A 57,186-nucleotide genomic window follows, 5' to 3' on the forward strand; every position below is an offset into this window, starting at 1 on the left:
TCAGGGGTGTTCACTGTCGGCAGCTGGCCCCAGCAGTTGAAATCTTTGCGATTGATAACGCCCTTGGCGCCCAACCCCATGACAAAGTCGCGTTTGCTCTCGTCGGAGATCACGCCGATCGCGTTGGCCCCGGCGGTGTTGATCAGCTGGATCGCATAAGAGCCGAGGCCACCCGATGCGCCCCAGACCAGTACGTTCTGGCCCGGCTTCAGATCATGTGGTTCATGGCCGAACAGCATCCGGTAAGCGGTGGCCAGTGTCAGCGTATAGCAAGCGCTCTCTTCCCACGTCAGATGTTTGGGGCGCGGCATCAGCTGCTGTGACTGAACATTGGTGAACTGAGCAAAGGATCCGTCAGGGGTCTCATACCCCCAAATCCGCTGGCTGGGGGAGTACATTGGATCGCCGCCGTTGCATTCCTCATCATCGCCGTCGTCCTGATTGCAGTGGATCACCACCTCGTCACCGACCTTCCAGCGCTTCACCTTGTCGCCTACCGCCCACACGATGCCAGAGGCATCGGAACCTGCGATGTGAAACGGGGCACCATGCCCGTCAAACGGGCTAATGGGTGTGCCAAGTGCGGCCCACACACCGTTGTAGTTCACCCCGGCTGCCATCACGAGAACGAGCACATCGTGGCTGTCCAACTTAGGGACATCAACAACCTCCTGCACCATGGCAGTGTCGGGGTTGCCGTGGCGCTCCTTGCGGATTGTCCAAGCATACATTTTTTGCGGCACATACCCCATCGGTGGCAGTTCACCGATCTCATAAAGCTCTTTTTCAGGGGCCTCGTAGGAGAGGGCGCCGTTCTGCGTATCCAAAGCCATGCTGGCCTCCTTTTTTCCGCTGTTCGCCGCAATGCAGAATCGCAGCTGCTACCTAGGGAATAAAATTCACCAAGCAACAATGCAACATCATTTATTCAATTTGGGTAATTTTATGACCTTGCGGATGCAGAATAATATTTCGCATCCGCAGAAAATACGCCTAGGCAGACGTCGCCACTGTCGGCTCAGGGATGAGATGGCGGATGGAGTTTGCATAGTAGACAAGTAGATCCCCGCGCTCTGCGTCCACCTGATAGCGGTTCTGGTGCTCTTGCAAGATGCCTCGGGCTGTCAGTTGACGCAGCCCGACCTCAGCCGCGTCACCAAGGCTGTCACGCGGCGTGTGAATATGGGCAAAGGGAATCTGTGCAAGTAGTCCATCCATCGCCTGTTCGATATCTGACCGGCTCCATGGATTGAAACCCGACTGCAAGCGCACCAGCGTTGCTGCTACCAGAGCCACCGGCAGGACTGGAACACATTCACCAATCCGCCCCATCAGCTCCTGTGCCAGAGCCGTCGGCGCATCCTCCTCCCCCTCTCGTAACATAAACGCGCGCAGGCTGAGCGGACGCCCGAAGCTGACCGCCGCATATCCAAATCGTTGATAGCGCCCTGTGAGCCAGAGCATCAGTTGACGCAACATCCTAATAGCAACCACATGAATCCGCGGGCGAAACCGTCGCTCTCCGGATTGAGCCGCAGATGTCAGAATCTTGTCTTCAAGGACCCGGTCATAATTCAGAGCAACCGGCACAAAAACCACATCCCGCCCCCCGTCACCCTGGGCCAACTGTCCGTCGACGATATATTTGAGCAGCCCCACCTTGGGCTCGGCCAAGGCACCGTCCAGACTTAACCCGCCTTCCGGAAACATGGCCTGTGTCACACCGCCTTGCGTCGCCAAGCGTACATAGGTCGCAAGAACACGCCGATAGAGATCGTTTCGTGATTTCCGACGGATAAAATAAGCGCCCATTGCCCGGATCAATCGCGACAAGGGCCAAACCCGTGCCCACTCCCCCACCGCATAGGAGAGCGCCGACCGATTTGCTGCGAGGTAAGTGATCAGCACGTAGTCCATATTGGATCGGTGGTTCATCACAAACACCACTGTCGCTTCCGGATCAATGGCCTTGAGCGCGGCTTCGTCGACGTGGCCGAGGCGCACTCGGTAGACTGCGTTGGACAGAAACCGAGCCAATCGGATCGCAACGCTGAAATAAGCAACGGCAGAAAAGGAGGGTACAATTTCGCGCGCATAGCGGCGGGCCTCCTCAAAGGCGACGTTTTCTGGAATACCCTTGCCGCGCGCGTGATCCGCGATCGCCTGCGCGACCTGCGGGTCGTAAATCAGCCGCTGAATCATGTCGTAGCGCCGCGCCAGTTTGAACGGCTGAATAGGACGCTCAAGCCGCCGATTGAGCCGCGCCACCGCTCGCTCAAGCCGCCGGCGAAAGAACCACCGCACTGAAGGGAATAGAAAATGCGACGCAAAGGTGATCGCAGCAAACAGCAGGATCAGCACAAAGAGCCAAAGCGGGAGTTCCACGGTCTGCGTCATCCCGCCAAGCCTTGCCCAAACCTGTCCGGTTTACAAGCCTTTGCCGCCTCACCCCCCAGCCACCGATCGACCATTGTGGCCCCGCGCACCACTACGGGCCATCAGCGTGCGAACCACAGTTTGAGAAGGCACCTCAACCAGTCGAAAAATGGCCATCGACAGGATTATAATGCCCCCCAAGACAACGGCTGCGGCCAGCACGTAGATCTCGGCCGACAGCCCGACGGGCAGCAGTGTAAGCAGGGTCACGCCGATGTAATTGTGCAGCAGATAAACCGGATAGCTGATCAACCCCAGCCCAGCCAGCGGTCGCCAAGCCAGAACCTGAGCCACCCTCAATCGCAAGGCACAGGCCGCAACTGCGAGAAAGATCAGGACTAGAAATGTTACTTCCCAGTTATCTTCGGCGCGATAAAATGCCACTGAGAAGGCCCAGAAGACCAGTGCACCCTGTCGCTTGCCGCGCGCTCCGGAATAGATTGCAGCAAAGGTGATGCCTGCGGCGAAGAGATGCGCATAGGCTAAAAAGAGCGTCTCAATCACCACCTGCGGCACCAGCCCAGCAACCGCAAACTCAACCACTGCGAATATCGACTGCATGATCAGCAAGACCAATGGCGCCACCCTTCCAAAACGTCCCTTGGGTACCAACCAGCAAATCACAGCCGCCAACAGGTAGAACCGAACCTCTATGGCGAGTGTCCAATATACAACGTCAACGTAGCCATCGAACCCAAAGACGTTGTGCCAGAAGCGCTGCGATGTGAACGTCCAGGAGGCCGCAAAGCCACTCAGATCTCCACGTATGTCTTGGGTGAAATCGCTGCCAACGCTGTGCACAAAAACAAACGTGATGAGGGAACAAACCACCAGTGCCGGCCAAAGCCGCGCCAGGCGTTTTAGCGCAAACCGCAGGGGCCCGGGCCGTTCGGTAAGCGACAGCGTAATGACGAATCCAGAGATGACGAAGAACAACTCGACACCCAAGTCTCCGTATTTCGCCAGGGGCAACAGTGCCGCACCGTAGAGGGAGTACTGGGGATAGGCCTGAAAATAGTGGTACAGCACGACTGCCAGCACAGCAACAGCGCGCAAGCCATCAACCTCGGCGAGGCGCCGCCCAGTGATAGTGTTCTTCAAATCAGTGCTCTTCTAATACTCAAATCAACCTATAAGGTCTTAGAGCAAACACAAAACCACCTCAATAGCCTGCAAGCGACCTGAAAGCGCGAGAGCCGCTGTCTGCCCTGAAAATGCCGCAACGCAGCGAATTGACAAAGGTCTATAATTACTATTTAGATCCACAAGAAGAAATAAAGTTACCTCATTCCTGATGGGAGGCTGATGATGCCGCAGATGCAAAAAGACCGTCCTTGGCTGATCCGCACCTATGCGGGCCATTCTACTGCCAGCGCATCCAACGCGCTTTACCGCGCCAACCTAGCCAAAGGGCAAACCGGCCTTTCCGTCGCCTTCGATCTGCCAACTCAGACCGGCTATGACAGCGACCACGTGTTGGCCCGCGGCGAAGTCGGCAAGGTTGGCGTGCCGGTCTGCCACCTTGGCGATATGCGGTCTCTGTTCGACCAGATCCCGCTGGAGCAGATGAATACCTCCATGACCATCAACGCCACTGCCCCGTGGCTGCTGTCTCTTTATATCGCGGTGGCAGAGGAGCAGGGCGCGGATGTGTCGAAACTGCAAGGCACCGTGCAGAACGACCTGATCAAGGAATATCTGAGCCGAGGCACCTATGTCTGCCCTCCCAAACCCAGCCTCAAGATGATCGCGGATGTGGCCGAGTACTGCTACACTAACGCGCCTACATGGAACCCGATGAACGTCTGCTCCTATCATTTACAGGAGGCAGGCGCGACGCCGGAGCAGGAACTGGCCTTTGCACTCGCGACCGCGCAGGCAGTGCTGGACGAGCTGAAGCCACGCATCACACCAGAGGATTTTCCGGCTATGGTCGGGCGCATTTCTTTCTTCGTAAACGCGGGCATCCGGTTCGTGACCGAGATGTGCAAGATGCGCGCCTTTGTCGATCTTTGGGATGAAATCTGTCGCGACCGCTACGGCGTCGAAGATCCCAAGTTCCGCAGGTTCCGCTATGGTGTGCAGGTAAATTCTCTTGGCCTGACCGAACAGCAACCAGAGAATAACGTTTATCGTATTCTAATAGAGATGCTGGCTGTGACCTTGTCGAAAAAGGCGCGTGCTCGCGCCGTGCAGCTGCCCGCCTGGAACGAAGCGCTTGGCCTGCCCCGCCCCTGGGATCAGCAGTGGTCCATGCGGATGCAACAGATTCTCGCCTATGAGACCGATCTTCTGGAATATGGCGATCTGTTTGATGGCAACCCCGCAGTGGATGCAAAGGTCGAAGACCTGAAGACAGGCGCACGTGCTGAGTTGGCAAATCTGGAATCCATGGGCGGCGCGGTGGCCTCCATTGAATACATGAAGGGCCGGTTGGTCGATTCCAACGCCGAACGCCTGAACCGGATCGAAAAGAACGAGACCATCGTGGTGGGTGTCAACAAATGGACCGAGGGTGAACCGTCTCCGCTACAGACCGAGGACGGCGGCATCATGGTAGTCGACCCAGCGGTCGAGCAGGAGCAAATCAGCCGCCTGGATGACTGGCGCAGTGGGCGTGACGATGACGCAGTGCAATCGGCGCTCGCGGCCCTGCGCGCCGCAGCGCAAAACGGTGACAACATCATGCCCCCCTCCATCGCCGCAGCCAAAGCGGGGGTCACCACCGGTGAATGGGCAGAGGAAATGCGCAAGGTCTATGGTACCTACCGTGGCCCGACAGGCGTTTCAGGGTCGGTGTCCAACAAGACTGAAGGTCTGGATGAGTTGCGCGATAAGGTAAATGCAGTAAGCGATCAACTTGGTCGCCGCCTGAAATTTCTGGTCGGGAAACCTGGACTCGACGGCCATTCCAATGGTGCTGAGCAAATCGCCTTTCGTGCCCGCGACTGCGGCATGGATATTACTTACGACGGTATTCGCATGACCCCGGAGGAGCTGGTGGCATCAGCAATCGCGGATGACGCCCATGTTGTTGGCATGTCGATCCTCTCCGGCAGTCACCTGCCCCTGATCGAAGAGCTGATGGGCAGGATGACAGAAGCCGGTCTTTCGCATGTTCCGGTTATTGTCGGAGGAATCATTCCGGACGATGACGCTGACCGCTTGAAAAAGATGGGGGTGGCCCGCGTCTACACCCCCAAGGATTTTGAGCTGAACGCAATCATGGGAGACATTGTCGAACTCGCAAAACAACCAGAAACGGCTACGCATTAGCGGATTTTCGCAAATAAAAATAATCGAAACAATTTTCTTGGTGAAATCGCCACGAATATGAGGCCATAAATGAATGCACCTCGACCTATCACGTCGTGCATTCATTCATGGAGAGAAAAAATGGCCGTTGACCTCACATCGATGTCGCGAAAAGAACTTTTGGAATTGCAGGCGAACGTCGAAAAGGCATTGAAAGACGCTGAGCAGCGTGAGCGCATCGAAGCATTGAAAGCCGCGGAAGAAGCCGCCGCAAAATTCGGTTTCTCGCTGGATGAGATTGCAGGCAATGGCCGTAGCACTGCCAAGAAAACCAAGGCTGCCCCGAAATATCGCAACCCTCAAAACCCGGAAGAAACCTGGACCGGCCGTGGCCGCAAACCACATTGGGTTCATGCAGCGCTGACATCCGGCGTTGATATTTCCGATCTGGAAATCTGATTTTCCAAAACTGAGGATAAAAAATGACTGTTCATATTGGGGCCGCCAAGGGCGAAATTGCCGAAACCGTTTTGTTGCCAGGTGACCCCTACCGCGCGAAATGGGCAGCCGAGACATTTCTGAAAGATGTGCGCCTTGTAAATGAAGTGCGCGGAATGTTGGGGTTCACTGGCACATGGAATGGTCACCCGGTTACGATTCAGGGTAGCGGGATGGGCATGCCATCCCTGTCCATCTACGTGAATGAACTGATCCGTGACTATGATGCCAAGACCCTAATCCGCATCGGTTCCTGTGGTGGCATGCAAGACAAGGTGAAGATCCGCGACGTGATCCTCGCCATGACAGCGACAACCACCGGCTCCCCCTCACGCGGGATTTTCAAGGAGGTCAATTTCGCCCCCTGCGCCGATTGGTCCCTCCTTCAGACGGCGGTAAAGGCCGCTGAGACCCATGAGCTGACCCCGCATATTGGCGGCATCTATTCGTCGGATGTGTTCTATGATGAACGCCCGGATCTGAACGAGCAAATGGTGCGCCACGGCATTCTGGGAGTCGAGATGGAGGCCGCTGAGCTTTATACGCTTGCAGCGCGCTACGGATGCCGCGCCTTGGCAGTGCTGACCGTGTCCGATCACCTTGGCACGGGCGAGGCGCTGCCCTCCGATCAACGCGAACGCAGCTTTGGAGATATGGTGGAAATCGCACTCGAGGCGGCTTTCGCCTAAGCTGGTGGGCCTCTTTAATCCGAACAAAAAGGCAGCGCCTCAGGCGCTGCCTTTTTTCCTATTGGCAAAATCTCAGATCAACTGCGCCCGTGACTGCCATCGTAGCCATTGCGCGCAGGCGACTGCCAGCCATCCAACACAGTGTCGTCGGGCGTAAAGACCTCCACCAGCAGCGGGTGGCAGGCGGCGCTGTCACTGGTATGTTCCGCCCCACAGTCGCCCCCGGGACACGCGCTTAACGCTCCCAACAGGTCGATTTCGGCGAAAAACTCCAGATAATCACCAGGGCGTACCGGACTTGCCTTCATGAAGTACTGCCCGGTATCGCGGGTAAACCCGGTACACATGAAAACGTTCAGAACGTCGTGTACATGCCGTTCCGCTTCTGCCAGCGAAGTGCCCAGTTCATCAGCCAGTGCGCGAGTCAGGTTGGAGTGACAGCAATGGTGATAGTGGCCACCGGCGAGCAGATTTCCGGTATAGGGATCGCAGCGCGTTCCGATCACATCATGCACCGAGCCACCGTAGCTGTCGATCCCGTACCAGCCCAGACTATCGGCAACAATGGTTGCCATGGGGCGCAAATGCGGCAGGCTACTCCATAGCCTCTCCCCAGCAGTCACATGGGTTCCGTGCAATGCCCGCGTTTTGCCGGAGAAAAATCGCTCACTCAGATCGGCGCTGTTCCAAAGGTTCAGGTCACCCACTTGCGGCCCCTCGACTGACGTAATCCGGAAAAAACTGCCTGCTGCCACACGGAAGCAAGCCGCTTGTCGCGGCGCGACCAGCACCTCATCAGTTTTTTGCGCTGTCTCACGGGCCGAAAGGTATTGCGGTAAATCCGGCTTTGGCAGCGTTTCATTCGGATAGCAGATCACTGGCGGGATCGCGCGCCGCTCCGCAGCGTCAGACGGCAGCCCTATTGCGGTGTTAGGGAATTCAACGTTGGACATGGCGCAAACCTTTTTATTGTTTGCGCCATGAAAGCCAAACGGACCGCCCGAGACAAGCAGTGATTGCGACCCCATTCACCAGCCCCAACGGTCACTGATCTGAAATCAGATCACGACCACATCCAGCGGCGGGAAGCCATTGAACCCCACAGATGCGTAGGTGGTCGTATAGGCACCACAGGCATGGATCACGACCCGATCTCCGGATTTCAGCTCCAGCGGCATTTGATAGAGCTGCTTTTCATAGAGCACATCCGCACTGTCACAGGATGGACCGGCCAGAATACAGGGGCCGGTCTGTCCATCACCATGTTCGGTGGTGATACGATAGCGGATCGCCTCATCCATGGTTTCGGCCAGACCGGAGAATTTCCCGATATCCAGATAGACCCAGCGGTGCAGATCATCCGCATCCTTGCGCGACACCAGTAGAACTTCTGCTGCGATTGCACCTGCCTCTGCCACCAGACCGCGACCCGGTTCTGCCATGATTTCGGAGGCGTCCGGAAAACGCGCGTTCACCAGAGCCATCACCTCCTGCGCATAACGGTTCGGCGCCATCACCTCAGTGCCATAGCTAGCCGGAAAACCACCGCCGATGTTCAGGAGAGTCAGCTCATGTCCAGCGGTCTTGGCTGCGCGCCAGACCTGCGCCACCTGATCAAGCGTGTCAGCCCACATTTGCGGCTCACGGGTCTGCGATCCGACATGGAAGGAGAGACCAGACACGCATAGATCAAGGTCGCGGGCCCGGTCCATCAGGGTCAGGGCCATTGCTGCGGTACAGCCGAACTTACGGCTCAGCGGCCAATCGGCGCCGGTCGCTTCAACCAGCAGGCGGATGCAAACCCGCGCACCCGGCGCGTGGTCAGCCAGTTTATCCAGCTCCGCCAAGGCATCAACGGCGAAATGCGTGATTCCGATCTCATGCGCGAAAGCGATATCAGCCGGGCGCTTAATGGTGTTGCCAAAGGTAATTTGGCTCGGCTTTGCGCCAGCGGCCAGACACATCTCAATCTCAGCACGGCTGGCGGCATCGAAATTCGCCCCCATGCGGGTCAGGCGACGCAGGATCTGCGGCTCCGGATTGGCTTTTACAGCGTAGTGAATACGCGCGCGGCCCAAACCTTGCGCTAGGGCGGCGTATTGCCGGGCAACAGCTTGACTGTCGATCACCAGTGTCGGTCGGTCAAACGCATTCTGTGCAATGTAGGACAGGTGGCGAGAAACGGGGACAATAGCATCTTGACGGGCAAGTTGCCCGGTTACGTTTGCGTTCATGGTCATCTCCAAAAGACCCGGCCATCTATGACCGCTCACTTCAATCAGAGACGTTACCGTCGCTACGTAACCATGGGGGATAACCCTTGGGACAGAGGCGCGTGCGTTGGCGTCTGTGCGCCATATCCACCAAAGCGATGAGTCGATCAAGCATTTTTTTCGCCTTATCCTTCAACTTATACGGGATATTTACGTATGCTATGTGTCAAGGGTCTCACCAGCCGTGCCACACGGTGGTTTTGGGCGTATCCCCTGCCTACCCCGCCTGACGCAGGCACAGTTTCGGCGCTGCAGAGCCGGGTTGTACGGCCCCGCAAGCGGCACATCTCCATTGGTCAGCGGCACGCTCCTGCCGCCAACGACAATGTCGGCTAAGACTGGACGTCTTGTGTCGCCATAGGAAATATCCAAAAACGCCGAGCAACAGAAAGATGATCAACACGGGCATGTGGCCTGTCTATCTACCGTTTTATTCAGCCGCAACTGTCGCCAACGCCTATCCGCTCCTACCGATCAGGCCGCAGCGTAGTAGTCGACGACACCCTCAGTGATCGCGGGATCTGCGGCAGGCACGTATGGTTCCGGCACATAGTAAGCCCAGGCCTGTTCCAGATGTGCCAGTGCGTCGGCAGCTCGCTCTGCCTTCGGTGACGTCGAAGAGTTTGCAGCGGTCTGGTGAAATTGCTTCGCGGCTTGATCGGTCATGTGATCGCTCCTGCTCAAGAAAATACCTCTTCCCCGCTCAGGAATTTATGCCTGTGAGCGTGGCAACACACCCTCCGTTTCAACAAGATCGCCATGCGTGCAGCGCAACCCCTTCTGAGAGTGATTACTGACAAGACAGAGTCTGGCGATACAAAGAAAAACGCCGCCCGGAGTTCCTGAGCGGCGTTTGGTCATGCGTACGCTGTGTCAGATCAGACCGCGCGTTCCACCATCATCTGTTTGATGTGCGAAATCGCCTTGGCCGGGTTCAGCCCCTTCGGGCAGGTTTTGGCACAGTTCATGATCGTGTGGCAGCGGTAGAGCTTAAACGGATCTTCCAGTTCGTCCAGACGCTCCGGTGTCGCCTCATCCCGGCTGTCGATGATCCAGCGATATGCGTGCAGCAACGCCGCTGGCCCAAGATAGCGATCGCCGTTCCACCAGTAGCTGGGGCAGGACGTCGAACAGGAGGCGCACATCACACATTCATAAAGACCGTCGAGTTTCTTGCGGTCCTCGATAGACTGTTTCCACTCTTTTGCGGGGCGGTTGGTCTTGGTTTCCAGCCACGGCATGATTGAGGCATGCTGCGCATAGAAATGCGTCAAATCGGGGATCAGATCCTTCACCACCGGCATATGCGGCAGTGGATAGACCTTCACGTCGCCCTTGACTTCATCCAGCCCGTAAATACAGGCCAGCGTATTGATGCCGTCGATGTTCATCGCGCAGGAGCCGCAGATCCCTTCGCGACAAGACCGGCGGAATGTTAGGGTTGGATCAATCTCATTCTTGATCTTGATGAGCGCGTCCAGAACCATCGGACCGCATTTATCCATATCGACAAAATAGGTATCCACCTGCGGGTTCTTGCCGTCATCCGGGTTCCAGCGATAGATGCTGAACTTGCGCACATTGGTTGCGCCTTCGGGCTTGGGCCAGGTTTTACCCGTGGTGATCTTGGAATTTTTCGGAAGTGCGAATTCGACCATAGATCGTTCTCCTTGCTTAGCTGCCCACCAACCGCAGGCGCGAGGCACTGCGGAGGCAGGAGATCGGTGTCAGCGGCCCGGACAGACCGGATCGCTGATCTTTGGGTGTCGCGGCCATGCCTGCCGCAATTTCGTAGACGCAGGACGGCATCAGAACAGCCCTCCCGCCGTAAAAGGGGGGTGCTCTGCCAGTTGTGAAAGCCGGGCCGCATCATCGGGATAGTGCCGCGTCAAAGCCGCCAACAGCGCCTCATCACGGGCCGCAAGGTGCAGGATCGCCTGATATTCGGCATCCCCCACCATCTGTCGGCAGCGCTGATCCGTCTTCAGATCAAAATCGGCGTCACCTTGATCCTTGTCGAAGGAGGACCCACCGCCGTAGGTTTGCATCTTACCGAGCGTGTTGTCCGCAACTGGCAAGTCCAGACGGTCCAGCAGATCCTTCCGATAGTTGGCACTGCGCATCCAATGGTCGTAATCAACCACCACCAGCGCCAGCTCATTCGCCTGAGAGGCCAGCTCCAGCATTCTCCGATAGCTGTCGATCGCCCGCAGAATGACGGCATTGCGCTGAACCAGAGAAAAAGCAGGGTTGCCCTGAAGCTTCTTCAACAACGACGCGGACCAGTTCAGAAACCCACGCAATAGCAGGACATCGCCACTCAGCAGCCCCTCATCCAGATCACCGGAAACAGGCCGATCAAACCCGTAGTCGGAGGGAACCGTATCCTCATAGGAGATCAGCAACAGGCCACCCGGAGCCATAGACGCACCTAGGCTGGTCAAATCTCCAATTTCATGGCGGGACAGCCGCAGAGCATTGCGCTCCCCCCCCTGATGGTGCGTCAACGGCGCCCGTCCGGGCTTGCAATTATTGAAGAACAGAGCCTGCTGACCCGGCGCATTGCGCTGTAGCCAATTGGCAACCGCATGATTGCCTGAACGGCGCATCCCGAACAGGCGCAGTGCCACATCTGGCTGCCAACCAAGCTCCGGCCAACCGCCGTGTCGTTCTGCACCAGAGGCCAAGGATGGTGTCGAGACGTCTTGTTCGACCGTCATCATAGCTTCCCCCAGCCATGTACACTCAGCTCCCGCAAACGGGCGCTGAGTGTCATGTGATATGCAGCGGCTGGGTACATCAAGGTCTTAGAACGTCCGTGCCTTGGGTGCGATCTTCGCCTCGCTGATACCGCCTTCGGCCTCGGTCGTGAGGGGATCCACGATCACCGGACGATAGGACAGATCCACCTTGTTGCCGTCGACACGGCTGACAGTATGGACCCGCCACTTCTCATCGTTACGGCTGGTGAAATCCTCATGAGCATGGGCGCCACGGCTTTCCTGACGTGCCTCTGCCCCGACAATTGTCGCAAGGGCGTTTGGCATCAGGTTGGTCAGCTCAAGCGTTTCCATCAGGTCCGAGTTCCAGACCAGCGACCGGTCCGTCACAGCCAGATCATCGATCTTCGCCGCGATGGCGGTCATCTTAGTCACACCTTCCGCCATGGTCTCCGACGTGCGGAACACCGCAGCGTCGCTCTGCATGGTGCGCTGCATCTCCAGACGCAGGTCCGCAGTTGGGATGCTGCCCTTGGCATGGCGCAGACCGTCAAACCGGTCGAAGGCACTGTCCACCTGCGCCTGATTAAGCACAGGGTTGGGCGCCTCTGCATCAACGACCTTGCCTGCGCGAATTGCTGCAGCTCGGCCAAAGACCACGAGATCGATCAGCGAGTTCGAACCCAGACGGTTGGCACCATGCACCGAAGCACAGCCCGCCTCACCCACGGCCATGAGGCCTGGCACCACAGCGGTTGGATCATCCGCAGTTGGGTTCAGGACCTCCCCCCAGTAGTTGGTGGGGATACCGCCCATGTTGTAGTGGACGGTCGGCAGAACCGGGATCGGCTCCTTGGTCACGTCCACGCCGGCGAAGATCTTCGCGCTTTCGGAAATCCCCGGCAGGCGCTCAGCCAACGCTTCGGCTGGCAGGTGCGACAGGTTCAGGTGAATGTGATCACCATGTTCCCCAACGCCGCGCCCTTCGCGGATTTCCATGGTCATCGAACGCGAAACATAGTCACGCGGCGCCAGATCCTTATACTGGGGCGCATAACGCTCCATGAACCGCTCGCCTTCGGAGTTGGTCAGATACCCGCCTTCACCGCGCGCACCTTCAGTGATCAGACAGCCGGAGCCATAGATGCCCGTGGGGTGGAATTGCACGAATTCCATATCCTGCAATGCCAGGCCAGCACGGGCCACCATACCACCGCCGTCGCCGGTGCAGGTATGCGCAGAGGTTGCGGAGAAATAGGCCCGGCCGTAACCGCCAGTTGCCAGCACAACCATCTTGGCGTTGAAGACATGCATGGTGCCGTCGTCCAGCTTCCAGCAGACAACGCCCTGACACTGCCCATCCTCGGACATGATCAGATCGATCGCGAAATACTCGACATAGAACTCAGCATTGTTCTTCAGCGATTGACCATAGAGTGTGTGCAGGATCGCGTGACCAGTCCGGTCCGCAGCGGCACAGGTCCGCTGCACTGCGGGGCCTTCGCCAAACTCTGTGGTGTGACCACCAAAGGGGCGTTGGTAGATCTTGCCTTCCTCGGTACGTGAGAACGGCACGCCATAGTGCTCCAACTCATAGACCGCCTTCGGCGCCTCGCGCGCCAGATACTCCATCGCATCGGTGTCGCCGAGCCAGTCTGACCCTTTGACCGTGTCATACATATGCCACTGCCAATGGTCAGGCCCCATATTGGACAGCGACGCCGCGATGCCGCCCTGGGCCGCCACGGTATGCGAGCGTGTCGGGAAGACCTTCGTCACGCAGGCCGTGCGCAGGCCCTGCTCCGCCATGCCGAGGGTGGCGCGCAATCCGGCACCACCGGCGCCAACCACGACCACGTCATAATCATGTGTTTCGTATTCGTAAGCAGCCATTGAAAACCTCGGGATTTACAGCGCCAGGCGGATCAGCGCATAGGCGCTGACCGCGGCCACGGCATAAGACAGACAGGTGACCAGAATGATCGTCAGACGACCGGCAAAGCCATGGACATAGTCTTCGATCATGATCTGCGCACCGGATTTGAAGTGCATCATGCCGACCCAGATGGTCAGCAGTGCAACAAGTGCAGGAAACGGGCGCGCGTAATAGGCGGTGATCTCTTCGTAGGATCCGCCCAGCGCCGAGCCAAAAGTAAAGACGAACAGGGGCACCAGGATCAGCAACCCGATAGAGCTGACCTGCATCGACCAGTGATGAGCTGTACCGGATTTCGCAGCACCCATGCCAACGGCACGCTTGCGATCTGTCAAATAACGCATTGCGATTGCTCCTTCAGATCAGACGATAACAAGGGTGAGAACGGTCAGCACAACCGATCCGATAATGACGAACCAACCCAATTTCTGCGCGGGCTCCAGATCCAACATCTTGCCGTTGTCCCAGATCAGGTGACGCACACCGGCCAGCGTGTGATACCAGAGGCCAAGCACCGACAGGCTCATCACGATGTCACCGAACCAGCTGGTCATTACAGCATTGGCAGTGCGGAAGTAGTCTTCAGAGGTTGCCGCCGCCAGGAACCACCAGGCGATCAGCAACGCGCTCACGATAAGGGCATTGCCCGTAATCCGCGTCAGGATCGAGGTGATCGAAGTGATCTGCGGGCGATAGACCTGCAAATGTGGCGAAAGCGGGCGGTTGCCCCGATTTACATCGGCCATGTTGGCTCCTTTCCGGTTAGCTGACGACGTTTTAGCGGTTTTTTACGTCCTGTCACGCAAACGAGCGGTAAAAATGCGCAGTTATTTTTAGGAATGCCGCGAAAACAACAATATGTGATCACACGCTTCCGGTAAGTGATCACAAAACAGGATACACGGGAATCCTTACAGAATCACATGGTGTTCGCGAATTTATGGGATCGCTTGGTAAAAGCTGCTCAATCCGGCATTCTGCTGCGCCACTTCGCGTAACAGCTTTTTACGGATTGCTTGCGGATAGTCCTCAAACCCTGCCGCCGTCTGCACAAAGGCACCCGCTCCATGAATGACCTGCTCGAAGAAATAGGCCGTTAGATCCGGCTCGCTCTCCTCAATGGCCAACGCATTCACCGTGATGCCAGCCGCGCTGAGCGCGCCTCGGATGGCGGTTGGCTCCACTCCTTCGTTGGACGGCCCGTCGCCAGAGACATCAATCACGCGTCGGCGGCATCCGGGTACGGTTTGAAACTGCTCAATGGCCAGCTGCAGCGCCTCTCCTATACCGGTTGCATAGTTGCGCCAGGGCCGCGGCGCCGCCGCGATATCAGCCGCCAGTTGGTCCAAGGCTTGGAAGTCCGAAGCGTGCCGCCAGCTGAGCGTCAGCTCCTGACGACCACTGCCCGACCACTGAATCAATGCCACACGCGCCTGCGCACGCACCAAGGCCTCCGCCACGACCCCGTCCTGCAATGCTGCGGCCAGACCTTCCATTTGTGTTCGGTATTCTTCGACATCGACGCTACCCGAGACGTCCACTGCAAGCACCAATGCCAGATCACAGGCGCGCGCCGGTATTGGCACCTGGACAACAAGCATGAAAACCAACAGTCGAAAAATCTGCATAAGGCCAGCTTAACTAAAACTGAACCGCTGCCCTATTGTTTTTCTCGTGATTGGTTTTGATCCACAAACAATGTCTCTATCGGTGCCCAGTGGGACAGCGGACGACGGCTAAGACGATCGTAGGCAAACCAATTTCCGCCTCCGGGCGGTTGGTCCCACCGTCGGTCAATTTCCAGCCCCGCCAGCGCACAATAGAGCAGCGTACCAACAGCGCCATGACCACAGATGATTAACGCACGCCCTTCGTGATCTGCCTCCGCGGCGAGCACCTCGCGTAGAATGCGGGCCTGTGCCGCTTGCGCTGTCTCCCAACCCCGGACTGATCGCGTAGGGCTGGCAAAAAACGCGTCCGCTTGCCGCTCAAACGCGTCCGGCGGCATAAACCCGGTACTGCTGCGATCATTCTCATGGGTGTGGGGGCGCTGCTCAAGATCCACACCCAGTGCATCGGCCAGCGGTGTGGCCGTCTCGATCGCTTTGCGCTCTGCACTACAAACCATTGCAACAGGACAAGTCGACGACAGATCCGCAACACGTTTCGCCAACCAATCAACGCGTTCCACCCCCAATGGGGACAACTGCCACTCGGTCACCTGAACCTGCGAGTCCACGATAACCTGAGGATGGGTGATATAGATCGCCGTCTGTGGCGTCAGTTGCATGGCGCGACCTCTCTGCCCCTGCGTTAGAGCGGCATGAGCGCCCAATAATCGAGATCCAGCAAGACCTCTGAGCGATATTTTCCATCCTCGCCCTTCAGCTGGAAGGGCGCCCCACCGCTGGTCGCCACCAGCCGCAACCGGATAGCGCCAACACCGGGCGCACTGGTCTCAGCCTTGTCCAACACTTCGGACCAGGCACGGATCGTCATGCCGGCCGTACATGGGTTAGCATGCGCGCCGCCATTTAGCCCGACAATCATCTGTGCATTGGCAAGACCATTAAACGACAAAGCCCGCGCCATAGAGATCACATGACCACCATAGATCAGCCGGGACCCATCCGGACGCGCAGTGGTATCAAAATGGACCTTCGCCGTGTTCTGCCACAGCCGGGTTGCGAGCATATGCTCGGCCTCTTCGACCGTGACCCCGTCGATGTGGTCAATCTGTTCCCCCACCGCGTAGTCGCCCCAGCGGTGTGGCTCCCCCGCGAGCGTGAAATTATAGCTGGAGAAATCCAGCCCTTCGGGAATGACCAGATCCTCAACCGGAATCACCCTAGTGAGTTCGGGAATACAGGTTTCGGGCGCGGGCAACTCCAGATTGCCTTTGCGCACCATAACCCAGCGCACATAGTCCAGCACGCAGTCATCACGCTGGTTCAGGCCACGTGTGCGGACATAAACTACTCCGGATTTGCCGTTGGAATTCTGTTTGACCCCGATCACTTCACTCTCAGCGCGCAGGGTATCACCAGCGTAGACCGGCAGATGCCAGCGTCCTTCGGCATAGCCAAGGTTTGCCACCGCATTCAACGAGACATCCGGAACGGTCTTTCCAAAGACCATGTGAAACGCCGCCAGATCCTCAAGCGGCGCTCCCGCCAGACCACATCCACGCGCAAATTCATCCGAGGAGTAGAGCGCATGCCGCGCCGGGTAGAGCGCGTGATACAATGCACGCTCCCCGCCCGAGACGGTGCGCGGTACCGCATGATGCAGCACATCGCCAACAGCATAATCCTCAAAGAAGCGGCCCGGAGTGGTCTTGGCCATTAGTGTTCTCCCAGTTTGGTGTCAGGGGTGTAGGTGCCGGGCACCTCTTTCACCACGGATTGGCCGCAGCGCATGATCCCCTTCACGGGGTCGAAAGTTTGGGTCGGACTGCCGTAGAGCTCCCACCCTTTGTTCAGCGCGTCAGTTACCTTGTGGCAGAACGCTGACGTGTCGTCCTCAGACAGAAATCGATAAAGCTTCATCAGTGATCACCCCGGAAACGGCGAAGGGCCGACAAGCCCGTGGACATAGCCGATCACACCGAGAAGCACGATCGACGCAAAGAAGAACATGCCGTCCTTGGCAAGACGGCCCTTTGGGTTCGCTGTCCAGATCGGCTCAGCACGGTTGATCACAATCATTTCTGCCAGCGTCCAGATCAGCATGCTCCCAAAGAGCACAAAGGACGCAGGATCCCAGTTAACCAGCAGATGTGCGACCGCCCACATCGCAACACCCAGCAACATCGGGTGGCGGAGTTTGTAAAACAGTGCGCCTTTGCTGGGGCCAGGGCTGGTGAAGTAAAGTGCCAGCAGCATCAATGTGTTATTGATATGCGTGAAGAACGGCGGCGGCAGGGCCAGATCGAAGGACTCGGCACTGCGGTACCCGATAACCATCAGAACCACACTCGCCAACAGAATAAGCGCAATCAGCCCCTTGCCACGATCACCAAGAGCAGCGCGTGCATCAGGCGCCAAACGTTTGAAAAAATGGGCGCCCCACCAAATCAGGATGCCTAGAAGCAACAATGCCATGTCAGTCTCCCAAAGAATTATGACTGACCCAACGCCTAGGCTGAAACCGCTGCGATTGCATCCGCTTTTGCAAGAATTTCACGGGCGGTCGCCACGTGCAAATTCTCGACAATCTTGCCATCGACCACGGCCACACCCTGCCCCTCGGCCTCCGCGGCATCAAAGGCGGCGATCTGGCGTCGTGCGAGGTCAATCTCGTCCTCGGAGGGAGCGAAGGCGGAATTCGCCACATCCACCTGCGCCGGGTGGATCAATGTCTTGCCATCAAACCCCATGTCGCGGCCCTGAGTGCACTCAGCTTCCAACCCTTCGGCATCCTTGAAGGCGTTGTAGACCCCGTCGACAATTATGATGCCTTCCGCCTTGGCCGCCAACAGGCACTGGCCCAGCCCCGCCATCAGCGGCAACCGGTCCGGGCGGAAGCGGGTCTGCAACTCTTTCGCCAGATCATTCGTCCCCATAACCATGCCTTGTAATAGCGGATGCGCAGCGATGGCCGCGGCGTTCAACATGCCGCGCGGTGTTTCCATCATCGCCCACAACGGCTTATCCCCTGTGACCACTGCCAGAGCATCCAGATCTTCTGGAGAGGACACTTTGGGCAGCAAAATCGCATCGCAGTCCATCCTGGCCGCGGCGGCGGCATCAGCGCGCCCCCACACGGTATCCAATCCATTGATCCGAACGATCTTCATCCGCGCCCCATAGCCACCTGCGCGCAGCGCCTCTTCCAACGTCTGGCGGGCGTTCACCTTCTCTTCAGCTGAGACCGCATCCTCCAAGTCAAAGATGATTGCATCAACCGGAAGGCTGCGCGCCTTGTCCAGAGCACGTGGCTTGGATCCAGGGATATAGAGAACGGACCTATAGGGACGTATGCGCGGATCCATGAGTGATCTCCAGAGTCATTTTGTTGCGCAAACGGCTACATAATTGAAAGTAAGCTTTCAAGTGAAATGATGCCGCATCGCAGAATACGCAGCGTCGACGCAGTAGACACGAGATGCCTGAACCAACACAAAATACTGATAAATCAACGTAATTATTGATGTTACCCTACAAGAGCGGACCGTTAAGAGGATATCAGCATCTTTTTGCCACTCTATTTGCACCGGATGAGGATCGAACCAAAACGGCATCACATATCCGGGAGCGGGCACAGCAGCCCGTGCAGACGATGACGCGATACCGGTACGGCGCACAACCTGTCCGGGTCTGATCTCATGACCCGAAGGGCTAGCCCGCCGCCGGATCTTCCGGAAAGGGTAAAACCCATGTTGAAGAAGACGTTTGAAATTGCAGTCCTCAATAGCGCCGCTTTGGCAATACTCACACTGATGGCACTGCCCGCTGTCGCACAGACCAGCAACAACTGCGCACCCCGCGATCAGGTTGTAAAGCGCCTCGCCGAACGCTACGGCGAAAGTCGTCAGAGCATCGGCATCGGCCAGCGCGGAGTGGTAATGGAAACATTCGCCTCGGCGGATACAGGCAGTTGGACCATCACGATTACCACCCCCGGCGGCGTTACCTGCCTTGTGGCCTCTGGACAATCATTTGAATTCCTGGCGGAGGCCTTACCAGTGGTCGACAGTGACGCCTGAGCAGGCGTCGTTGCAAAGTAAGCCACCGAGGTGAGGCGCCCCGCCTGATCAGCGGGCGGAGGGGAAGCGTGGAGACGGGCCCTCTGCCAGCGGCGCAAGCCGCGTCCTCGTGATCCGCTCAAGCGTCAATGGGGCTTATATGGGGCTTATTCAGTGCATATCCGAGGTTCAACAGTGGGCTGAAACATGCAGAAACTCAGCAACACCGCGCCCCTCGCAGGACTCCCCCTCAGGTCAGCCCGTCCCAAATCAGCTTTGTCCCGGTGGTAACCAGCAGCACATAGGTCAGACCAAAAAACACAGGCTCAGATACGCGGTGATGCAAACGGACCCCGATCCAGGCCCCCAGAAGGGCGAAGGGCGCCAGCATCAGATCCAGCGTCAACGACGCAGGCGTCACCATCCCAAGCATCGCATAGGGAACAAACTTTGCGGCATTCAGAATACCGAACACTAATACGGTTGAAGCCTGGTACTCAGTTTTGCTCATACTGCGCCCAAGCAAATAAACAGCTGCTGGCGGCCCACCAGCGTGGCTCACGAAACTGGTGAACCCGGCAACCACACCCGCCACAACTCCTGTGACATCCGCCCTTTCGCGTGGCTTGACCAGTCGCACCCGGAGCCGCCCGGACAGCTGCCAGGCAACAAACGCGACCGAGATCGCACCAATCAATACCCGCATCGCGTCGGCATCAACGGATTTGTAAAACGCTGCCCCCAGTGCCACGCCTGGTAAACCGCCGAGGATCAGTAACAGAGACTCCCGCAGCCGCCAGCGTCTCCAATAAGGCCGCAGCGAGACCGCATCGATCAACATCAGCAATGGCAACATAAAGGCAAGCGCCGCTCCGGGCTGCACAATCAGAGCGAGAATCGAAGATGACGCAAAAGCTGCGCCCGATCCGAAACCGGCCTTGGAAACACCGGCAAATGTAATTGCCAAAACCGCTACCAGAAAAAACATCACTGTGATCTCAGGCATCTGAGAAATCCCTCTAAGTGCCTCATATGTCGGTTTTTTAAACGCATCTGTCTGATTTGAACAGTCTGCGGCACATCGGCCTTCCCGGCGCAGGGATCTTGCGCCACGCCACGGAACGGCTTAGTCCTCCCCGCAATCACAACCGGACCGGAGATAAATTCCAATGGCTCGACCCAAAATCGCCCTGATTGGCGCAGGTCAGATCGGTGGCACACTTGCCCACCTCGCAGCACTGAAAGAACTCGGCGACGTCGTCCTGTTCGACATTGCCGAAGGCACCCCCGAAGGCAAGGCGCTCGACATCGCCGAATCCGGTCCTTCCGAAGGCTTCGACGCCAGGCTGAAGGGCACCCAATCCTATGAGGACATCGCTGGCGCAGACGTCTGCATCGTGACGGCTGGTGTGCCGCGCAAGCCTGGTATGAGCCGCGATGACCTGCTGGGCATCAACCTCAAGGTCATGAAATCCGTAGGTGAAGGCATCCGTGATCACGCGCCAGATGCGTTTGTGATCTGCATCACCAACCCTCTGGATGCGATGGTCTGGGCTCTGCGCGAATTCTCCGGCCTGCCCCACGAGAAAGTATGCGGCATGGCCGGCGTGCTGGACAGCGCCCGCTTCCGCCACTTCCTGGCAGAAGAATTCAACGTCTCCATGAAAGACGTCACCGCATTTGTTCTGGGTGGCCACGGTGACACCATGGTGCCGCTGACACGCTACTCGACCGTTGCTGGTATCCCGCTGCCTGATCTGGTCAAGATGGGCTGGACCAGCCAGGAGAAACTGGATGCAATTGTCCAGCGCACCCGCGATGGTGGCGCAGAGATCGTCGGTCTGCTGAAAACCGGCTCTGCCTTCTACGCACCAGCAACCTCCGCCATCGAGATGGCCGAAGCCTACCTCAAGGATCAGAAACGCGTCCTGCCCTGCGCGGCCTATGTTGACGGCGCTCTCGGGCTCAAAGGCATGTATGTCGGCGTGCCGACAGTGATCGGCGCTGGCGGCATCGAACGCGTTATCGACATCAAGATGACCTCGGACGAGCAAACCATGTTCGACAACTCTGTCGACGCGGTCAAAGGTCTGGTCGAAGCGTGCAAAGGTATCGATGGTTCGCTAGCCTAAGGTCAACCAGAACATCGTGAATTCATTGGAAGGCCCGCCCAATTGGCGGGCCTTTTTCTTTGCCTTCCCGTAAGTGGGCGTCCTGAGCGCCGCTTCGTACCCGCTCACGCGCAGCCAAGGCGCGCCACAATGAAATCCGCACGAGCCGCAACGTCGGTCTTCGGCAATACGACGATATCATATCCCAGCATCAGATAACCCGCCCGCAGCCGTGTGTATTCCTCAATCGCCTGCGCGTAGCTGTGCCGTCGCTCCGCATTCTGCCGATAGATTTCCGGCCAGGGTGGCGTGAGAAAGACCACGTCATGATAGCGCTCGGAAGGATCAAGAGTGGTCGCAACCGAGGCCCCGCACGCGTGTTCCAGTGCAAGGGCCGCGTCCACCAACCCACGATCAAAGAACACCCACGCCTCTACGGTTGCAACCTGTTGCCGGTCGGTGCGCGCCAGTTCCATTGCGCGCCGGGCGAAGATCTCCATATTTACCCAAGGAAGGGCAGCCCCCACGCCGTCCATCTCTTGTGCGACGATCCGGCGCCCTGGCTCCGGCACCGTCGCAAACCCCCGCCGCGACAGCTCTGCCAGCAGCGTTGATTTCCCCCCGCCGGAACATCCGGACAGGACCACATGCCGTGTCTTGATGTCCGCAGTCATATTGGTACTCCAACCCTCCATGGCAATTGGCACCCCCCTATTTTCAACCCCATCATGCGGCCCCGGACCAAGCTGCAACACTGCAGCCCAATCAGTTACGCCTTAACGTGATGAATGCCGCATCAGTCTAACGTAGGGTCGGAGTTGATCAAAACCGCTCCTATCGAATCAACCACGTTCACCTCTTGTAAATTTGTGATCACACGTCGGAAAGCCGTGATCACAAAATCGATAAATCTTCGGGATTTTTTTACCAGCCGTAAGAAAACCCTTTAAACATTGGCGCTATGACGGCGTATTAGATCAAGATAATTGCAGCCAGACGGGACAGTTTCAGATGAACATCCACGAATATCAGGCCAAGGCCCTCCTCCGCAGCTACGGCGCGCCGGTTTCGGACGGGCGTGTGGTGCTCAAGGCAGAAGATGCCAAAACCGCAGCAGGTGAGCTGGACGGCCCGCTCTGGGTGGTCAAAGCTCAGATCCACGCTGGGGGTCGCGGCAAAGGCTCCTTCAAGGAAGCCGACGCAGGCGAAAAAGGCGGTGTGCGCCTGACCAAATCGGTCGAAGAAGCCGCTGACGAAGCCAAAAAAATGCTGGGCCGCACGCTTGTGACCCACCAGACCGGCCCGGCCGGCAAACAGGTGAACCGCATTTACATCGAGGCCGGCTCCGGCATTCAGACCGAACTCTACCTCGCGCTGCTGGTGGACCGCCAGACCTCGCGCATTTCTTTTGTCTGCTCCACCGAGGGCGGCATGGACATCGAGGAAGTGGCAGAAGCCACCCCCGAGAAAATCCTGTCCTTCTCCGTTGATCCGGCAACTGGCTACCAGCCGTTCCACGGCCGCCGCATCGCCTTCTCTCTGGGTCTTGAGGGCCAGCAGATCAAGCAATGCGTCAAACTGATGGGCCAGCTTTACAAGGCATTTGTCGAAAAAGACATGGAAATGCTGGAGATCAACCCGCTGATCGTCTCCGACAGCGGCGATCTGAAGGTGCTGGACGCCAAGGTCGGCTTCGACGGCAACGCGGTTTACCGCCACGCCGATATCTCCGAACTGCGCGACACCACCGAGGAAGACCCCAAGGAGCTGGAAGCGTCCAAATATGACCTGAACTACATCGCTCTGGACGGTGAGATCGGCTGCATGGTGAACGGTGCGGGGCTGGCGATGGCCACCATGGACATCATCAAGCTCTACGGCGCCGAGCCTGCGAACTTCCTCGATGTGGGCGGCGGCGCCACCAAGGAGAAAGTGACCGAGGCGTTCAAGATCATCACCTCTGACCCGAACGTCAAAGGTATCCTGGTCAACATCTTCGGCGGCATCATGCGCTGCGACGTCATCGCCGAAGGCGTGGTTGCCGCGGTGAAGGAAGTCGGCCTGAAGGTGCCGCTGGTTGTCCGTCTTGAAGGCACCAACGTGGAAGCCGGCAAAGACATCATCAACACCTCCGGTCTTGATGTGATTGCAGCCGACAACCTGTCCGACGGCGCCGAAAAAATCGTGAAAGCGGTTAAGGGCTGAACTTGATGCGCCTGGTCAGCTCCTTGCTGTGCACCTGCCTGTTAGCGATGGCCGCTTGCACCAGTGATTATTCCTCTGGCAAAAGTCAGCAATCTATTTTGTCGACAAGCGCAACTGCATACAGTGCGCCCTTGCCAGGTGCTGAAGGCGGGAGATATGACCCCGCCACCGATACCTACATCCCAGCGGCGACATTGCACTCTGGTGCGATGTCGCCTGCAAATCTGCCTCAAGGTGACCAGCGTTCAGGCGTCGGCGCAGGGCTTGTAGCGACAGCCTACGTTGCTCCGTCCTATGTTGGTGGTGGAACTGACGCGTCTGTTGTCGACGCGACACCGGACCACTTGCTAGGCGCTTCCCGCGAAGCGGAGATCTTCAGGCAAGTCTGCGCAAACAATGCACCCGCTCTAGAAGAGTACGCCATTGAGTATGCTGCACGTGCCACCATCTACTCCGCAAAGAATATCCGCGGAGCTGGCGTGGCATATGACGCTGGGAAATCCTGCAGAGTAAACTTTGGAGGAGCCCCTGCTCCAGCCGACGCGACAATCCAAAGCATCGCAGCGGATTTGGCCCGGAATACTGGTGGCAGCCTGCGTGCTCGCAAGAGCGCGATCGGCGGCAGCAAATGGTACGAAGTGAAAATTGGCCGCACCAAGTTCGGCATTGAAGGCGGCGCTCGTGGCGGCGTCGCCTACTATACAATCGCAAAAAGATAGAACAGGAGACTCCCCAATGGCAGTCCTCATCGACGAAAACACCAAGGTCATCTGTCAGGGCTTCACCGGCTCGCAGGGCACCTTTCACTCTGAACAGGCCATCGCTTATGGCACCAAGATGGTCGGCGGCGTGACACCGGGCAAAGGTGGCCAGACCCACCTGAACCTACCGGTGTTCAACTCCGTACACGAAGCCAAGCACGTGACCGAGGCGAATGCCTCTGTGATCTACGTACCGCCCCCCTTCGCAGCTGATTCCATTCTTGAGGCCATCGACGCCGAGATGGAGCTGATTGTCTGCATCACCGAGGGCATCCCGGTTCTGGACATGATGAAAGTGAAGCGGGCGCTGGAAGACAGCAAATCGCGTCTGATCGGCCCGAACTGCCCCGGCGTGATCACGCCTGATGCCTGCAAGATCGGCATCATGCCCGGCCACATCCACAAGCGTGGCTCGGTCGGTGTTGTGTCCCGCTCGGGTACCCTGACCTATGAGGCGGTGAAGCAGACCGCTGATATCGGTTTGGGCCAGTCCACCGCTGTGGGCATTGGCGGCGACCCGATCAAGGGCACCGAGCACATCGACGTTCTGGACATGTTCCTGAACGATGATGAGACACAGTCGATCATCATGATCGGTGAAATCGGTGGCTCCGCTGAAGAAGAAGCGGCAGAATTCATCGCCGAGCAGAAGAAAAAAGGTCGCTGGAAGCCCATCGCAGGCTTTATCGCAGGCCGCACAGCCCCTCCGGGCCGCCGCATGGGTCACGCCGGCGCCATCGTTGCCGGTGGCAAAGGTGGCGCCGAGGACAAAATCGAGGCGATGAAATCCGCTGGTATCGTTGTGGCCGACAGCCCCGCCACACTGGGCGAGGCCGTACTAAAGGCCATCGGCAAATAATGCCGCATGTCGCCGCATATGGCGCAGATTATTTGAACCGGGGCAGATCATCCGCATCTGCCCCGGCTTCGGGCACTCCGCAAGGATGCCCGCCCTCCCAACTGTTGGATCCTTTTGCCGATAGGATTGTTACCTCCAGAGGCCGATCTTATCTGCTGCAGGATTCCAGAGACGTTTTACTCTTCCGAAACGCCTTCTGATCAGGCTGCCCCTCATGACCCCAGGTCGCACTAGAACCGGTCCCAACCCGCAAGAGGTACTTACATGACCGACCAGAGCCCTAACGAACTCTTCCATGCCTCCTCCTTCATGCAGGGGCACAATGCTGAGTATCTTGAGCAGCTCTATGCCCAATACGCCAACGACCCCAACGCGGTGGATGCCGCCTGGGCTGAGTTCTTTCGGCAGATGGGTGACGCAGAACTTGATGTGAAGGCGGAGGCCGCTGGCCCTTCCTGGGCGCGCGCTGACTGGCCGCCTGCCCCCAATGATGATCTGACAGGCGCGCTGACCGGCGAGTGGCCTGCCCCGGCAGAGGCCAAGGGTGCCGGCAAGAAGATCAAGGAGCAGGCTGCCGCCAAGGGCGTCGAAGTAACCGATGACCAAGTGCAGCGCGCTGTTCTGGATTCGATCCGGGCCTTGATGCTGATCCGGGCCTACCGGATCCGCGGCCATCTGGCAGCTAATCTCGATCCGCTCGGTATGCGCGAGGAGGCCCAGCACCCCGAGCTGGATCCGCGCACCTATGGCTTCACCGAAGCTGACATGGACCGCCCGATCTTCATCGACAACGTGCTGGGGCTTCAGGTCGCCTCGATGCGCCAGATCGTCAGCATTGTGAAGCGGACCTACTGCGGCACCTTCGCGCTGCAATACATGCACATCTCCGATCCCGAACAGGCCAGCTGGCTGAAGGAGCGGATCGAGGGTTATGACAAGGAAATCACCTTCACCCGCGAAGGTCGAAAGGCGATCCTCAACAAAATGGTTGAAGCAGAAGGCTTCGAAAAATTCCTGCACGTCAAATACATGGGCACCAAACGCTTTGGTCTTGATGGTGGCGAAAGCCTGATTCCGGCGATGGAGCAGATCATCAAACGCGGCGGTGCGCTGGGGATCCGCGATATCGTCATCGGCATGCCGCACCGGGGCCGTCTCTCGGTGCTCGCCAATGTGATGCAGAAACCCTACAAGGCGATCTTCAATGAATTTCAGGGCGGCAGCTTTAAGCCCGAGGATGTTGATGGCTCGGGCGATGTGAAATATCACCTCGGCGCCTCATCTGACCGCGAATTTGACGGCAACTCCGTTCACCTGTCATTGACCGCGAACCCCTCGCACCTTGAGGCCGTAAACCCGGTTGTTCTTGGCAAGGTTCGCGCAAAGCAGGACCAGCTCAAGGACAGCGAACGCACCAAGGTGCTGCCGATTCTGCTGCACGGTGATGCGGCCTTTGCGGGTCAGGGTGTTGTAGCCGAGTGCTTTGCTCTCTCGGGCCTGCGCGGTCACAAGGCCGGCGGCACCATGCATATCGTGGTGAACAACCAGATCGGTTTCACCACGGCGCCGCATTTCTCGCGCTCTTCACCTTACCCCACCGACAACGCGCTGGTGGTCGAGGCACCGATATTCCACGTCAACGGCGACGATCCGGAAGCCGTGGTTCACGCCGCCAGGGTCGCCACCGAATTCCGCCAGAAGTTCCACAAGGATGTCGTTCTCGATATCTTCTGCTACCGCCGGTTTGGCCATAACGAGGGCGACGAGCCCATGTTCACCAACCCGCTGATGTACAAGAAGATCAAGGGCCACAAGACAACGCTGTCGCTTTATACTGAGCGTCTGGTCAAGGATGGCCTGATTCCCGAGGGGGAGATTGAGGATATGAAAGCCTCATTCCAGGCCCGCCTGAATGAGGAATTCGAAGCCGGCAAGAACTTCAAGCCGAACAAGGCAGACTGGCTCGATGGCCGCTGGTCGCACCTCGACAAGAAAGATACCGATTACCAGCGCGGCCAGACCTCTGTATCGCCAGAAACCTTCAAGGAGGTCGGCACCGCTCTCAGCCGAGTGCCCGAGGGTTTCCCCGTCCACAAGACCATTGGTCGTTTCCTGGACGCGCGCGCCAAGATGGCGGATAGCGGCGAAGGAATCGACTGGGCAACTGGCGAGGCGCTGGCCTTTGGCTCTCTTCTGACCGAAGGCTATCCGGTACGCCTGTCCGGGCAGGATGCCACGCGCGGCACCTTCTCTCAGCGCCATTCAGGTATCGTCAACCAGAACACCGAGGAGCGTTACTATCCGCTGAACAATATCCGCAGCGGCCAGTCTCATTATGAGGTGATCGACTCGGCACTGTCCGAATACGCAGTTCTCGGCTTTGAATACGGCTACTCGCTGGCGGAACCGAACGCGCTGACCCTGTGGGAGGCCCAGTTCGGCGACTTCGCCAACGGCGCCCAGATCATGTTCGACCAGTTCATCTCCTCGGGTGAATCGAAATGGCTGCGGATGTCGGGCCTCGTCTGCCTGCTGCCGCACGGTTTTGAAGGCCAGGGGCCGGAGCACTCCTCCGCCCGTCTGGAGCGCTTCCTGCAAATGTGCGGTCAGGACAATTGGATTGTCGCCAACTGCACCACACCGGCGAACTACTTCCACATCCTGCGCCGCCAGCTGCACCGCACCTTCCGCAAGCCGCTCATCATGATGACGCCAAAGTCGCTGCTGCGACACAAATTGGCAGTCAGCAAGGCTGAAGAATTCACCACCGGTTCCAGCTTCCACCGCGTTCTCTGGGATGATGCCCAGCACGGCAATTCCGACACCAAACTGGTCGCCGATGAAAAGATCAAACGCGTCGTCCTCTGCTCGGGCAAGGTCTACTACGACCTCCTGGAAGAACGCGACGCCCGTGGTCTCGACGATGTGTACCTGATGCGGATCGAACAATATTACCCGTTCCCTGCCATCTCGCTCGTGAAGGAGCTTGAGCGCTTCAAAGGTGCTGAGGTGGTGTGGTGTCAGGAGGAGCCCAAAAATCAGGGCGCCTGGAGCTTCATCGAACCGAATATCGAATGGGTGCTGACGCGCATCGGCGCCAAGCACAGCCGGCCGACCTATGTCGGTCGCGCCACCTCGGCTTCGCCCGCAACGGGCCTGGCCAGCGAACACAAAGCCCAACAAGCTGCGCTCGTGAACGAAGCGCTGAGCATCGAAGGATAACACCCCATGACCACCGAAGTTCGCGTGCCCACCCTGGGCGAATCCGTGACCGAAGCCACCGTCGCCACCTGGTTCAAAAAGCCGGGTGACGCGGTCGCCGCAGATGAAATGCTCTGCGAGCTGGAAACCGACAAAGTCACCGTTGAGGTTCCCGCCCCTGCCGCCGGCACCCTGGGTGAGATCGTCGCCGCCGAGGGCGAAACCGTCGGCGTCGATGCGCTGCTTGCCACGATCGCAGAAGGCGGTTCTGACACAGCGGCAGCCCCTGCAACATCCGCACCAGCCGCCACGAAGGACGCAGCAAAGGGTGATGCAGGCGCCGCAACCGACGTGATGGTGCCAACGCTTGGCGAGTCCGTGAGCGAGGCCACTGTTTCCACCTGGTTCAAGAAGGTCGGCGACAGTGTCGCGCAGGACGAAATGCTCTGCGAGCTGGAAACTGATAAGGTCTCGGTTGAAGTGCCAGCCCCGACTGCCGGTATCCTGACCGAAATCACAGCTGAGGAAGGCAGCACTGTCGATGCGACGGCCAAACTCGGCGTGATCTCAGGTGGCGAGGCAGGCGCCGTAACGCCCACGCCCACCAAAGGCGAAACTGCAGATGGTGCGCAATATACCACGCCCCCCGCAGGCCAGGGCGGTCCGGCCAAGGATATCGCCAATGCGCCTTCCGCCGAAAAGGCGATGGCTGAGGCTGGCCTCTCCGCAGATCAGGTGCAAGGCAGTGGCCGCGATGGCCGCATCATGAAAGATGACGTCGCCCGCGCCGTGGCGGCTGCCGCAGCTGCTCCGGCGACCAGCACATCGACCCCAGCAGCGGCCACACCTGTGCGCGCGCCCGTTGCTGCAGACGACGCCGCCCGCGAAGAGCGCGTGAAAATGACCCGCCTGCGGCAGACCATCGCCAAGCGTCTGAAAGACAGTCAGAACACCGCAGCCATGCTCACCACCTACAACGAGGTCGATATGACCGAGGTGATGGCCCTGCGCAACGAGTACAAGGATCTGTTCCTGAAAAAGCACGGCGTGAAACTGGGTTTCATGTCCTTCTTCACCAAGGCCTGCTGCCACGCCTTGAACGAGGTGCCCGAGGTCAACGCGGAGATCGACGGCACCGACATCGTGTACAAGAACTTCGTCCACATGGGTATCGCGGCAGGCACGCCCACGGGCCTGGTTGTCCCGGTGATCCGAGACGCAGATGCGATGTCTTTTGCCGACATTGAAAAGGCGATCGCCGAGAAAGGTGCGCGCGCCCGTGACGGCAAACTGTCGATGGCAGAGATGCAGGGCGGCACTTTCACCATCTCCAACGGTGGCGTCTACGGCTCGCTGATGTCTTCGCCGATCCTGAACCCGCCGCAGTCCGGCATCCTCGGCATGCACAAGATCCAGGACCGCCCGATGGCCATCAATGGCAAAGTGGAGATCCGCCCGATGATGTATCTGGCGCTGTCCTACGACCACCGCATCGTCGACGGCAAAGGTGCCGTGACCTTCCTCGTGCGTGTCAAAGAAGCACTGGAAGATCCCCGCCGGTTGTTGATGGATCTGTAAGACCAAGCGGTTCGCCTGACGCCTCAGGCGAACCGCCATCTTTTGCGACGTGTTTCGCAAGGGCACCTAATTGGCAAAATTTGTTTTGATCAAAATGACCCCAGAACTCACCGCCCTCACCCTCGCCGCCCTGCTGCAAGCACTTCAGTTTTGCGCATATGCCATCACGGCAAACCGCCAGCTGGACCCGAAAATAGCACTCGGCCCACGCGACACACCTGTAACCCTCACAGGTACAGCCGGACGCTTCAAACGCGCGATGGAAAACCATTTCGAAGGTTTGATCCTCTTTACTATCGCTTGCGGCGTGGTGGTGATCAGCGATCAATCCACCGGTTTCACTGCGGGCTGTGCATGGGTCTACCTCTGCGCCCGGTTGCTCTACGTGCCGGCCTACGCATTGGGCTGGACCCCGGGCCGCTCGATCATCTGGTTTGTTGGCTTTTTTGCCACGGTCTTTATGTTGACCGCAGCGCTGGTATGAGCCGTCATCTTTCCTCAAATACTCCGGGGGAGGCCCGCATGGGCCGGGGGCAGCGCCCCCTCCCCGTCAACCCTGAAGGAGCACATCAATATGGCATCCTATGACGTGATCGTAATTGGCGCCGGCCCCGGTGGCTATGTCTGCGCTATCCGCTGCGCCCAGCTGGGCCTCAAGACCGCAGTGGTCGAGGGCCGCGAAACCCTCGGCGGCACATGCCTCAACGTCGGCTGCATCCCCTCAAAGGCACTACTCCACTCGACCCATCTGCTACATGAAGCTGAACATAACTTCGCCCACATGGGTCTGAAGGGCAAAAGCCCCTCGGTCGACTGGTCCCAGATGAAATCCTACAAGGAAGAAGTCATCGGCCAGAACACCGGCGGTATCGAATTTCTGTTCAAGAAAAACAAGATTGACTGGATCAAGGGTTGGGCCTCCCTCTCGGAAGCCGGCAAGGTCAAGGTGGGTGACGACACCCATGAGGCCAAGAACATCGTCATTGCCTCCGGCTCGGTGCCTTCCTCGCTGCCAGGCGTTGAGGTCGATAACGACAAAGGGATCGTAGTGGACAGCACCGGCGCGCTGGACCTGCCCAAGATCCCAAAGAAAATGGTTGTGATTGGTGCTGGTGTCATCGGGCTGGAACTGGGGTCGGTCTATGCACGTCTGGGATCTGACGTGACCGTGGTTGAATATATGGACGCCGTTTGCCCCGGCATGGACAAAGATGTCCAGCGCAGCTTCAAGCGGATCCTGGAAAAGCAGGGTCTGAACTTCATCATGGGGGCTGCGGTACAGGAAGTTGAAACCTCCAAGACCAAGGCAAAGGTGAAGTACCAGCCGAAAAAAGGCGGCGATGACGAAGTGATTGATGCCGATGTGGTATTGGTCGCCACCGGTCGCAAACCCTATGCTGAGGGGCTGGGCCTTGATGCTCTGGGTGTCAAGATGACCGAGCGCAGCCAGATCGCAACCGACGCCCATTGGGCCACCAATGTCAAAGGCGTCTATGCCATCGGTGACGTCATCGAAGGTCCTATGCTGGCCCATAAGGCCGAAGACGAAGGCATGGCCGTTGCCGAGGTGATTGCAGGCAAACATGGCCACGTCAACTACGGCGTGATTCCCGGCGTGGTCTACACCACACCCGAGGTGGCCACCGTGGGACAGACCGAAGATGCGTTGAAGGCCGAAGGTCGCAAGATCAAGACCGGCAAGTTCATGTTCATGGGCAACGCACGCGCCAAGGCCGTGCATCAGGCCGAAGGTGGCTTTGTGAAACTCATCGCGGATAAGGAAACCGACCGTATACTGGGGGCGGCCATCATCGGTCCCGGCGCTGGCGATCTGATCCATGAAATCTGTGTCGCAATGGAATTCGGCGCCTCTGCCGAGGATCTGGCTCTCACCTGCCATGCGCATCCGACCTACTCCGAAGCCGTCCGCGAGGCAGCACTGGCCTGCGGCGACGGTCCGATCCACAGCTGATCATGGATTTGCCTACAGGAAACGGGGTACTTTCTGCCGCCGCCTCCTGCTAGATACAGACCCAACACCAAAGCGGTCCACTCATGGTGGGCCGCTTTCTCATGAACCGGAGCCCCTGCCATGACCGTCAGCCTACAAGTGATCTACCCTGCATCCGAAGACGCGACATTTGACTACGACTACTATGAAAAAACCCATCTTCCCCTACTGGAAGAGCACTGGGGCGATATGATGGACACGGTAGAGGCCTCACGCGGGATCGCCAGCGGGCCGGACGTGCCGCCTGCCTTTCTGCTGATCGCGACAATTACCTTCCCGGATATGGAAACGCTCGACACGGCGATGGCGGAGAAAGGCGGGCCGATCATTGATGATGTGGCAAACTTTACCAACATCCGCCCGCAAATCCTTATTGGACAGGTCCTGATGAGCTGATCGGAAACACCTCGCGCCTTAACGGTCGATGTCCTGATGACAGGACAGGGCGCCGGTTTGCCTCCCGACGCCTTGGCTTTACCACATGGTCTTGGCAGCGCGCGGTGCCCAGGCTTCGTCGTAGGCCTTCCCGCCCTCTACTCCGGCGGTCTGCTCGGCAAGGATCTCCCCCATAGTCGGCAGATCCGCGCTTTCATCTTCTGCGGCCCAGGTACGCGCACGCATCAGCGCGCGAGCGCATTGGCTGTAGACCTCGTTGATTTCAATAACAATGACGGTGCGGGGCTGTTTGCCGCTCTTGTCAAACTTGGCGCGCAGATCGGCGTCCGCCGTCACCCGGGCTTCACCGTTCACGCGCACCACGTTGTTCGATCCCGGCACCAGAAACATCAACGAGACACGCGGGTCCCGCACGATATTGCGCAGGCTGTCGATCCGATTATTACCCCGCCAGTCCGGCAGGGCCAGCCTGCCCGGATCCAATTCCAGAACCACCGGACCATCATCGCCACGCGGGCTGTCATCGGTGCCTTCCGGCCCAACCGTGGCCAACATGCATAGCCGCGACGCCATAATCCACTTGCGATAAAGCGGCGTCATCTGCCGTGCCACCTTGCGCAGAGAGGGCGCGCCGGGTGTGCCGTAATGCGCCTCAAGCGCCTCAACCGTGGTGAGAAACTCCATCGATATTATACCCCGCTTCCTGCATCAACTTGTTTGAGTGTGTCTCCACTTCGCGCTCCAGCGTGGCCATGAAGGCATCACGGTCCAGTCCCGGTGCGATCGCAGGCAGGAATTCCACCACGCCCAACCCCGGTTTGCGCATGATACCGGTGCGCGGCCAGAACAAACCCACATTGGTTGCTGCCGGTACGCAAGGCTGCTCCAGCGCTGCATAAAGAACCCCGGTACCGATCTTATAGGGCCGGTCCGCACCGGGTGCGACACGGGTGCCTTGCGGATAGATCACCAGCTGGCCGGGGTCCGCGAACTCTGCCGCGACGTCCTTGACCATGCGGGCAATGGCATTGCCCTTCTTACCGCGGTTGACCGGCACGCACCCCAAACGCTTGGCATAGATGCCTATGATCGGTGTCCACAGCAACTCGCGTTTCATGATGAACTTGGCTGAAGGGGTGGCGTGAAAGATGATCAGAATATCCAGAAAACTCTGATGCTTCGCTGCAATGATCACCTCCTCGGTCGGCACCGGACCTCGCACCTCGGTACGCAGGCCCAGCATCCAGCGGGCGCACCACAACACATAGCCGGCATAGCTGCGACAGGCCACACGTGCACCGCGTGGCGACACCAGAGCCCAAGGTGCAAAAACCAGGCCAAAGATCAGCATCATCACATAGATCTGAACCATAAACACGGCCGAGAGCAGCCATCGAAATGCAGTTTTCACGCCAAATCTCCAAGACGTTTGTTGGCAGCGCGGGTCGTTGCGGCAAAGGCAACGAGCGCACCAAGCAAAGGAATGCACAACGGCAGGAGCCAACTCCAGCCCTGAAAGCCAAGACCGGTCAGAAACCCGCCCTCGCGAGAGGCTTCGGGCATCAGCCAGACCCCCAACATGCCAAGCCCCATGCCAACCCCCGCCCCGAACAGAGCGCGTAGAGTAAAGCGCCGGATAAAGGCCTGTGCGATGTAGGTGTCTAATGCACCAACAAGGCGCAGAACCTCAATCACCTGGGCGTTGGCCGCAAGAGCCGCATTGGCCGCGAGGGTGATCATCGCCGCCGTCGCACCGCCGATGAGCAGAATAGACACCCATGCCAGACGACGCAGCGCTTGCGCCGCATCCACCAAAGGTGCGCGCCAACGGGTATGGTCATCCAGAACGGCACCTGGCACCTCAGCCTGCAGCCGCAGTCGCAGCCCCGCATCATCGTAACCCGGATCACCTTCGATCACCTCAATCAGCTGCGGTATCGGCAGTGTATCCAGCGGCAGCTTGGTCCCGAACCACGGCGTCAGCAGCGCAGCCTGCTCTTCGCGGCTGAGCGCGCGGGCCGAGACGACACCCGGTGTCTGCTCCAGAATGGTCATCGCCACCTCGGTCTGAGCCACGCGTTGCTCGGCAGGCGCGTTGATCCGCAGCGTCGCAGCGCGGGCCAATTCCTCTGCCCAGCGATCCGCCAACCGGCCCGAGGCCAGCGACAAGGCCAGCGCAAAAACCGCGAGAAACGCCATCGCCCCCGACACAAATAATGTCAGCTGGGCGGTAAATCCGCTTGGCGGAACCACGCGGTCAGCCTGAGCATCTCCGGCAATCACATCGCGCATCCGGCCTAGGTTCATAGATCTGCCCCCGCCTGCTGAAGCTGCCGGTTGGAAATCCGCAGTACTCGCGCCTGCACCTGTTTCTTGGCCGCCCGGATCAGCGACAGATCATGGGTGGCCACCAGTACCGTCTTGCCCATATGGTTCAGCTCTACCAGCAATTGCAGCAGTCGCTGCGACATTTCCCAATCCACATTGCCAGTTGGTTCATCCGCGATGATCACCTCGGGTGACAGGATGACCGATCTGGCCAGCGCGGCGCGCTGTCGCTCCCCCCCGGACAGCTCCGGCGGCGTTGCATGCGCCCGCTCCGATAGGCCGACCCAATTCAGCAATTCTCTCAGATTGGCCTCTTCCTGATCAATGTCACGCCCGGACACCGTCAGCGGCAAGGCGATGTTTTCGATTACTGGCAGGTGGTCCAGAAACCGACAATCCTGATGGACCACACCGATACGCCGTCTCAGATAAGCCATCTGATCACGGTCCAAGCCATTGATATCCATATTGAAAGCTCGTGCCCGGCCAGACGTTGGTGTCAATGCGCCGTAACAGAGTTTCAACAGGGTCGTTTTACCTGCCCCGGATGGACCGGTCAGAAAATGGAATGACCCCGGCGCCAGCTGTACTGACACCTCGCTCAGCAGTTCCCCGCCACCGTAATTGTACCCCACATTGTCCAGCTCGATCACGGCGGTCCCCTTTTGGTCACCGGTGTTTTGCCCGACTGTGCGGCCAGTTTCAATGGTCCGCGCTGTTGCCGCGCTGCGCCCTCTGGAAACAGTCCATGCCCGTCGACGCGATTGGCCCTTTCGTGGAAAGGCGGAACTGCCTATGATTATTCAACAATCACACGCCGACAGCCGCCCGGATCCCCCCCGGAGCCACCCCAGGTCCCAAGGAGTGACCCATGCGACTGACATGTCCGAACTGTGCAGCCCAGTATGAGGTGCCGGATGATGTAATCCCTGATGAGGGCCGCGACGTGCAATGTTCCAATTGCGGGCAGACGTGGTTTCAGGCTGGCCGTGCGCTTGACGCAGATGATGCAGAGCGCGCGCCGATCACAGACCCAGAGCTCGCCGATCTGCCACCGGACGCTGTTGAACCCGCGCCCCATGCTCCAGATCAGGATCCGCTGACAGATGATGCAGGCGATGATATCGCCGAAGAGGCCGATCTGCCACCCGATGAGGAGGCGCCTGAAGATCAGGCCTCCGAAGAGGATACAACTGAGGAACCGGCCCCTGACGTCGCGGCCACTGCGCGCGGTCTGGACCCGGCAATCAGCGATATCCTACGCGAAGAGGCTGAGCGTGAAGCCAGCCTGCGTGCCGCCGAAAACAGCACACTGCAAACCCAGACCGATCTGGGGCTTGATTCACTGCCTGAGGAAGAATCGGCCCGACGCGCCCGCGAGGCGCGCGAGCAAATGGCCCGGATGCGCGGCGAGGATCCGCAGCAGCTTGCGACCGCTGAGACGGAATCCCGCCGTGGACTGCTGCCCAATATTGATGAGATCAATTCCACGCTGCGCTCGGGTGAGGGCGCCGCAGCACCAATCGCGCCCCCCATGGATGCGGCACCTCCCAAGAAAAAGCGCAACTTTACCCGCGGCTTTGCCTTTGCCCTGCTGATCGCTCTGGCCCTTGCTATGGCTTATGACAATGCTCCGCTGATCGCACAGAAGCTGCCACAGGCTGATCCCTATCTCAGCACTTATGTCGCCAAGGTGGATGCCGCGCGGTTGTGGCTGGATACGCAGGTGCGCGCCTTTACCGTGCAGCAATAGCGCCGTTGCCGTTGTGCTCAAGCCTAGAAAACGCCCAAACGCAGCGGCCCCACCGACGCTGTCAGAACCGGTCGAGTAACCGCTCAAGGTAGCTGCGTTCGGTTTCGCTACGGCTACGCTCACCGGCCCGGCGGCGGATTTCTTCCAGCAGGTCCCAAGCGCGGCGATAGGCCTGACCCTCGCTGAACTGCCCGTCCGAGACACCGCCGTCGCCCTGCTCACCATTGCGTCGGCCCAGCGGGTCCATACGATTGCCCTGCGCCGAGGTACTGGCGCGCCCCTGCCCCTGCTGCTGTCCGGGCTGTTGCTGTTCTGCCATCGCTTCGCCAAGTGCCCGCATACCTTCGCGCAGCGCCTCCATAGCGTCGGACTGGCGGTCTATGGCCTCTGCCAGGTCTCCCTGTCGCAGCGCGTCCTCAGCACCGTCCATGGCGCGCCCGGCATCATCCAATGCATCTCGCGTCGCCTGATCACCCTCGCCATTGCCCAATGGCAGACCCTCGCGCTGTGCGCGCAGCTGATCCCTGAGGGCTTGCTGGCGATCCGCGAGGGAACTACCAAGTCCGCGACCGCCGCCTGGCTGGGTCGCGTCGTCGCCACCCTGACCTCCTTCGGCATCCGGTGCGCGTTGCCCCTGACCACCTTGGCCAGGTTGCCTCTCTCCGCCAGGATTGCCAGCACCCGGCCGGTCGCCCTGACCGCCTTGATTGCCCTGCCCGCCCTCGTGGGACTGTCCACGGCCCAGACCGCCATTGCGTCCTTCGTTGCCTTCACTTTCGCCACGACGGGCACCGGGGTTGAACTGCTCTTGCAAGTCGCGGAAGGCCTGATCCGACAAGCCCTGCTGTTCGCGCAGGGTATCGGCCAGCCCATCCATGCTTTGCTCACCGGGAGAACCATCCTGCCCCTGCTGCCCCTCGGTCACGCGCATGTTTTCCATCATCTGCTGAAACTCGCGCAGCGCCTGTTCAGCCTCGGCCATGCGGCCCTGTTCCATCAGTTCCTGAATGCGATCCATCATCGCCTGCAAGTCCTGCTGGGTCAGCTGCATAGCGTTCTCATCCGGGGCACCCTGCTGCTCTCCCTGATTACCCTGCTCCTGTGCTTGACGCTGTAACTGGCGCAGATAGTCCTGCGTCGCATCGCGCAACTGCTGCATCAGGCGGGCAATCTCTTCCTCGCTGGCGCCATCACGCATCGCCTGGCTGAGCTGCTCCTGCGCGCGCTCCATTCGTGCCAACGCATCCCCGACATCCCCCTCCTCAAGCTGAATGGCCAGATCCCAGAGCGCGTCAGCAAGGTCGTCCTGCTGGTCCGGACCCAAAGTGCCCGCCGTGCTATGCTGCTCAAGACGTCGCAAAATTGCACGCAGGCGCAGGTAGTCACCGTGGTCGCGAAACACCTCCGCCGGGTAGGTCGACAGGGTACGCAGGATCTGGGCCACCCTTGGCGCATTGGCGCGCGCCCAGAGGAGGTCGCGCCGCTGCTCGGCCACTGCAGCGGCCATAGGATCAAAGAAACGACGGGTCACAAGCGGCGCGCTCAGCGGCTCGGCCTGAGCCTCCTGACCAGCGGCATCCTGTGCAAGCATCCGGTAGGTGACCGGCATATTCGCCCAAGGATGCTTGGCAAAGGTCTCGATCATCTGTTCATCAAACGCACGGCGATCGCCACTTAGTGGCAGCGGCAGATCCAGTACAATCGGGGCACGCGCATCCGGCGTCACCGCCAATCCGTGACGACGATCCAGCGCCTCCATATCCAGCGCAATCTCCACCTGCCCGCCAGCAACGCCGTAGTCATCACTCGCGGTATAGGCCAGCGATGTGGTGTCATCGGATTCAAACGTCGGGTCGCCGATAATGCCAACGCTCGGAGGCAGGTCCTTTAGCAGCGTAACATCCCAACTGCGTCCGCCTGCACCATTGATCGCAAGCGTGCCGTCACGGGTAATGTCAAAACTCTGTTCTGCGGCAGCGGCAGACGGCAGGTCGCCGACACGTCCGGAGATGGTCTCGTCCAGCGTCAGATCGCCGACCTCGCCATAAAATCGCAGGGTTAGGCGGCTGTTCTCCGGCAAGCTCAGCGCGGTCTCAGTCTGATCATTGAGATAGAGCACCGGAAGGCCAGTGTAGCGTGGCGGCTCGATCCAGCCTTCCCACGTCGGCCCCGTGGCAGCCGCAACCGCGCCGGGGGTCATCTCGCCAAGGGTGCCAACACGCCAGATGGAGCCGAACAACAACGCCACCGCCAGCGCCAACATCGCCAGATATCGCAACGCAAACGGGTCCGCACGTGCAACGGAGAGATTGGGTTTCGGAGCTTTGGCCGCCGCGGCGCGGGCCTGCATCCGTTGTTGGTGGGCGTGCCAGAGCGCTTGCGAGGCAGGGTCATCAGATCCAATGGCTTGCGCGTCGAGAACTGCCGCAATCGGATGTCCGGGGACCGTCGCATCCAATCGCGCAAGAGCGTCGGACAGGCGAGGGCGTGTGAACCGCCAGCCCCCAAAACCAAGCGCTGCCACAGCAGCAAGGACGAGTACAACCGCGCCGACCCAGACCAGCTCCACCGGCAGCTGTTCATGGAGGCCAAGCATCATCGCGGCAAGCGCCAGCATCACCAGCGACAACAGGGGCCAATAGGCGCGCACCAGACGTTCAGACAGCAGACCGAGCCATGTCAGTCGCAGGGGCCAGCGCAACCGTGCCAACCGCGGATCTGAGAACTGCAAACCTGATGACGCAGAATCTGGCACCGCGTCGCTGCCGCCTGCCCCCCATGGCAGCCCTACATCTGCCTTACCGCGTCCCGGAGAGCCGGGCGCGGCGGCAGGTATATCGTCAGCCTTGCGGCGGAACTTGGGGGTGTTCACCATGCGGGCGGCGCCTCCGATCAGCCCTGCGCCGCGCCAGATGCCGCGAAACCCGTCAGAGCCACTCGGGGATGGTATCGCGGTTTATCATTTCGTCAAAGTCCGGACGTCGGCGGATAACCGCGAATTGATCCCCGTTCACCAGGACTTCGGGGATGAGCGGGCGCGAATTATATTCGCTGGCCATCACCGCCCCATAAGCGCCTGCACTGCGGAAGGCGACCAGATCCCCAGCCTCAAGTGGCGGCATATCGCGGTGGCGGGCGAAAGTATCGCCGGTTTCGCAGACCGGCCCGACAATATCATAAGCACGCTGCTCGACCCCGGCACTCGGTTCGATGACCGGTACGATATCATGGTATGCCTCGTACATTGCGGGGCGAATCAGATCATTCATCGCACCGTCAATGATCAGGAAATCCCTGTCTTCACCGGATTTCACATAGATCACCTTGCTCACCATGATCCCCGCGTTGCCCGCAATCAGGCGCCCCGGTTCAATCTCGATCTCACACCCAAGGTGGCCCAGTGTGCGCTGCACCATGGCACCATATTCCACCGGCAGCGGCGGTGTATCGTTGGAGCGGGTGTAGGGAATGCCCAAGCCACCGCCGAGATCCAGCCGATGAATGTCATGCCCATCAGCGCGCAACTGTTCGGTCAACTCCGCAACCTTCTGATACGCCAGTTCAAACGGCGCCAACTCGGTCAGCTGGGAACCGATATGAACATCGATGCCAATCACCTTCAGCCCCGGCAGGCTGGCGGCCCGGGCATAGACTTCCCGCGCGCGGGCAATTGGAATGCCGAATTTGTTCTCGGACTTGCCGGTGGCGATCTTTGCGTGGGTTTTGGCGTCCACGTCGGGGTTCACACGCACGGTGATGGGTGCAACCACGCCCAGCTCCAGCGCCACGGCGTTGATCACATCCATTTCCGGCTCGGACTCAACGTTGAACTGGCGGATGCCTCCGCTAAGTGCTGTGCGGATTTCATCCTGCGTCTTACCAACGCCCGAGAACACGATCCTGTCACCCGGAACCCCGGCAGCCTTGGCGCGCAGATATTCGCCCTGGCTCACCACGTCCATTCCGGCTCCGGCCTGTGCCAGCGTTTTTAGGATCGCCTGATTGCTGGCCGCCTTCATCGCGTAACAGACCAGATGATCCATCCCCTTCAGTGCGTCGTTAAAAAGGTGGAAATGGCGCAGCAGCGTTGCGGTGGAGTACAGATAGAACGGGGTGCCCACAGTGGCTGCGATCTCGGCCACCGGCACATCTTCGGCGTAAAGCGCGCCGTCACGATAGAGAAAATGATCCATAGGTCGCGCTTAGACCAGAACCGGGGCGCGGATCAAATGATTCCGCGCTGTATCACACTCCAAGATAGACGCTGAGCGGCCCCTTGTGCAGACCAAGACTGCCCCCCGCGTGTACACCGCTGCTGGAGACGCCGACGCCTGCATTCAGAGAGGGGCGCACCGGTTCGCCGTCAACACCACAGGCCGCAAGACCAGCGCAGGCTGCCAGCGCACATAGGATCAGAACAGGTTTTGCCATGATGACCTCTTTGACATTGGCGTCTTTTCAATTGGACGGCTGCGATCCGGTTTCGACCTCCTGACCGCAACCTTACTGCGGTCAATCGGAGAGGATATCCCGCCAGCGGGCGATCTGCGCGCGTACCTGCGCAGGTGCAGTACCGCCATAAGACATACGCGAGTTTACCGAATTTTCGACACCAAGCACAGAGAAGATGTCCTCGGTGATACCTTCGTGAACGCCCTGCATGTCCGCCAATGTCAGGTCCGGCAGATCGCAGCCGCGGCTCTCGGCCATAGCAACCAACGTACCGGTGACGTGGTGGGCGTCACGGAATGGCACTTTCAGCACCCGCACCATCCAGTCCGCCAGATCGGTGGCGGTGGAGAAGCCGGAGCCGGCTGCGGCTGCCAGCGACTCGCGATTACCGGTCATGTCTTTGACCATGCCCTCCATCGCTGCCAGCGCCAGCATCCAGTTGTCGGCAGCGTCAAACACCTGTTCCTTGTCTTCCTGCATGTCCTTGGAATAGGCCAGCGGCAGACCCTTCATTACCATCATCAGCGCGGTATTGGCACCGAAAATGCGGCCCACCTTGGCGCGGATCAGCTCGGCGGCGTCCGGGTTCTTCTTCTGCGGCATGATGGAGGAGCCGGTGGAGAAACGGTCAGACAGGGTCACAAAACGGAACTGAGCGGAGGACCAGATCACCAGCTCTTCGGCAAAGCGGGAGAGATGCACGGCGCTGATCGACGCCACAGACAGGAACTCCAGCGCAAAGTCGCGGTCGCTGACCGCATCCAGCGAGTTCGCCGCCGGGCGGTCAAAGCCCAGCGCGCTTGCCGTCATTTCCCGGTCGATCGGGAAGGAGGTACCGGCCAGCGCCGCCGCGCCCAGAGGAGATTCGTTCATACGTTTGCGCGCATCGCGCACACGAGACAGATCGCGGCCGAACATTTCCACATAGGCCATCATGTGGTGGCCCCAAGTCACCGGCTGCGCGGTCTGCAGGTGGGTAAAGCCCGGCATCACCCAATCAGCGCCCGCCTCGGCCTGCGACAGAAGCGCGCGGATCAGCGCCAGGAGGCCGCTTTCGGCTGCGTCCAGCTGGTCCCGCACCCAGAGTTTGAAATCCGTCGCCACCTGGTCATTGCGCGACCGGCCCGTGTGCAGACGGCCTGCGGGCTCGCCGATGATGTCTTTCAGGCGGGCCTCCACATTCATGTGGATGTCTTCCAGAGCGGTGGAAAACTGGAAGGTTCCGCCCTCAATCTCTGACAAAACGGTGAGCAGCCCTTCCCGAATGGCCTCGGCATCATTATCCGTAATAACGCCTGTTGCGGCCAACATCGCCGCATGGGCCCTGGAACCTGCGATGTCCTGAGCTGCCATCCGCTTGTCGAACCCGATCGAGGCGTTGATCGCCTCCATGATCGCGTCCGGGCCAGCGGCAAAGCGGCCGCCCCACATCTGGTTCGAGGATTGATCTGTCATGGTGTGGAACCCCGGAGATAATATGCGTCTGTTACGTCAGCTTTCCCTTTATATGGCCCTGACCTTGGGTGCAAATGCCGCCTTGGCCGCCGATCCGGCCGTGCTGGCGGATATGCGACAGGGTGATATGAAAAAATTAGTGCTACATAGCGCCCCAAAACCTGTTTCCAGCGCAGAGTTTCAGCTGGCGGACGGCGCTGGCACCGCGACGTTGGGGGATTACAAAGGTAAGATCGTGCTGCTGAACTTCTGGGCCACCTGGTGCGCGCCCTGCCGCAAGGAGATGCCCCAGCTGTCAGAGCTGCAAGAGGAATTTGGCGGTGACGAGTTCGAGGTGCTAACCCTAGCCACGGGACGCAACTCGCCTGCCGGTATCCAGAAGTTCTTTGACGATACCGGTATCACCAACCTCCCCCGCCATCAGGACCCCCGGCAGGCCGTAGCACGCGAAATGGCGGTGCTGGGTCTGCCGATTACCGTTCTGCTCAACCGCGAGGGCGAGGAAATCGCACGCCTGCGCGGCGATGCTGAATGGAACTCCGACAGTGCCAAAACCATCATCCGGGCGCTGATCGCCTCTGACTGAACCTCAGGGCAATCGTCAGCCGAACTTCCGGCCTGGGAGAGTACTCAGGCCGGTTGACCCAACGCCACCTTTGACAGGACCGCGACCCTGCCGCCAATCTCGGTGGCAGGGAGGATATGATGCCGCTGGAGATCCTGGTCACAATGGTGCTCGTGGGCATTATTGTCATAGCTATTCTGCTTCATTTCACCGGCTGGTCCGCGCCAGTGCTCATGACGCGCGAGACAGCCTCTAAGGCATGGTCCCGCCACGATCCCGACTCAAGGATTCTTGATGCCCGACCAAGCGCCAATGGCCATGCTGCACTGATCGACACGGATAAGGGGCTTGGACTGGTCTGGTGTTTTGGCGCCGATACGATCGCACGCCCGCTTGCTGAGTGCAGCCTTGTAGATCACGCCCAAGGGCTCCGGATTCGATTCGCCGATTTCGCTACCCCATCGGTGCTGCTGCGCCTGTCCGATAAAGAACGCGAGGACTGGCGCAGCCAGATCCTGGCTGCGAGCAGGTCCCCACAGCCCCCGGCCGCCACAGAACAGAGAGAACAGACACATGCCTGATACGATCTCATACCCTGATGTCACCCAATGGGCCGTTCCCTTTTTCATCGCGGCCATTTTGGCGGAGTTTCTCTGGATCGCGATCAAACGACGGGGCGGGCGCTACGAAACCCGTGATGCTGTCACCTCTCTGGTAATGGGGGCGGGCAGCGTTGCCTCCGGCATTGCGCTCGGTTTCATCGCCTGGGCGTTTTTCATGCTGCTGTGGCAGATCACGCCGCTGGACCTCGGCACTTCGGTCTGGGTGATTGCACTGTGTTTTATTCTTGATGACCTGCGCTACTACTGGGTGCATCGTTTTGGGCATCGGGTGCGCTGGGTCTGGGCCAGCCATGTCAATCATCACTCCAGCCAGCACTACAACCTGACCACAGCGTTGCGGCAGACCTGGACCGGCACCTTTACCTTCATGATGGTGGTACGCGCGCCTCTGGTGCTTCTGGGGTTCCACCCGGCCATGGTGCTTTTCGTCGGGGGGATTAATCTGGTCTATCAGTTCTGGATCCACACCGAAGCAATTGGACGTATGCCGCGCTGGTTCGAGGCGGTGATGAACACGCCCAGTCACCACCGCGCCCATCATGGACGCAATCCACGCTATCTCGATTGCAACTATGCCGGCGTCTTCATCGTCTGGGACAAGGTGTTTGGTACCTTCGTTCCCGAACAGGACCACGACCGCCCGGATTACGGTCTGGTCCACAACATTGGCACCTTCAATCCGCTGCGTGTGGCTTTTCACGAATGGGTCAGTATTTTCAAGGACATGACACAACCCGGCCTGACGCCACGACAGCGGCTTCTCTACGCAGTCGCGCCACCTGGTTACAGCCACGATGGCAGCCGTGACAGCTCAGAGACGATCCGCGCCAAACATCTGCAGCGCCATCCCGAGGACATTGGCAGCGCCGGATTCGACTAGACCTGAGCGCTGCCTCTCAATTTGGGTAAAATTCTCCCTTTAATCCAAGCGCAACGCTTTTGCGTCAAAGTGCAGCCTGATCCATATTGATCAGATTACGCCAGTGCCAAGGGATATACCCGTGAAGAAGAAGCAAAAGGTCATGGCCGACATGCCGGAAGGCGGGGAAAACCCGCTGACCTCTGCGGTCGTCTCGCGCGATCGGTCGACCCTCGACATGGTCAGCGATGCTATTCGCCACAATCAGACCATGCTCGCCTATCAGCCCATCATGCAGGCCATGCCGCCACAGGGGGTTGCCTTCTATGAGGGGTATATCCGTGTTCTCGACTCGACGGGTCGTGTGATCCCCGCACGCGACTTCATGCCATTGGTTGAGGATAAAGAGGAAGGCCGCGAACTGGATTGCCTTGCACTGGAACATGGCCTGAAGGCGCTCGCGCGCAGCCCCAATATCCGGCTCTCCATCAACATGTCAGCGCGATCTATCGGCTATCGACGCTGGATGCGGGTTCTGGAGCGGCACCTGAAGAAAGATCTCACGCTGGGTGAGCGGTTGATGCTTGAGATCAACGAAGCGTCTGCGATGGCTACGCCTGAACTTGTGATCGATTTCATTGACCGGATGCAGAAACATGGCATCGCCTTCGCGCTTGATAACTTTGGTGCGGGAGCAACCGCCGTCAGTTATTTCCGCCAATTCTTCTTCGATGCGGTTAAAATTGACGGGCAGTTCGTGCGCCGCATCCATGCCAGCCACGACAATCAGGCAGTTGTCCGTGCATTGGTCGGGATCGCCAAGCAATTTGACATGCTTGTGGTTGCCGAATCCGTCGAAAGCCCGGCCGATGCAGAATTCCTGATCTCGATTGGGGTTGATTGTCTGCAAGGCTATCTGTTCGGCGCCCCCTCCGTCAGCCCGCCGTGGCTGGAAGAGCTGCGGGAAAACAGCCGCGCCTCTTGAACGCCGCCAACCTGTTATCCACCACCTAGTCAGAATTGGCCGATTCTCGCTCCGGGTGGGATCGCCTCAAGGCCGCGTTGAATTGATTGCTTGGCAAATGCACGGGCCTGCCACAATATATTCCCCATAGTATTGATTGACACAGGCTCTCCCTGTGGGACACCTTGCGCGTGCTGCACCTGCAGCGAGATACACAGCCTGTCTCAGAAAAGGCAGGGGATCCCGGTTGCTGCGGCTGCGAAGAAGTGGACTGCTCAGTTGGCCTCCCGGGACTATGAATGGCAGAGGACCCTAACTGATGACTAATGTAGTAATTGCATCCGCCGCACGCACCGCCGTCGGCAGCTTTGGTGGCGCATTCGCCAAGACCCCCGCACATGACCTCGGCGCTGCGGTGCTGCAAGCTGTTGTCGAACGCGCCGGGATCGACAAATCCGAAGTCTCAGAGACCATTCTGGGCCAAGTGCTGACTGCAGCGCAGGGGCAGAACCCAGCCCGCCAGGCACATATCAACGCTGGGCTCCCTCAGGAATCCGCGGCTTGGAGCCTCAACCAGGTCTGCGGATCGGGGCTGCGGGCCGTGGCATTGGCTGCACAGCACATTCAGTTGGGCGACGCTGCCATCGTCTGCGCGGGCGGTCAGGAAAATATGACACTCTCGCCGCATGCTGCAAATCTTCGTGCTGGTCACAAGATGGGCGATATGAGCTATATCGATACCATGATCCGCGATGGCCTTTGGGACGCTTTCAACGGCTACCATATGGGCCAGACCGCTGAGAATGTTGCTGAAAAATGGCAGATCTCCCGCGAGATGCAGGATGAATTCGCCGTTGCCAGCCAGAACAAGGCCGAAGCGGCACAGAAGGCGGGCAAATTCACCGATGAAATCGCAGCCTTCACCGTCAAGACCCGTAAGGGCGATATCATTGTGGATCAGGATGAATACATCCGCCATGGTGCTACGATCGAAGCCATGCAAAAACTGCGCCCCGCCTTCGCCAAGGATGGTTCGGTCACCGCCGCCAATGCCTCCGGCCTCAATGATGGTGCCGCCGCTACTCTGCTGATGAGTGCGGATGACGCCGAAAAGCGCGGCATAGAGCCTCTGGCGCGGATTGCCTCCTATGCCACCGCGGGGCTGGATCCGTCGATCATGGGTGTCGGCCCGATCTACGCCTCCCGTAAGGCACTGGAAAAGGCCGGCTGGTCAGTTGATGATCTTGATCTGGTCGAGGCGAACGAAGCCTTCGCAGCCCAGGCCTGCGCGGTGAACAAGGATATGGGCTGGGATCCGGCAATCGTGAACGTCAACGGCGGCGCCATCGCCATTGGTCACCCGATTGGGGCCTCTGGTTGCCGGGTTCTCAATACGCTGCTGTTCGAAATGAAGCGGCGCGACGCAAAGAAAGGGCTGGCAACCCTTTGCATTGGTGGCGGCATGGGTGTCGCAATGTGCGTGGAGCGCCCCTGAGGCGCAGACTGCTGGTCATATCAAGGGCGCCCCTGTGGCGCCCTTTTCTATCTCTGGTGTATTTTGCGATGGCTTTGCGGAGGAGGCGACGCGACGTCCAACTCAATATCGATCTGAGACACACCCTTTTGCGACGCAATATAATTGCGTATTTCAAAACAAAATAGTAGCAAGATTACCAAGCTAAATAACGGAGGATTTTTCCATGGCACGTAACGCACTCGTCACCGGCGGCTCTCGCGGCATCGGCGCCGCAATTTCTCAGGCGCTGAAGGCGGAGGGTTACACGGTAGCGGCGACCTATGCCGGCAATGATGAGGCAGCCGCGAAGTTCACCGAAGAGACCGGCATCAAAACCTACAAATGGGACGTTGCCAGCTATGAGGATAGTGCCGCCGGCATCGCCAAGGTCGAAGCGGATATCGGCCCCATCGACATCGTGGTCGCCAATGCCGGCATCACTCGCGACGCCCCGTTCCACAAGATGACGCCGGACCAATGGCAGCAGGTGATCGACACCAATCTCACCGGTGTGTTTAACACCGTACACCCGATCTGGCCCGGTATGCGTGAGCGCAAGTTTGGCCGTGTTATCGTGATTTCTTCAATCAACGGGCAAAAGGGTCAGTTTGCTCAGGTGAACTACGCCGCAACCAAAGCCGGTGACCTTGGCATTGTGAAATCCCTGGCTCAAGAAGGCGCGCGCGCAGGCATCACCGCCAACGCCATCTGCCCCGGCTATATCGCTACTGAGATGGTGATGGCCGTTCCCGAGAAAGTCCGCGAATCGATCATCGGCCAGATTCCGGCAGGTCGCTTGGGTGAACCCGAAGAAATCGCCCGCTGTGTCGCCTTCCTCGCCTCAGAGGATTCAGGCTTTATCAACGGATCAACCATCTCCGCAAACGGCGCGCAGTTCTTCGTCTAAGGCCCACAAAGCCAAAAAACGGCAAGGGCCGACCCTACGGGTCGGCCCTTTTCCAATCCCGTAAGGACATGCGCGCTACGCCCAGCGGGAAATTCCTGCACCCACACGGCCAGTACGGCGGGATGCAAATAGACGAGCCCAGAGCGCCCGAAGGACCTGACCGCGTTCTTCATGCGCGCGCTGCATGGCCAGTTTCACGGTACTATTGGCAGAATATTCCATCGTTTCGGCCTCCATTCAGATCAGTGTTGCTAACTTGACCTCAATATGGCCCTTTCTTGCAAAAGCGACAAACGAGACTTTTCGCGGCTTCAGTTAAGTAATACTTATGTCGGATGTCGGACCGTCTTCCCCCACTGACCGCCTTACGTGCCTTTGAGGCGGCCGCGCGCCACATGTCCTTCGCTAGGGCGGCGCAGGAGCTCAACGTGACTCCCGCTGCGCTATCGTTCCAGATAAAATCACTTGAAGAGCATCTGGGCACGCCTGTGTTTCGTCGGCTAAACCGCGCAGTCGAGTTGACCGCCGCCGGAGCCGCCCTGGCACCAGGAACCTCTGATGGGTTTCAGGCCCTAACCGCTGCATGGCGCACGGCCCTACGCCTGCAAGACGACGGTGCCTTGACGGTCACGGCAGGCCCTGCCTTCACTGCGAAATGGCTGGCCCCCCGGTTCTATGAATTTGCCCGCGCCCATCCGGAGATTGATCTTCGGTTCTCCGCCAGCCTGCGCCGGGTAGACCTGATACGCGACGATGTGGATGTCGCCATCCGCTTTGGCTATGGCCCCTACCCGGATGTCTATTCTATGCCGCTTCCGGTCGAATGGGTCATGCCAGTGATGACGCCGGAAATCGCCAGGCAATACCCCACTGTCGCCGCGCTGAAGGATGCGCCGCTGATCCATGATGATTCACTGAATTTCATGTCACCACTGCTCGATTGGGCAGCTTGGTTCAAGATGATGGGCGAAGAGTTCACCCCGATGCATGGCGCGCGCTTCAGCAACGCAGATCACGCGGTAGACGCGGCTTTGGCCGGTGCCGGAGTGGCCCTAGGGAGGCGGGCGCTGGTGGTGAAGGATATCGCCGAAGGGCGATTGGTAACGCCATTCAGGACGGCACTTACCGGCAAGGCCCGCTTTAGCTTTCTGTGCCAAAAAGGAGCCGAGAACCGGCCCCAAATCGTCGCCTTTCGCGACTGGATACTCGCCGAGATTGAAAAGACGGCTGGGGTATCCGAAGGCTTGACTGTTGTCTCGGTGGACAGCTTTACATGAGTAGAAATCGCGCAACCGCTATCGGATTTGTCGCCGTGCTGCTCTGGGCTCTGCTGGCAGTTTTTACCGTTGGCACGGCCCCGACACCGCCGCTGCTGTTGAATGCGCTATGCTTCAGCATTGACAGCTCACTGGGACTGGTCTGGTGTTGGGACCTGTTGGTCTGGCGTTCTATGTATGGGACATCGGTGTGAAGCAGGGCGACACCCCGTTGCTTGGCACCAGCTCTTATGCCGCACCGCTTCTCTCAACCTTGCTCCTGGTGCTGGTAGGGATTGCCCCTGCCACTTGGACGCTGGCCGTCGCAGCCTGCTTGATTACGGGCGGAGCCGTTCTCGCCGCCCGCGCCAACCGAGGGCATTCATAGCGGTGCAAACAAAAAGGGGCCATCAGCCCCGCTGATGACCCCTCACATCCAACTTTCAAGCTCCCGATACAGCCGCAGCGGTGAGACCGCAGGTCATATAGGAGCAAAGGCGCTCCTCAGACAGCAAGCTCTTCCGTCGAGAGGCGTTCAATTTCTTCTTTCAGCTTTAGTTTCTGCTTCTTCATCGACGCGATACTTAGCCCGTCTGTGGCGGGCGAACGTTGGGCGTGTTCAACTTCCATGCTCAGATGCTCATGCTTCTTCTTTAGTTCGGTGAGATGCGAGCTGAGGCTCATGTCATTCCTCCTTCTTTGAGCGTGTTGCGTACAAAGTGAGTGGAACACAAGATTATTGCCCTGTCACGCTGCAGAAGCATATATTTTGTTATGAAACCGTCATTTCGGCATGGACCCGCCGAGCGGGGTCCGATTTTTGCGAATCATCCGGAAGTATCATCGAGGCCAGGGCAGCGCACACCCGTTGCGAAGGGCCGCCCGAATATCGGGACGGTAGCTCTCGGCATCACACAGATGCGCCTCACCATCATGCAGGATCATCGGCGCATGCAGCTTGAAACCCGCACGTCCGCCCTTGCGCGCGCGCAGCAACACAAGCTCCGCGCTCCGGCCCACACGGGCGGCCAAGGGCAGAACCTCAAGCGATCCCAGACGCCCCAGACAGGCCTCCAGCATTTCCGGTAGGCGATCAGCCCGCTGGATCATATGGAGATATCCTTTGTGGCAGAGACGCCGCGCGGCCGTGTCGAACCAGACGCTCAGTTCGGTTGCTCCACCAAGCGCGATTTGCCGCCCAACATCCTGCGCGGGGCTGTGTGCACCTGCACGATAATAGGGCGGGTTGGCGATCACCTGGTCAAATTGCTGTTGCCGTAAATCCGCTGGCAACGCCGCCAGATCCGCCTCAACCACGGTCATATCGACCGAGTTCAGCGCGGCATTGCGTCGCGCCAGATCCGCATAGTCGGCTTGCAGTTCCACACCGGTCAGGTCCAGGTCCGGCACCCGTGCCGCCAGGCACAAAAGCCCGGGCCCACCACCGCAGCCCAGCTCCAGCACCCTATCGCCGGGGCGAGCAGGGACAGCAGCGGCCAGCAATACCGGATCTACACCCGCGCGATATCCCTGTATTGGCTGCAACAGCTGCACTTGCCCGCCCAGGAACGCGTCCTGACTAAGCGCCGCGTCATCAAAGCCGGGCATCAGCGCAACGGGATGTCATTATCGCGCATCACGCGCTCAGCAGCTGCATGATCATCGCTGCGCACCATCAACCTGCGGGGGAAGATTCCGATGCCGCCTTCAAGGATGCTCATATTTACGTCCATTTGAAAGCAGTCTATATCCTCACCCTCAAGAAGGGCGGTGGCAAAGGCCATGATGGTTGGGTCGGTGCTGCGCAAAAGTTCCTTCATAGGGATGGATCTAAGGGCAAGGCCCGCGCCTTGTCGAGCCTTGCAAGCGGGAAAACGATGAATCAAATCCTGACGCAAAAGCCGCATGATATGCTGGCCGCGACACTCAGCGACGAAATGGCAGCGGTGAATACGCTGATCCAGACCCGGATGGCGTCCAAACACGCCCCGCGCATTCCCGAAGTAACGGCGCATCTTGTTGAGGCCGGCGGCAAACGCCTGCGCCCGATGCTGACGCTCGCGGCAGCGCGCCTCTGTGGATACAGCGGCGACAACCATGTGAAACTGGCGGCCACTGTGGAGTTCATCCACACAGCCACCCTGCTACATGACGATGTGGTCGACGAAAGCGGCCAGCGGCGTGGCCGACCGACGGCCAACCTCCTCTGGGACAACAAAAGCTCGGTCCTGGTGGGAGATTACCTGTTTGCCCGCAGCTTTCAGTTGATGGTGGAAACGGGATCGTTGCGGGTTCTCGATATCCTCGCCAATGCGTCTGCCACTATTGCCGAAGGCGAAGTCCTGCAGATGACTGCAGCCAGTGATCTGGCCACGGACGAGGAGATCTATCTTCAGGTTGTGCGGGGCAAAACCGCAGCTTTGTTTTCAGCAGCCACGCAGGCAGGTGGTGTTGTGGCCAATGCGTCCGAAACACAGATTGATGCACTGTTTGCCTATGGCGATGCGCTCGGCATTGCCTTTCAGATCGCCGATGATCTTCTGGATTATCAAGGCAATAGCGCCGTGACGGGCAAGAACGTCGGTGATGATTTCCGCGAACGCAAGCTGACCCTGCCGGTGATCAAAGCCGTGGCACAGGCCACCGCTAAGGAGCGCGGATTCTGGGTCCGAACTATTGAGAAGGGGCGTCAGGATGAGGGCGATCTGGATCACGCATTGGCTCTGATGGACAAATACGACACCTTGACCGCAACCCGCCACGACGCCATGGATTGGGTGGCAAAGGCACAGGACGCATTGACCGCACTACCCGATGATCCCATCCGCCAGATGCTGCATGATCTGGCCGACTACGTTGTGGCCCGGCTCGCCTGATATCTGAAAAATAAAGTGGCGTTTCCGCCAAGACGAAGCCAGCGCCCATGCGCTGGCTTTTTCACTATCAGAGCATCAGGCCAGCAGACGCCCCGCGCGAACCCACCAGTCAGCATGTGCCGCCCGCAGCTGGTCTGCGGCGGCCTGTGCCTCTGCATCTGTTGAGTAGAGACCATAGCAGGTCGCGCCCGATCCGGACATCGCGTGATACAGGGGGTCCGTCCCAGACAATGCCTCCAGAACCGTTCCGATCACAGGCTCCAACCGCATAGCTGGCGGCTGCAGATCGTTGCGCTGAGTCTTAAGCCATGCTGCCAGATCGCCAACAGAGTCCCAGGTAGGAAGCTCGGCAGGCATGGCCGGATTGTCCCGTTTGCCCATGGCGCGAAAAATCGCGGGCGTGGCCACGGACACGCCGGGGTTGATGAGCACAATCGCGCAGTCTGGCAACGGTGTCAGACCGTCCAAGCGCTCCCCTATCCCACGCATCCGCTGCGTGCTCGGCGACATACAGACCGGCACATCGGCCCCTAGCGGAAGCACATCCTGCGTGCCCGGCAGGGGCAGCCCCCAAAAGCCAGACAGCGCCCGGAGAGTCGCCGCCGCATCAGAGGACCCCCCACCGATACCCGACGAAGGCGGCAGGTTTTTCTCCAGTGACAACGCCGCCCCGCGCGCAGGATCCATCAGCGCTGCGGCCTGCATCATCAGATTGCTGTCATCAACCGGCACGCCTACTGCCATCGGCCCAGTCACCTGCAGCGATCGCTCATCCGCTGCAGCAACCGTGATCCGGTCTCCGATATCGGCAAAAACCACCAGCGAATCAAGAAGATGATAGCCATCCGCGCGCTGGCCGGTCACATGCAGGGTCAGATTGATCTTGGCAGGGGCAAATGCCTCAACCGTCATGAGCAACCTTCAAAGGCGCTGCCCCCTCTTCCGCGAGCACCGCATCTAGCCCAGTTTCCAGCTTGCGACGAATACGATCAGGGTCAGCCTCGCTGTCGGTATCCTCCGGGTCGATGAAAGACAGCGCCCGCTTCCATTGGAATTCAGCCTCACGGGCCCGGCCAACAGCCCAGTAGACATCGCCGAGGTGATCGTTGACCACCGGGTCCACCGGCATCAGCTCAACGGCAGTCTCCATATGGCCAACGGCCTCTTCATAGCGTCCCAGCCGATAGAGCACCCAACCAAGGCTATCGACGATATAGCCCGCATCAGGCCGTGCCGCGACAGCGCGCTCAATCATCGAGAGGGCCTCATCCAGCTTGATCTGCTTTTCCACCAACGAATAACCAAGATAGTTCAGCACCTGAGGTTGATCGGGACGAATTTCCAAAGCTGCACGGAAATCGGCCTCCGCCTGCTCCCAGTTCTTCAGTCGCTCATGGCAGATCCCGCGAGCATAGAGCAGGAACCAGCGCCCCTCGACGCTATCATCCATCAGATCCAGCGCGGTATCATAGGCGGCGACTGCGCCGCCATAATCTTCCTGCTGGCGCAGCAGGTCACCCAGATTGGTGTGAACCGGCACTTCCTTCGGGAAATCGCGCGCCAACTGCTGCAACACCTCTGCGGCGGCATCGGGCTTGGCTGCACGGCGCAGTGCCTCAGCCCGCCCCAGTTCAGCGGCGTGATAATCGGGATGATCGCGTGGCACCTGTTTGTAGAGGTCGATCGACAGGGTATAGCGGCCCAGTTGGTCGAACAGCTCTGCCGCGAGCAGCAGCGCATCCACGTGATCCTCACGCAGGGCCGCAGCGACGCGCGCATACATCAGCACATAGTCATCCGCCATCTCACCATTGAGTGCCGCACCCATGGTGAAAAACACTTCGGCAATGCCCTGTTGCGGTGTAGCAGCCAGCGCATACGGCAGGGTTTCGTCATTCTGCAGCCGTTCAGAAAGGGCCGCAAGGCCGGGATCCAGCTGCCCACTGAAGGCCTCGGAGAGAACCTCCAACGCCTTATCGTTGCGGCCCAGCTGCGACAGGATCTCAAGCCGTGCAATCACGGCTCGGCGCGAGGTATTGGTCAGCTGCCCCTCATCAGCGGCAAAGAGCGCCTCCGCCCCCTCATAATCGCCAACAGATGCAAGCGCCAAGGCGCGGTGATAGCGGGCAAAGAGGCCAAGACCCTCCTTTTCGCCCAGCTGGTCGAACTGCGCCAGCGCATCACTTACCGATCCGGCCCCAAGATAAGCCCAGCCCAACAGCAGCCCATCAACCAACGCGTTAATTTCATACTGTCCGTCTGGCTGCGAGGTCACACGCTCAATGATGGCCGGGTAGTCCTCAGCCATCACCAGACTGGCGGTCATGACAATATTGGCAACCTGACTGCGCGCGCCCATTTCGGACAGGCGTTCCGCCACCGGCGCTGCCCCTTTGATGTCGCCCAACGCCAGCCGGGCAAAGACCACATGCTCCATCAGCAGCGGGTTCTGCGGATCGCGTACCAGCGCCCGATTATAATAGTCGGCGGAGGCTTGAAAATCGCTGTCCAATGTCGCCGCCCGCGCTGCCAGATACGCCCCAGCAAGCCCGTCTGCATGCGCCGCATCGGCCTGCAACAACATCGGCAGGGTGGTCGTCGCGGCAAGAGCCGCCGCACATGTCAGGCTGCGAAAGAATCGGACGGGCACGGGGGGCCTCCTCTGTGGTGACTGGTCAATATCTGCCTCGCCACAAAGCGTAGAGCGCCACCCCATAACACGCAATGGGGCAGCCCGCAGGCTGCCCCTATTATTCCGGCAAATACCCGCCGAAACCGCTCGCGAAGCGATCACATATTCGGGTAGTTCGGCCCGTCCCCCCCCTGCGGGGTGGTCCAGGTGATATTCTGGCTCGGATCCTTGATGTCACAGGTCTTGCAGTGAACGCAGTTCTGGAAGTTCACAACAAACTCCGGTTTGCCATCCTTTTCGACCACCTCATAGACACCAGCCGGGCAGTAGCGCTGCGCAGGTTCGGCGAATTTGGGCAGGTTGACACTGATCGGCGTGTCCAGATTGCCCAACCGCAGGTGACAAGGCTGGCTTTCCTCGTGGTTGGTCGCCGCAAAGGCCACGTTGGTCAGACGATCAAAGGACAGCACGCCATCGGGCTTGGGGTAATCAATCGGCTTATGCTTGGAGGCTTCCTCGGTTGCCTCGGCGTCGTTTTTGCCGTGGCCCAAAGTGCCAAAGAAGGAAAAGCCAAAGAGGGTGTTGGTCCACATATCCACGCCACCAAAGGCCAGCGACGCGGTGAGGCCCCACTTCGACCACATCGGTTTGACGTTGCGCACTTTCTTGAGGTCTGTGCCGATCGCGCCACCGCGCACGCTTACCTCATAGTCGGCCAGCTCATCGCCCGATCGCTCCGCCTTGATCGCGTTATAGGCGGCCTCTGCAGCGGCTTTGCCCGACAGCATAGCGTTGTGGTTGCCCTTGATGCGCGGCACGTTGACCATGCCCGCAGAACAGCCCAGCAGGGCCACACCGGGCGCGACCAACTTCGGCATCGACTGATAGCCCCCTTCGGTGATCGCACGGGCGCCATAGGCGACCCGCTTACCGCCTTTCAGCAGCTCAGCCACCATCGGATGGTGCTTGAAACGCTGGAATTCCATGTAGGGATACAGATGCGGGTTCTTGTAATTCAGGTGAACCACGAAACCAACGTAAACCTGATTGTTGTCCAGGTGATAGATGAAGGACCCGCCGCCCGCGTTGGAGCCCAACGGCCAACCCATCGTATGGGTGACAGAGCCCTCTTTGTGCTTGGCGGGATCGATCTCCCAGATCTCTTTCATGCCAACGCCGTATTTCTGCGGCTCTTTGTCATCAGAGAGGCCGTATTTGGCAATCACTTCCTTGGAGAGCGAACCGCGCACACCTTCGGACAGGAACACATATTTGCCGTGCAGTTCCATCCCCGGTTCGGTGTTGGGACCATAGGAGCCATCAGCCTCCAGACCAAAGACACCGGCAACCACGCCTTTGACTTCGCCATTATCACCATAGACCAGTTCAGAACAGGACATGCCGGGGAAGATTTCGACGCCCAGTTCCTCTGCCTGCTCGGCCATCCAACGACAAACATTGCCCATAGAGACGATGTAATTGCCATGGTTGTTCATCAGCGGCGGCATCGGGAAGTTGGGGATACGGATCTGCCCCGCCTCGCCCAGCATGTAGAAATTGTCGTCCTTGACCGGCACGTTCAGCGGCGCGCCTTTTTCCTTCCAGTCAGGGATCAACGCATCCAGACCGCACGGGTCCAACACCGCACCGGACAGGATGTGCGCGCCCACTTCTGAGCCTTTTTCCAGCACCACGACCTGCAGGTCGCTGTCCAGTTGCTTCAGTCGGATCGCCGCAGACAGACCAGCCGGGCCTGCCCCAACGATCACAACGTCGTATTCCATCGCTTCACGTTCAATCTCGGCCATTGAGGGCTCCTTGGCTGTAGGTCTGGGCCATCCGATACGGACGGCGTGTCCTTGGCGTAATTTTGTTTCGCGGTTGCTTAGCGGTTGGCAGAGGCACTGGTCAATCCAAACTCTACGTTACACTGCTGTAGAACCCTCAAATGCGACAATTCGAGCGTCAGTTTTCGTCATTTGGAAGAGTATTCCCGTCGTTCACTGTTTCTGAGGGCTTATCTCCCATCAGATAGCGCGGCCCCTGCCCTTTGGCAGCGGCAGCATCATCCGGGTTGTACAGCTTGCATGTGGGCAAAGACAGGCAGCCGCAGCCGATGCAACCATCCAGATTATCGCGCAAACGCTCCAGCGTTTCGATTCGGGCATCCAGATGGCTACGAAAGGCGGCAGACAGATCGGTCCAATCTGCCTTGGTCGGGGTCCTCCCGCCCGGCAGACTTTTCAGAAAGTCGCGGATCTCCGGCAGGGTGAAGCCAAACTTCTGCGCAATCATGATGAAACTCAACCGCCGCAGATCAGCCCGATGAAATCGCCGCTGCCCGCCCGTATTGCGCCAAGGCTCAACCAACCCCTGTGCCTCATA

General features: G+C 59.1%; 56 protein-coding genes and 1 pseudogene (2 of these 57 cut by a window edge). 23 read left to right on the forward strand and 34 right to left on the reverse strand.

The features are described from left to right. From ccrA to J4721_RS13610, 3 genes are all read right to left on the reverse strand, one after another. Positions 1-833: the 5' portion of a crotonyl-CoA carboxylase/reductase gene (gene ccrA / locus J4721_RS13600; protein ID WP_014873488.1), read on the reverse strand. 448 nt of this gene lie to the left of the window's left edge; only the first 833 of its 1,281 coding nucleotides appear in the window; its start codon is at positions 831-833; its stop codon lies beyond the left edge, outside the window. Positions 834-993: 160 nt separating this feature from the next. Then, positions 994-2,397 carry a 1-acyl-sn-glycerol-3-phosphate acyltransferase gene (locus tag J4721_RS13605; RefSeq protein WP_211002823.1) on the reverse strand — a complete coding sequence of 468 codons (1,404 nt, stop codon included), beginning with the start codon at positions 2,395-2,397 and terminating at the stop codon, positions 994-996. A 48-nt stretch (positions 2,398-2,445) separates the two neighbouring features. Continuing rightward, entirely contained in the window at positions 2,446-3,537 is a 1,092-nt protein-coding gene (locus J4721_RS13610; RefSeq protein WP_247656114.1) for an acyltransferase, read from the reverse strand. Between the two features lie 207 nt (positions 3,538-3,744). Between J4721_RS13610 and J4721_RS13615 the strand changes: the two genes are divergently transcribed. From J4721_RS13615 to deoD, 3 genes are all read left to right on the forward strand, one after another. Then, a complete protein-coding gene (locus J4721_RS13615) occupies positions 3,745-5,712 on the forward strand; it encodes a protein meaA (RefSeq protein WP_211002822.1) in 1,968 nt (655 codons plus the stop codon). A gap of 120 nt (positions 5,713-5,832) precedes the next feature. After that, a complete protein-coding gene (locus tag J4721_RS13620; RefSeq protein ID WP_014873484.1) occupies positions 5,833-6,150 on the forward strand; it encodes an H-NS family nucleoid-associated regulatory protein in 318 nt (105 codons plus the stop codon). 23 nt (positions 6,151-6,173) lie between these two features. Beyond that, positions 6,174-6,878: a purine-nucleoside phosphorylase gene (gene deoD, locus J4721_RS13625; RefSeq protein WP_211002821.1), complete on the forward strand. Its 705-nt coding sequence runs from the start codon at positions 6,174-6,176 to the stop codon at positions 6,876-6,878. 77 nt (positions 6,879-6,955) lie between these two features. On the opposite strand, the gene J4721_RS13630 is transcribed toward deoD, so the two are convergent. The 14 genes from J4721_RS13630 to J4721_RS13695 form a co-directional block, all read right to left on the reverse strand. After that, entirely contained in the window at positions 6,956-7,831 is an 876-nt protein-coding gene (locus J4721_RS13630) for a DUF1989 domain-containing protein (protein WP_102875377.1), read from the reverse strand. A gap of 105 nt (positions 7,832-7,936) precedes the next feature. Next, complete coding sequence (locus J4721_RS13635) at positions 7,937-9,118, reverse strand: type III PLP-dependent enzyme (RefSeq protein ID WP_014879064.1); 1,182 nt, start codon at positions 9,116-9,118, stop codon at positions 7,937-7,939. A gap of 507 nt (positions 9,119-9,625) precedes the next feature. Beyond that, positions 9,626-9,817 (reverse strand): hypothetical protein, encoded by a 192-nt coding sequence (locus tag J4721_RS13640; RefSeq protein ID WP_027248082.1) that lies wholly within the window; start codon positions 9,815-9,817, stop codon positions 9,626-9,628. Between the two features lie 212 nt (positions 9,818-10,029). Then, positions 10,030-10,809: a succinate dehydrogenase iron-sulfur subunit gene (locus J4721_RS13645; protein ID WP_102857865.1), complete on the reverse strand. Its 780-nt coding sequence runs from the start codon at positions 10,807-10,809 to the stop codon at positions 10,030-10,032. Positions 10,810-10,959: 150 nt separating this feature from the next. Continuing rightward, positions 10,960-11,871 (reverse strand): hypothetical protein, encoded by a 912-nt coding sequence (locus tag J4721_RS13650; RefSeq protein WP_247656115.1) that lies wholly within the window; start codon positions 11,869-11,871, stop codon positions 10,960-10,962. A gap of 87 nt (positions 11,872-11,958) precedes the next feature. After that, positions 11,959-13,764, reverse strand: a complete 1,806-nt coding sequence (gene sdhA, locus J4721_RS13655; protein WP_102853972.1) for a succinate dehydrogenase flavoprotein subunit — start codon at positions 13,762-13,764, stop codon at positions 11,959-11,961. 15 nt (positions 13,765-13,779) lie between these two features. Then, entirely contained in the window at positions 13,780-14,151 is a 372-nt protein-coding gene (gene sdhD / locus J4721_RS13660) for a succinate dehydrogenase, hydrophobic membrane anchor protein (RefSeq protein WP_014873477.1), read from the reverse strand. 18 nt (positions 14,152-14,169) lie between these two features. Next, positions 14,170-14,553, reverse strand: coding sequence for a succinate dehydrogenase, cytochrome b556 subunit (sdhC, locus tag J4721_RS13665; protein ID WP_014873476.1), 384 nt, complete (start codon positions 14,551-14,553; stop codon positions 14,170-14,172). Positions 14,554-14,745: 192 nt separating this feature from the next. Then, positions 14,746-15,435: a DUF1194 domain-containing protein gene (locus tag J4721_RS13670; RefSeq protein ID WP_102853971.1), complete on the reverse strand. Its 690-nt coding sequence runs from the start codon at positions 15,433-15,435 to the stop codon at positions 14,746-14,748. A gap of 32 nt (positions 15,436-15,467) precedes the next feature. Beyond that, positions 15,468-16,097, reverse strand: a complete 630-nt coding sequence (locus J4721_RS13675; protein ID WP_211002820.1) for a histidine phosphatase family protein — start codon at positions 16,095-16,097, stop codon at positions 15,468-15,470. Between the two features lie 23 nt (positions 16,098-16,120). Further along, positions 16,121-17,152, reverse strand: a complete 1,032-nt coding sequence (locus J4721_RS13680; RefSeq protein ID WP_211002819.1) for a MaoC family dehydratase — start codon at positions 17,150-17,152, stop codon at positions 16,121-16,123. After that, positions 17,152-17,355 (reverse strand): DUF1737 domain-containing protein, encoded by a 204-nt coding sequence (locus J4721_RS13685; RefSeq protein WP_014873472.1) that lies wholly within the window; start codon positions 17,353-17,355, stop codon positions 17,152-17,154. The genes J4721_RS13680 and J4721_RS13685 overlap by 1 nt, the downstream gene beginning before the upstream one ends. Before the next feature lie 6 nt (positions 17,356-17,361). Next, positions 17,362-17,910 carry an NnrU family protein gene (locus J4721_RS13690; RefSeq protein ID WP_102874877.1) on the reverse strand — a complete coding sequence of 183 codons (549 nt, stop codon included), beginning with the start codon at positions 17,908-17,910 and terminating at the stop codon, positions 17,362-17,364. Between the two features lie 35 nt (positions 17,911-17,945). Beyond that, the gene (locus J4721_RS13695) at positions 17,946-18,800 is read right to left on the reverse strand and encodes a CoA ester lyase (protein WP_211002818.1); all 855 of its coding nucleotides are present in this window, start codon (positions 18,798-18,800) and stop codon (positions 17,946-17,948) included. A gap of 384 nt (positions 18,801-19,184) precedes the next feature. Here J4721_RS13695 and J4721_RS13700 point away from each other — a divergent pair, with 384 nt between their 5' ends. Beyond that, the gene (locus J4721_RS13700; RefSeq protein ID WP_027248086.1) at positions 19,185-19,514 is read left to right on the forward strand and encodes a hypothetical protein; all 330 of its coding nucleotides are present in this window, start codon (positions 19,185-19,187) and stop codon (positions 19,512-19,514) included. 229 nt (positions 19,515-19,743) lie between these two features. Here the strand turns inward: J4721_RS13700 and J4721_RS13705 are convergent, their stop codons facing one another. Beyond that, positions 19,744-20,499 (reverse strand): sulfite exporter TauE/SafE family protein, encoded by a 756-nt coding sequence (locus J4721_RS13705; RefSeq protein ID WP_211002817.1) that lies wholly within the window; start codon positions 20,497-20,499, stop codon positions 19,744-19,746. A 163-nt stretch (positions 20,500-20,662) separates the two neighbouring features. On the opposite strand from J4721_RS13705, the gene mdh reads away from it, so the two are divergent. Continuing rightward, a complete protein-coding gene (gene mdh / locus J4721_RS13710) occupies positions 20,663-21,625 on the forward strand; it encodes a malate dehydrogenase (protein WP_211002816.1) in 963 nt (320 codons plus the stop codon). 104 nt (positions 21,626-21,729) lie between these two features. Here mdh and J4721_RS13715 read toward each other — a convergent pair whose 3' ends face one another. After that, entirely contained in the window at positions 21,730-22,278 is a 549-nt protein-coding gene (locus tag J4721_RS13715) for an AAA family ATPase (RefSeq protein ID WP_211002815.1), read from the reverse strand. Positions 22,279-22,615: 337 nt separating this feature from the next. Here J4721_RS13715 and sucC point away from each other — a divergent pair, with 337 nt between their 5' ends. The 8 genes from sucC to J4721_RS13755 all read left to right on the forward strand — a co-directional run bounded on the left by sucC (position 22,616) and on the right by J4721_RS13755 (position 32,615). After that, the gene (gene sucC / locus J4721_RS13720) at positions 22,616-23,809 is read left to right on the forward strand and encodes an ADP-forming succinate--CoA ligase subunit beta (protein ID WP_027248089.1); all 1,194 of its coding nucleotides are present in this window, start codon (positions 22,616-22,618) and stop codon (positions 23,807-23,809) included. A 5-nt stretch (positions 23,810-23,814) separates the two neighbouring features. After that, the gene (locus J4721_RS13725) at positions 23,815-24,528 is read left to right on the forward strand and encodes a hypothetical protein (protein ID WP_211002814.1); all 714 of its coding nucleotides are present in this window, start codon (positions 23,815-23,817) and stop codon (positions 24,526-24,528) included. Between the two features lie 16 nt (positions 24,529-24,544). Beyond that, positions 24,545-25,429, forward strand: coding sequence for a succinate--CoA ligase subunit alpha (gene sucD / locus J4721_RS13730; RefSeq protein ID WP_014873464.1), 885 nt, complete (start codon positions 24,545-24,547; stop codon positions 25,427-25,429). 264 nt (positions 25,430-25,693) lie between these two features. Next, positions 25,694-28,651, forward strand: a complete 2,958-nt coding sequence (locus tag J4721_RS13735; RefSeq protein ID WP_211002813.1) for a 2-oxoglutarate dehydrogenase E1 component — start codon at positions 25,694-25,696, stop codon at positions 28,649-28,651. A gap of 6 nt (positions 28,652-28,657) precedes the next feature. Further along, positions 28,658-30,208 carry a 2-oxoglutarate dehydrogenase complex dihydrolipoyllysine-residue succinyltransferase gene (gene odhB, locus J4721_RS13740; protein ID WP_102874882.1) on the forward strand — a complete coding sequence of 517 codons (1,551 nt, stop codon included), beginning with the start codon at positions 28,658-28,660 and terminating at the stop codon, positions 30,206-30,208. Between the two features lie 94 nt (positions 30,209-30,302). Continuing rightward, positions 30,303-30,692: an MAPEG family protein gene (locus J4721_RS13745; RefSeq protein ID WP_102875379.1), complete on the forward strand. Its 390-nt coding sequence runs from the start codon at positions 30,303-30,305 to the stop codon at positions 30,690-30,692. A gap of 90 nt (positions 30,693-30,782) precedes the next feature. Next, positions 30,783-32,180, forward strand: a complete 1,398-nt coding sequence (gene lpdA, locus J4721_RS13750) for a dihydrolipoyl dehydrogenase (RefSeq protein WP_102874883.1) — start codon at positions 30,783-30,785, stop codon at positions 32,178-32,180. A 120-nt stretch (positions 32,181-32,300) separates the two neighbouring features. Next, on the forward strand, positions 32,301-32,615 hold the full coding sequence (locus J4721_RS13755) for an EthD family reductase (protein ID WP_014873459.1): 315 nt from the start codon (positions 32,301-32,303) through the stop codon (positions 32,613-32,615). 78 nt (positions 32,616-32,693) lie between these two features. On the opposite strand, the gene J4721_RS13760 is transcribed toward J4721_RS13755, so the two are convergent. Genes J4721_RS13760 through J4721_RS13775 form a run of 4 tightly spaced genes read right to left on the reverse strand, consistent with a single transcriptional unit; the run spans position 32,694 to position 35,596 of the window. Then, a complete protein-coding gene (locus J4721_RS13760; RefSeq protein WP_102882952.1) occupies positions 32,694-33,299 on the reverse strand; it encodes a pyridoxamine 5'-phosphate oxidase family protein in 606 nt (201 codons plus the stop codon). Beyond that, complete coding sequence (locus J4721_RS13765; protein ID WP_014873457.1) at positions 33,277-34,026, reverse strand: 1-acyl-sn-glycerol-3-phosphate acyltransferase; 750 nt, start codon at positions 34,024-34,026, stop codon at positions 33,277-33,279. Before J4721_RS13765 ends, J4721_RS13760 begins: the two co-directional genes overlap by 23 nt. After that, on the reverse strand, positions 34,023-34,922 hold the full coding sequence (locus tag J4721_RS13770; protein ID WP_211002812.1) for an ABC transporter permease: 900 nt from the start codon (positions 34,920-34,922) through the stop codon (positions 34,023-34,025). Before J4721_RS13770 ends, J4721_RS13765 begins: the two co-directional genes overlap by 4 nt. Beyond that, positions 34,919-35,596, reverse strand: coding sequence for a cell division ATP-binding protein FtsE (locus J4721_RS13775; protein WP_014873455.1), 678 nt, complete (start codon positions 35,594-35,596; stop codon positions 34,919-34,921). Before J4721_RS13775 ends, J4721_RS13770 begins: the two co-directional genes overlap by 4 nt. Positions 35,597-35,814: 218 nt before the next feature. Between J4721_RS13775 and J4721_RS13780 the strand changes: the two genes are divergently transcribed. After that, positions 35,815-36,696 carry a zinc-ribbon domain-containing protein gene (locus tag J4721_RS13780; protein ID WP_027248097.1) on the forward strand — a complete coding sequence of 294 codons (882 nt, stop codon included), beginning with the start codon at positions 35,815-35,817 and terminating at the stop codon, positions 36,694-36,696. A gap of 61 nt (positions 36,697-36,757) precedes the next feature. On the opposite strand, the gene J4721_RS13785 is transcribed toward J4721_RS13780, so the two are convergent. The 4 genes from J4721_RS13785 to argH all read right to left on the reverse strand — a co-directional run bounded on the left by J4721_RS13785 (position 36,758) and on the right by argH (position 42,603). After that, positions 36,758-39,571, reverse strand: a complete 2,814-nt coding sequence (locus tag J4721_RS13785) for a DUF4175 domain-containing protein (RefSeq protein WP_211002811.1) — start codon at positions 39,569-39,571, stop codon at positions 36,758-36,760. Positions 39,572-39,623: 52 nt separating this feature from the next. Further along, on the reverse strand, positions 39,624-40,889 hold the full coding sequence (gene lysA / locus J4721_RS13790) for a diaminopimelate decarboxylase (RefSeq protein WP_211002810.1): 1,266 nt from the start codon (positions 40,887-40,889) through the stop codon (positions 39,624-39,626). A 52-nt stretch (positions 40,890-40,941) separates the two neighbouring features. Next, on the reverse strand, positions 40,942-41,127 hold the full coding sequence (locus J4721_RS13795; protein WP_014873451.1) for a hypothetical protein: 186 nt from the start codon (positions 41,125-41,127) through the stop codon (positions 40,942-40,944). A gap of 81 nt (positions 41,128-41,208) precedes the next feature. Further along, positions 41,209-42,603: an argininosuccinate lyase gene (gene argH, locus J4721_RS13800; protein WP_198040724.1), complete on the reverse strand. Its 1,395-nt coding sequence runs from the start codon at positions 42,601-42,603 to the stop codon at positions 41,209-41,211. A 22-nt stretch (positions 42,604-42,625) separates the two neighbouring features. On the opposite strand from argH, the gene J4721_RS13805 reads away from it, so the two are divergent. From J4721_RS13805 to J4721_RS13840, 8 genes and pseudogenes are all read left to right on the forward strand, one after another. Continuing rightward, positions 42,626-43,189: a TlpA disulfide reductase family protein gene (locus tag J4721_RS13805; RefSeq protein ID WP_231739828.1), complete on the forward strand. Its 564-nt coding sequence runs from the start codon at positions 42,626-42,628 to the stop codon at positions 43,187-43,189. 119 nt (positions 43,190-43,308) lie between these two features. Further along, the gene (locus J4721_RS13810; RefSeq protein WP_102875381.1) at positions 43,309-43,749 is read left to right on the forward strand and encodes a hypothetical protein; all 441 of its coding nucleotides are present in this window, start codon (positions 43,309-43,311) and stop codon (positions 43,747-43,749) included. After that, positions 43,742-44,671: a sterol desaturase family protein gene (locus J4721_RS13815; protein ID WP_211002809.1), complete on the forward strand. Its 930-nt coding sequence runs from the start codon at positions 43,742-43,744 to the stop codon at positions 44,669-44,671. Before J4721_RS13810 ends, J4721_RS13815 begins: the two co-directional genes overlap by 8 nt. A gap of 142 nt (positions 44,672-44,813) precedes the next feature. Further along, positions 44,814-45,635: an EAL domain-containing protein gene (locus tag J4721_RS13820; protein ID WP_095532405.1), complete on the forward strand. Its 822-nt coding sequence runs from the start codon at positions 44,814-44,816 to the stop codon at positions 45,633-45,635. Positions 45,636-45,933: 298 nt separating this feature from the next. Continuing rightward, on the forward strand, positions 45,934-47,109 hold the full coding sequence (locus J4721_RS13825; protein ID WP_211002808.1) for an acetyl-CoA C-acetyltransferase: 1,176 nt from the start codon (positions 45,934-45,936) through the stop codon (positions 47,107-47,109). Positions 47,110-47,314: 205 nt separating this feature from the next. Continuing rightward, positions 47,315-48,037, forward strand: a complete 723-nt coding sequence (gene phbB / locus J4721_RS13830) for an acetoacetyl-CoA reductase (RefSeq protein ID WP_102874891.1) — start codon at positions 47,315-47,317, stop codon at positions 48,035-48,037. 335 nt (positions 48,038-48,372) lie between these two features. Continuing rightward, positions 48,373-49,314 carry a transcriptional regulator GcvA gene (gcvA, locus tag J4721_RS13835; RefSeq protein WP_211002807.1) on the forward strand — a complete coding sequence of 314 codons (942 nt, stop codon included), beginning with the start codon at positions 48,373-48,375 and terminating at the stop codon, positions 49,312-49,314. After that, positions 49,311-49,681: pseudogene (locus tag J4721_RS13840) on the forward strand (hypothetical protein). Before gcvA ends, J4721_RS13840 begins: the two are co-directional and overlap by 4 nt. A 116-nt stretch (positions 49,682-49,797) precedes the next feature. On the opposite strand, the gene J4721_RS13845 reads toward J4721_RS13840, so the two are convergent. From J4721_RS13845 to J4721_RS13855, 3 genes are all read right to left on the reverse strand, one after another. Next, entirely contained in the window at positions 49,798-49,977 is a 180-nt protein-coding gene (locus J4721_RS13845; protein ID WP_014873441.1) for a YdcH family protein, read from the reverse strand. A 156-nt stretch (positions 49,978-50,133) separates the two neighbouring features. Next, positions 50,134-50,901: a tRNA1(Val) (adenine(37)-N6)-methyltransferase gene (locus J4721_RS13850; protein ID WP_102887803.1), complete on the reverse strand. Its 768-nt coding sequence runs from the start codon at positions 50,899-50,901 to the stop codon at positions 50,134-50,136. Beyond that, positions 50,901-51,113 (reverse strand): DUF2007 domain-containing protein, encoded by a 213-nt coding sequence (locus J4721_RS13855; protein WP_024098507.1) that lies wholly within the window; start codon positions 51,111-51,113, stop codon positions 50,901-50,903. The genes J4721_RS13850 and J4721_RS13855 overlap by 1 nt, the downstream gene beginning before the upstream one ends. A 57-nt stretch (positions 51,114-51,170) precedes the next feature. Here J4721_RS13855 and J4721_RS13860 point away from each other — a divergent pair, with 57 nt between their 5' ends. Further along, positions 51,171-52,169: a polyprenyl synthetase family protein gene (locus J4721_RS13860; protein ID WP_211002806.1), complete on the forward strand. Its 999-nt coding sequence runs from the start codon at positions 51,171-51,173 to the stop codon at positions 52,167-52,169. A 75-nt stretch (positions 52,170-52,244) separates the two neighbouring features. Here J4721_RS13860 and J4721_RS13865 read toward each other — a convergent pair whose 3' ends face one another. From J4721_RS13865 to soxR, 4 genes are all read right to left on the reverse strand, one after another. Next, positions 52,245-53,081 carry a 4-(cytidine 5'-diphospho)-2-C-methyl-D-erythritol kinase gene (locus J4721_RS13865; RefSeq protein ID WP_211002805.1) on the reverse strand — a complete coding sequence of 279 codons (837 nt, stop codon included), beginning with the start codon at positions 53,079-53,081 and terminating at the stop codon, positions 52,245-52,247. Beyond that, entirely contained in the window at positions 53,071-54,819 is a 1,749-nt protein-coding gene (locus J4721_RS13870) for a tetratricopeptide repeat protein (protein WP_211002804.1), read from the reverse strand. Before J4721_RS13870 ends, J4721_RS13865 begins: the two co-directional genes overlap by 11 nt. A gap of 140 nt (positions 54,820-54,959) precedes the next feature. Continuing rightward, on the reverse strand, positions 54,960-56,609 hold the full coding sequence (locus tag J4721_RS13875) for an electron transfer flavoprotein-ubiquinone oxidoreductase (RefSeq protein ID WP_211002803.1): 1,650 nt from the start codon (positions 56,607-56,609) through the stop codon (positions 54,960-54,962). 157 nt (positions 56,610-56,766) lie between these two features. Then, positions 56,767-57,186: the 3' portion of a redox-sensitive transcriptional activator SoxR gene (soxR, locus tag J4721_RS13880; protein ID WP_027248107.1), read on the reverse strand. It continues 75 nt past the right edge of the window; 420 of the gene's 495 nt are visible here — the last part of the coding sequence; its start codon lies beyond the right edge, outside the window; it ends in the stop codon at positions 56,767-56,769.

The sequence above is a fragment of the Phaeobacter sp. HS011 genome, assembly GCF_018101215.1.
Classification (GTDB): Bacteria; Pseudomonadota; Alphaproteobacteria; order Rhodobacterales; family Rhodobacteraceae; genus Phaeobacter; species Phaeobacter inhibens.

Coding starts and splice junctions, on each gene's coding strand:
- J4721_RS13690 (WP_102874877.1), bottom strand. CDS start 17,910: ATGGCATTGTTGCTTCTAGGCATCCTGATTTGGTGGGGCGCCCATTTT.
- J4721_RS13675 (WP_211002820.1), bottom strand. CDS start 16,097: ATGCAACTGACGCCACAGACGGCGATCTATATCACCCATCCTCAGGTT.
- J4721_RS13605 (WP_211002823.1), bottom strand. CDS start 2,397: ATGACGCAGACCGTGGAACTCCCGCTTTGGCTCTTTGTGCTGATCCTG.
- J4721_RS13640 (WP_027248082.1), bottom strand. CDS start 9,817: ATGACCGATCAAGCCGCGAAGCAATTTCACCAGACCGCTGCAAACTCT.
- J4721_RS13615 (WP_211002822.1), top strand. CDS start 3,745: ATGCCGCAGATGCAAAAAGACCGTCCTTGGCTGATCCGCACCTATGCG.
- argH (WP_198040724.1), bottom strand. CDS start 42,603: ATGACAGATCAATCCTCGAACCAGATGTGGGGCGGCCGCTTTGCCGCT.
- J4721_RS13780 (WP_027248097.1), top strand. CDS start 35,815: ATGCGACTGACATGTCCGAACTGTGCAGCCCAGTATGAGGTGCCGGAT.
- J4721_RS13815 (WP_211002809.1), top strand. CDS start 43,742: ATGCCTGATACGATCTCATACCCTGATGTCACCCAATGGGCCGTTCCC.
- J4721_RS13745 (WP_102875379.1), top strand. CDS start 30,303: ATGACCCCAGAACTCACCGCCCTCACCCTCGCCGCCCTGCTGCAAGCA.
- J4721_RS13820 (WP_095532405.1), top strand. CDS start 44,814: ATGGCCGACATGCCGGAAGGCGGGGAAAACCCGCTGACCTCTGCGGTC.
- J4721_RS13700 (WP_027248086.1), top strand. CDS start 19,185: ATGTTGAAGAAGACGTTTGAAATTGCAGTCCTCAATAGCGCCGCTTTG.
- lysA (WP_211002810.1), bottom strand. CDS start 40,889: ATGGATCATTTTCTCTATCGTGACGGCGCGCTTTACGCCGAAGATGTG.
- J4721_RS13785 (WP_211002811.1), bottom strand. CDS start 39,571: ATGGTGAACACCCCCAAGTTCCGCCGCAAGGCTGACGATATACCTGCC.
- J4721_RS13635 (WP_014879064.1), bottom strand. CDS start 9,118: ATGACCATGAACGCAAACGTAACCGGGCAACTTGCCCGTCAAGATGCT.
- J4721_RS13695 (WP_211002818.1), bottom strand. CDS start 18,800: ATGGATCCGCGCATACGTCCCTATAGGTCCGTTCTCTATATCCCTGGA.
- gcvA (WP_211002807.1), top strand. CDS start 48,373: ATGTCGGACCGTCTTCCCCCACTGACCGCCTTACGTGCCTTTGAGGCG.
- J4721_RS13715 (WP_211002815.1), bottom strand. CDS start 22,278: ATGACTGCGGACATCAAGACACGGCATGTGGTCCTGTCCGGATGTTCC.
- J4721_RS13705 (WP_211002817.1), bottom strand. CDS start 20,499: ATGCCTGAGATCACAGTGATGTTTTTTCTGGTAGCGGTTTTGGCAATT.
- J4721_RS13680 (WP_211002819.1), bottom strand. CDS start 17,152: ATGGCCAAGACCACTCCGGGCCGCTTCTTTGAGGATTATGCTGTTGGC.
- J4721_RS13865 (WP_211002805.1), bottom strand. CDS start 53,081: ATGACGGTTGAGGCATTTGCCCCTGCCAAGATCAATCTGACCCTGCAT.
- phbB (WP_102874891.1), top strand. CDS start 47,315: ATGGCACGTAACGCACTCGTCACCGGCGGCTCTCGCGGCATCGGCGCC.
- J4721_RS13620 (WP_014873484.1), top strand. CDS start 5,833: ATGGCCGTTGACCTCACATCGATGTCGCGAAAAGAACTTTTGGAATTG.
- J4721_RS13810 (WP_102875381.1), top strand. CDS start 43,309: ATGCCGCTGGAGATCCTGGTCACAATGGTGCTCGTGGGCATTATTGTC.
- odhB (WP_102874882.1), top strand. CDS start 28,658: ATGACCACCGAAGTTCGCGTGCCCACCCTGGGCGAATCCGTGACCGAA.
- J4721_RS13825 (WP_211002808.1), top strand. CDS start 45,934: ATGACTAATGTAGTAATTGCATCCGCCGCACGCACCGCCGTCGGCAGC.
- J4721_RS13650 (WP_247656115.1), bottom strand. CDS start 11,871: ATGACGGTCGAACAAGACGTCTCGACACCATCCTTGGCCTCTGGTGCA.
- J4721_RS13845 (WP_014873441.1), bottom strand. CDS start 49,977: ATGAGCCTCAGCTCGCATCTCACCGAACTAAAGAAGAAGCATGAGCAT.
- J4721_RS13735 (WP_211002813.1), top strand. CDS start 25,694: ATGACCGACCAGAGCCCTAACGAACTCTTCCATGCCTCCTCCTTCATG.
- J4721_RS13795 (WP_014873451.1), bottom strand. CDS start 41,127: ATGGCAAAACCTGTTCTGATCCTATGTGCGCTGGCAGCCTGCGCTGGT.
- J4721_RS13725 (WP_211002814.1), top strand. CDS start 23,815: ATGCGCCTGGTCAGCTCCTTGCTGTGCACCTGCCTGTTAGCGATGGCC.
- J4721_RS13630 (WP_102875377.1), bottom strand. CDS start 7,831: ATGTCCAACGTTGAATTCCCTAACACCGCAATAGGGCTGCCGTCTGAC.
- sdhD (WP_014873477.1), bottom strand. CDS start 14,151: ATGCGTTATTTGACAGATCGCAAGCGTGCCGTTGGCATGGGTGCTGCG.
- J4721_RS13760 (WP_102882952.1), bottom strand. CDS start 33,299: ATGGAGTTTCTCACCACGGTTGAGGCGCTTGAGGCGCATTACGGCACA.
- sdhA (WP_102853972.1), bottom strand. CDS start 13,764: ATGGCTGCTTACGAATACGAAACACATGATTATGACGTGGTCGTGGTT.
- J4721_RS13860 (WP_211002806.1), top strand. CDS start 51,171: ATGAATCAAATCCTGACGCAAAAGCCGCATGATATGCTGGCCGCGACA.
- J4721_RS13770 (WP_211002812.1), bottom strand. CDS start 34,922: ATGAACCTAGGCCGGATGCGCGATGTGATTGCCGGAGATGCTCAGGCT.
- J4721_RS13850 (WP_102887803.1), bottom strand. CDS start 50,901: ATGCCCGGCTTTGATGACGCGGCGCTTAGTCAGGACGCGTTCCTGGGC.
- sucD (WP_014873464.1), top strand. CDS start 24,545: ATGGCAGTCCTCATCGACGAAAACACCAAGGTCATCTGTCAGGGCTTC.
- J4721_RS13875 (WP_211002803.1), bottom strand. CDS start 56,609: ATGGCCGAGATTGAACGTGAAGCGATGGAATACGACGTTGTGATCGTT.
- sdhC (WP_014873476.1), bottom strand. CDS start 14,553: ATGGCCGATGTAAATCGGGGCAACCGCCCGCTTTCGCCACATTTGCAG.
- J4721_RS13805 (WP_231739828.1), top strand. CDS start 42,626: ATGCGTCTGTTACGTCAGCTTTCCCTTTATATGGCCCTGACCTTGGGT.
- J4721_RS13855 (WP_024098507.1), bottom strand. CDS start 51,113: ATGAAGGAACTTTTGCGCAGCACCGACCCAACCATCATGGCCTTTGCC.
- J4721_RS13670 (WP_102853971.1), bottom strand. CDS start 15,435: ATGCAGATTTTTCGACTGTTGGTTTTCATGCTTGTTGTCCAGGTGCCA.
- deoD (WP_211002821.1), top strand. CDS start 6,174: ATGACTGTTCATATTGGGGCCGCCAAGGGCGAAATTGCCGAAACCGTT.
- mdh (WP_211002816.1), top strand. CDS start 20,663: ATGGCTCGACCCAAAATCGCCCTGATTGGCGCAGGTCAGATCGGTGGC.
- J4721_RS13755 (WP_014873459.1), top strand. CDS start 32,301: ATGACCGTCAGCCTACAAGTGATCTACCCTGCATCCGAAGACGCGACA.
- sucC (WP_027248089.1), top strand. CDS start 22,616: ATGAACATCCACGAATATCAGGCCAAGGCCCTCCTCCGCAGCTACGGC.
- lpdA (WP_102874883.1), top strand. CDS start 30,783: ATGGCATCCTATGACGTGATCGTAATTGGCGCCGGCCCCGGTGGCTAT.
- J4721_RS13685 (WP_014873472.1), bottom strand. CDS start 17,355: ATGAAGCTTTATCGATTTCTGTCTGAGGACGACACGTCAGCGTTCTGC.
- J4721_RS13645 (WP_102857865.1), bottom strand. CDS start 10,809: ATGGTCGAATTCGCACTTCCGAAAAATTCCAAGATCACCACGGGTAAA.